We start from the raw sequence: 56,958 nt of genomic DNA, 5'->3' as shown, positions 1-56,958 counted from the left end.
GGGGCGTTGCCCCAGGCCCCAGCAGGGGCTGTCCGCCCCTGCACCCGGACCAGCCAGGGGCTGGACCCAGGACGATGAACTGCGCGATGCGCAGTTCATCGCACAGGCCCGGTCGAGACCGGCGACGGGCGGGGCGGTCCCACCGGCCTGTGGAAGAACTGCGCACCGCGCAGTTCTTCCCAAATGGTCCAGGGCTTGCCCTGGTTCGGGTCGAGGGGCGAACAGCCCCCGCGGGGTCCGGGGCAGCGCCCCGGCGAAGCGCCTACCAATGCTCGGGGCTATGGCAGGTTGCACGTCGTGTTGACGTAGGTCCGCCAGACCTGCTGGGCCGATCCGATGGGCCTGCCGGTCGCGCTCGTCAGCCGGACGTTGCGCCGGATGAGCCGGGCACAGCCGTGGTTGTGGAACCGCCGGAGATACTGGGCCGCCGCGTTCTTGCATTCGACGACGTCCTGCCACGTGCAGGTCTGCTCCGGCTCCGGCAGCGGGACGAAATCCCCGCTCGCGAGCCGCCTGTGGCCCCAGGGCATGGGCGTATACCCCTGCGCGATGTCCTGGCACGCCTGATTCGCGGCGTCCCAGCCCATCTGGAATGGATTCCTGGTGCAAGCCGCGTCGGCGGCCGCGCTCGTGAAGAGGCCCGCGATCAGCAATGCGGCGCCGGCCCAGTAGCTCTTCATGGTGACTCCCCCCGAGGGAATGCCGCGCCCGACCCCCCTGGCCGGACAGGCAGCCCCGTCTGCTGCGGGACATGGAGCCCGTCCGTCCGGCGTCAATCGACCGCCCGGCGCCCGAGCACCTCTGCGCCGAGCTCCGGAAAGTCCGTCATGATCCCGTCCACGCCCATCGCGAGGAGCGCGCGCATCTCGGCCTCCTCGTTGATCACCCACGCGTGCACCTCGAGCCCGCACGCGTGCGCGACCTCCACGAAATACGGCGTCACGATCGGGATCCCCGGAAGGCTCGTCGGCACCTGCAACGCGAACCCCCGCGCCACGTAGCCCGGGTTTCCCCCATTGCAGAGGAATTCCAGCGATTCGGGCAGGCACATCCCGGTTAGCACCCCTGGGATCCGCCGCCGGATCTTCTCCATCAAGGAGCCCGGCTCTGCCGTCAAGAGCACCCGCTCCCGCCCGTCGTGCCGATCGAGCACCCATTGCACCGCGGAGACCAGCGCCGCCTCGTCCGCCTTCAGCTCGATGTTGAGCGGCACGCCCGGCAGGGATGTCAGCACCTCGGCGAGCGTCGGGATCCGGATGCCGCGGCCTCGGAACGGGTGCGCGCCGTCCGGATCCTGGAACCCGTATCCCGCGTCGAGCTCGCGAATCTCGGAGAAACGTTTCTCCGAGGCCGGCCCCGCGCCGTCCGTCGTGCGCGCCACGTCCTCGTCGTGCAGCACGATCACCTCCTCGTCGGCTGTGAGGTGCACGTCGAGCTCGAGGCGGTCCGCCCCCGCCGCGAGCGCGGCGGCGAAGGCGGGCAGCGTGTTCTCGGGCGCCGTACCGGAGGCGCCGCGGTGCGCGAACAGGCGGGGGCGGGGGCCGTCCTTGTAATGCATGGCGATCAGGGAATCGTTACTGGCACCGTGGCCGTGTTGTTGTCGAGGCTCACCTCTTCGAACTCGCGGCTCGGGTTGAGCTTCACCTGGATGAAGTACTCACCCGCCGGCACGTCCGTGATGTCGAGCCACTGGCAATCGAGCGTGTTGCCGTAGAGATCCGACCAGCCGCGCTGGATGCCTTGATCCTCGCACGTGTAGATCTTGTTGCAGCCCACGTTCGGGCCGAAGGCGATCTGCTGCGTGTCCTCCATGCAATACGCCTGCTTGCGCCCGGTCACGACCTCGTTGCCCGCCTTGTCGAGCAGCGCGTACGTCGCGAACCCGTTGAAGTGGTAATGCCCGTGGCAGGGCGAGAACAGGAACAGATCCGGCCGCTCCGCCGGCGGCGGCACCGTCAGCGTCGCCATGCCCTGGTTCTTCGCCTCCACGCTGAAGCGCAGGAGCTTCCGCTCGCCCGTCCCGCCCACGCACTCCTCGATGAACGCGCACGAGTTCGGGCTCACGTCGAGCTTGTCGAAGAGGATCTCCTCGGCGAGCCGCTTCTCGTCGATCACGAGATCCGCCATCGGCTCGTTCGCCGCGTGGCAGCCGCAGTCCGTCCCGCAGAACTCGCCCGCGCCGCAGGGCGGGTCGCACACCGGCGCCTCGTTGTTGCAGTCCGCGAACACCTGGCATTTCGACGTCGCCGGCACGCAGAGCGAGCCCTCGGCGCACGACCCGCACGTCCCGCCGCAGCCGTCGTCGCCGCATTGCTTGTCCTTGCAATCCGGCACGCACGGGTCGGGCCGGCATTTGCCCTCGGCCGAGCAGGCGAAGCCCGTATCGCACGTCCCGCAGTCGCCGCCGCAGCCGTCGTCCGTGCCGCAATACAGGCCGTCGCAATGCGGCACGCAGCCGTTCGCCGTGAACTTCACCTGCAGATCGAACGCGCCGTACTGGGAGGCGTCGAACCCGTCGACGATGAGGTAATACGTCCCCACATCGAGGCCCGCGTCCACGCGCGAGCCGTAATTGCCGGGCGGCGACGCGTCGTCGCTGCAGCCCACGGTCGCCGCGGGCTTGTTGTCCAGGCATTCGTTCGCGGGCGTCGCCGGATCCTCTTTCCGGAGGTGAATCACCGTGTCGTAGCCGGACACGCGCGCCTCGATGCCCATCTTCTCCGTCAGCGTGAACTTGTAGACCGTCTCCACCGCCGTGCTCGTCGAGTTGCACGTCGGCACGACCTCGTGCAGGCCGTTCGTCGTGTCCCCCGTGATCTGGTGGACCCCGAGGAACGCCGTGCCCGCCGGGAGCAGCTCGAGCGGCGCCGCGCAGGAGCCCGGCTGGTTCGCGGGTTTGCACTCGTTCGTCGCGTTCGCGCACGCCTGACCCATGGGACAGCTCCCGCAGCTCCCGCCGCAGCCGTCGTCGCCGCAGACCTTGCCCGCGCAGTCGGGCGTGCAATCCGACGTGCACGACGCACACCCCGGCCCGAGCTCGTGCTTGCAGGTGTCCGTGGCCTCGTCGCACGTGTCCGTCGTGCATTCGGCGCCGTCTTCGCACGGGTCCGTCCCGTTCACGCACTGGCCCGCGACGAGCCGCTCCGCGCCGTTGCAGTAGATGCCGTCGCTGCACGTGAGCTCCGTCGGGGGCGACGTGATCGGCGAGCCGAATCTCGCGCCGTCGTATTGTGCGTCGAAGTTCAGCTTGAAGAGACCCGTGCGCACGGGCGCCGTCAGCGTGCCCGTGAACGTGCCGCGGCCCTCCGGTTCCACCTCGCCGGAGAGCGCGAGCGACGCGCTCGGAAAACCTTGCCCCTCCGGGAGCGTGAGCGTGACCTCGCCGGGCACCCACGTCGCTTGCCCGCTGTTTCGTGCGTCGACCTTGACGTTGATGGCGGCGCCGGGCTTGGCGCGCGCGTCGATCGTGACGACCCCGTCCGCGATCGCGAACTCGGAGACGTCGTCCGAACAGCCGGGGACGACCACGTGGAGGGCCGGGAGAAAGCAGAGCGGGATCAGCCGTCGATATCGCATGCGAAGCCTCGCCTTTGGAGTCCGGAACGGGCCGAGAGCGCGGCCCTCGGAGCTCGCATGATAAGCGGACCCGCGGCGTGATCCACGCGCGAACACGGGCGGATTTCACGGCGCCCGCCCCCTCGGCCACCCCGGCGCCGCTCTTCGACCTGCCCGACACGGCCTCGCCACCCGAGGCGGGTCCCGCATTTCTCGACGCGGTGGCCTCGCCGGCGAGGCCGCTCTTGCCGCCGCTCCCGTGCCTCTCCCTGATGCCGAGCTTACAAATTCCGCTTTGCCGAGGTCACCCTCGGCACCCGAGTCGACGCTGATCCGAGTTGCACGGCGCTCCCTCGGCGCCGAGGCGGCCTTCGCACGGCTTGCGAGCGCTGCCTCGGCCCCCGAGGACATCGCTTTCGGAACGATGTCCTCTCCCTGCACGCCCTGGGGGGCGCCGATCACGCGTGTGTGCCTAGCCTCGCGAGGGCTCCGGGTTCTGCGCCATGTAGTCGGCGAGCCCCTTGCGTGCCTTTTTGCGCACCGCGTTCTTGAGGATGGGCGTCCAGCCGAGGACGAGCCCCGCAGGCCCGAGCGCCATCCGTGTCCAGCGCCAGAGGTCGAAGCGATCCGTGTGACGGAAGATCTTCCCGTCTTTGAACTCGAACGACGCGTCGATCACGTTGTGCACGTGCCTGCCGGTCGCCGAGAACGAGTAGTGGGCCTCCCAGTGCGCGCTGCCCGTGGAATCGTCGGCGCGCACGTCGCTGAATTCGAGCGTGAGGTCTTTCCCTCGCTCGCAGAGCATGCGCCACATCCCGCGCGCCTCGGCCGCGTCGAGGCCCACGAAGACCACGTCCGAGAACGTGACGTCCCGGTGATAACAGGCGATCATTCCCTCGGCGTCGCGCTTCTGGAACGCCCGATAAAATTGCTCGATCAAGGCTTGATTCGGGTGCATGGCAGGCGGGCGAGCGGACCACGGGCCGGCCGGGCCGTCAAGCCGGAGGGCCGGGCGTGTCGTTCGGGCGTTGACGCCGGGCCGAGCTTCGTCCAGACCCACCGCTCGACCTAGGGGAGCCTCGGGCTGAGACGGCCTCCGCGTTTTTTGTGGCGGGTCGAACCCTTGGAACCTGAACCGGTTCGTACCGGCGGAGGGAAGTGTCATGAGCACCGTGAAACAGCAGCGGGTCGACGAGGCCCGCCTCCAGACCATCACGCGCGGGCCGCTGCCCGGATCGAAGAAGTCCTACCAGACCGGCGTCCTCCACCCGGACCTCCGCGTCCCGCTGCGCGAAATCTCGCAAACACCGACGCGGGAAGGCTACGGCGACGCGGTGCGTCTCGTGCCGAACCCGCCCGTCTGCGTCTACGACACGAGCGGCCCGTACACCGATCCCGAGGCCGAGATCGACGTCCGCAAGGGCCTCGCGCCGCTGCGGGCCGCGTGGATCCGCTCGCGCGAGGACGTCGTGGAGCTCCCGCGCGTGAGCTCCGAGTACGGGCAGAAGCGCCTCGACGATCGCTCGCTCGACGCATTGCGGTTTCACGCGCCCCGGCGGCCGCTTCGCGCCGCGGCCGGGAAGAACGTGACGCAGATGCATTACGCGCGGCGCGGGATCATCACGCCGGAGATGGAGTTCGTCGCGATCCGCGAGCAGCAGCGGGCCGCGGAGCGCATTCGCAAGCAGCACCCGGGGCGCTCGTTCGGCGCGTCGATCCCCGAAAAGATCACGCCCGAGTTCGTTCGCGACGAGGTCGCCCGCGGCAGGGCGATCATCCCGGCGAACGTCAATCACCCCGAGGTCGAGCCGATGATCATCGGCCGGAACTTCCTCGTGAAGATCAACGCGAACATCGGCAACAGCGCCGTGACCTCCTCGATCGAGGAGGAGGTCGAGAAGATGGTCTGGTCCATCCGCTGGGGCGCCGATACCGTGATGGATCTCTCGACGGGCCGGAACATCCACGAGACGCGCGAGTGGATCCTGCGCAATGCCCCGGTCCCGATCGGCACGGTGCCGATTTACCAGGCGCTCGAGAAGGTCGGCGGCAAGGCCGAGGACCTCACCTGGGAGATCTACCGCGACACGCTGATCGAGCAGGCCGAGCAGGGCGTCGATTACTTCACGATTCACGCGGGCGTCTTGCTCCGCTACGTCCCGCTGACGGCGAATCGACTGACGGGCATCGTCTCGCGCGGCGGCTCGATCCTCGCGAAATGGTGCCTCGCGCACCACGAGGAGAACTTCCTCTACACGCATTTCGAGGAGATCTGCGAGATCATGCGGGCCTACGACGTGAGCTTCTCGCTCGGCGACGGCCTGCGGCCCGGCAGCATCGCGGACGCGAACGACGAGGCGCAGATGGGCGAGCTCGCGACGCTCGGCGAGCTCACGCAGATCGCCTGGAAGCACGACGTACAGGTCATGATCGAGGGCCCCGGCCACGTGCCGATGCACATGATCGAGCACAACATGACCGAGCAGCTCCGCATCTGTCACGAGGCGCCGTTTTACACGCTCGGCCCGCTCACGACGGACATCGCGCCCGGCTACGACCATTTCACGAGCGGCATCGGCGCCGCGATGATCGGCTGGTTCGGGACGGCGATGCTCTGTTACGTCACGCCGAAGGAGCACCTCGGCCTGCCAAACCGGGACGACGTGAAGGAGGGCGTGATCACCTACAAGATCGCAGCGCACGCAGCCGATCTCGCGAAGGGTCACCCGGGCGCGCAGGCGCGCGACGACGCGATGAGCAAGGCGCGCTTCGAGTTCCGCTGGGAGGACCAGTTCAACCTGGGCCTCGATCCCGAGCGAGCCCGCGCGTTCCACGACGAGACGCTCCCAAGCGAAAATGCCAAGGTCGCCCATTTCTGCTCGATGTGCGGCCCCCATTTCTGCTCGATGAAGATCACCGAGGACGTGCGCAAATACGCCGCCGAGAAAGGCGAGGTCCTGCCAGAGAAGGCACTCGTGCGCGGCATGAAGGAGAAGAGCGCCGAGTTCGTCGAGGGCGGCAGCGAGATCTACCGGAAGGTCTGAGAAGGGGCCTCAGGGAGGTCCACAGCGTAGCGCCGGGGTTTCACCCCGGACCCCGACCAGGGGTTGTCCACCCCTGGACCCGGACCAGCGCAAGCGCTGGACCCGGGGCGACAGCGCGCGATGCGCGCTGTCGACAGGGAAGACGTCGCCAGCACGCAGGGCAGCGCTGCTGTCTCGATGGGCGAGGCCTCGCGGTCTTGCCAGGGCCTGTTCGATGAACTGCGCATCGCGCAGTTCATCGACCCCGAGTCCAGCGCTTGCGCTGGTCCGGGGTGCAGGGGGCGGACAGCCCCCTGCTGGGGTGCGGGGCGACGCCCCGCTCTGCGTCAGCGCCCGGGCGGGTGGTTGTCTGGGCGCTTGCGGCGGGGGCGGCCGAGTAGGCGCCGCCCTGCTTCGAGCAGGTGCTCACGCAGGGTGTCGTCGTCGATGCCTGCGTATTCGGGCGCGCCGCCGACCATCGCGAGGCCCGTGAACACGACGTGTACCGCGATTGCGTCGGCGAGGTTCGGGTTTTCGCCTGCGAGTACGGCCTTCATTCTGGTTTTGACGTCCTCGCCGTGCGGCGTCCGGAACGCCCGGTTGACGATCCGCTGAATGCAGGGGTCGCTGTTGTACAGGCCGAGCAGCGAGCGCTGGCGGACGATGAGCTCGACGAAACCCGAGAGTGCGTGATCGATCTGCGCGCTCCGGCTCCGTAGCGCGCGCGCCTCTTCGATGATCTGGTCGAGCTCCTGGACCCCGGGCGCGGCGACGGCCTCCGTGATCTCGTCCTTCGTCTTGAAGTGGTAGTAGACGGCGGCCTTCGTGACGCCGAGCTCGTCGGCGATCATTTGCAGGGACGTGCCCTCCACTCCGTGTTCGCTGAACAGCTTCAGCGCGGTGTCGAGCAGTCTTGATCGGGTGTCGGTGGCGGCGGTGCCGGCGGCGGTCATGCGCTCTCCTCGCGGAACGCCAGACAGTACCCCGGCTGCTGGACCCTGGTCACGTACTTGCCGCTCGGCTTGAGCTGTGCTTGCCGATCGGCTAGGCTCTTCGCCCGAATCGAGGTGGAACCATGTCAGCCGATGCCGTCCCGACGCTTCCTGTCAGCCGAACCTGCCCGTACGCGCCGCTCGCGGAGCATCGCAAGCTCCGTGAAGAGACGCCCATCGCCAAGGTAAAACTGCCCAATGGGCGGGTCGTATGGGTCGCCACGAGCCACAAGGACATCCGGACGATCCTATCCGATCCTCGGTTCAGCTCCAACCGGCGCCACCCCAATTTCCCCACGCTGGCGCACGAGCGCCCGCCGTCGAGCGACCTCAAGCCGATGCTGCTCGAGCTCGACCCGCCCGAGCACGGGCAGGCGCGCCGCGCCGTGCTCGGTGAGTTCACGCTCCAGCGGATCAACGCGCTCGCGCCGCGCATCCAGCAAATCGTGGACGAGCACATCGACGCCATGCTCGCCGGGCCGCGCCCGGTCGACCTCGTGCAGGCGCTCTCCTTGCCGGTGCCCTCGCTCGTCATTTGCGAGCTGCTCGGCGTGCCCTACAGCGATCACGACTTCTTCCAGAAGCACTCTTCGCTCATCGTGAATCAGAAGACGCCGGCCGACGTGATCATGGGCTCGGTCGTCGAGCTCATGACGTATCTCGGAAAGCTCGTGGGCGCGAAGGCGCAGAGCCCCACCGAGGATCTGCTGAGCCGCCAGATCCAGAAGCAGCTTGCCGAGACCGGCGCCGTCGATTTCGAGGGCATGGTCAGCATGGCGTTCCTGCTCCTCATCGCCGGACACGAGACCACCGCGAACATGATCTCGCTGAGCACGCTGGTGCTGCTGCAGCACCCGGAGAAGCTCGCCGCCATCAAGCAGGACCCGTCGAAGACCATCGGGGCCGTCGAGGAGCTCCTTCGGTACTTCACCATTGCGGAGTCCGCGCTCGGTCGGGTCGCCACGGACGACGTGGAAATCGGCGGCGTGGTCATCAAGGCCGGCGAAGGCGTGTTCGCCCTGGCCAACACGGCGAACCGCGATCCCGAGGTGTTCGAGAACGCCGACGAGCTCGACCTCGAGCGAGGCTCGCGCAACCACCTCGCGTTCGGCTTCGGCCCGCACCAGTGTCTCGGGCAGAACCTCGCCCGGCTGGAGCTCCAGATCGTCATCGACACGCTGTTCCGCCGCATCCCCGAGCTCAGGTCCGCCGTGCCTTTCGAGCAGCTCTCGTTCAAGGACAGCTCCACCGTCTACGGCATGCACGAGTTCCCCGTCACCTGGTGATCAGGGCTTTCGGGCGGCCTCTCTGGTCCTCGGCCCACCTTTGCCGTAGCATCCGGGTTCTTTCTTGAACCAGGGAGGGCGTATGGCATCGGTGGGCATCATCGGGGGCGGATTGAGTGGGCTCGTGGCCGCGAAGACGTTCCTGCGGGGCGGCTTCGAGGTCACGGTGTTCGAGAAGGAGGACGAGGTCGGCGGCGTCTGGGCGCGCTCGCGCCGCTACCCCGGCCTCCAGACGCAAAACGCCCGCGATACCTACGCATTCTCCGATTTCCCGATGCCCAGCCACTACCCCGAGTGGCCCGAGGGCGCCCAGGTTCAAGCCTATCTCTCGAGCTACGCCGACCATTTCGGCGTCACGCCGCGCGTCCGCCTTCGCACCCAGGTGGGCGAGATCCGCCGCCGTGACGGAGGCGGGTTTGCCGTGGACACGCGGCCCGTGGGCGCCCCCGAATCCGAGCGGAAGACGCACGCCTTCGACCAGGTGATCATCTCGAGCGGGCTCTTCAGCCGGCCGTACATCCCCGAGGCGCCCGGCCGCGAGGCGTTCGAGGCGAACGGCGGCCGCGTGCTGCACACGACGGCGTTCCACGACACGAGCGTCGTGCGGGGCAAACGTGTGGTCGTCGTGGGGTTCTCGAAGTCGGCGTGCGACGTGGCGTCCGTCGCGGTGGAGCCCGCGCGCGAGGTGACGCTCGTCCACCGGAGCGTCGCCTGGAAGGCGCCGCGGTTCCTGTTCGGGGTCGTGCCCACGAAGTTCCTGCTCCTGAACCGCTTCTCCGAGATGTTTTTCCTGTACCCGCACGCGGAGGGCTTCGAGCGCGCGCTGCACGAAAAGGCCGGCGGGTTCGTCGCCTGGTACTGGAACCAGGTCATGGGCGCGCTCGACAAGGACCTCGGGCTCACGAAGACCGGCCTCCGGCCCGAGATGTCCCTCCGCAACGTCGGTTGCTCGCTCAACATGGCGCCCGTGGGCTTCTACGAGGCCGCCGCGCGCGGGGCGCTGAAGCTCCACCGAGGCGAGATCGCGCGGTACCACGAAGGCGCCGTCGAGACCTCGGACGGCAAGCGCATCCCGGCCGACGTCGTGATCTTCGGGACGGGCTTTCGCCAGGAGTTCCCCTTCCTCGAACCCTCGCTCCAGCGCGTCGTGCAGGACGAGGAGGGCACGTTCCGGCTCTATCGTGGCATCTACCACCCCGACGTCCCGGGCCTCGGTTTCTGCGGCTTCATCAACAGCCTCTACAGCCAGCTCACCGCGGAGGTCGGGGCGCGGTGGCTCTGCGAGCTCTTCCGGGGCCGGATGAAGCTCCCGCCGCGCGACGAGGTGATCGCCCGCATCGACGAGCACATCGCCTTCCGCAAGCGCGAGCGGCCGGACGCGTTCACGGGCGGCGCCTGCGTCGTGCCGTGGAACTTCCACTACATCGACGACCTTTGCCGGGACATGGGGGCGCGGGTGCGGAGGCTGCCGCAAAATCCCTTCCGCGAGTTCCTCCTTCCGGTGGATCCTTCGCTCTACGCGGACCTCGAGGAGGAGCTCGATGCGCGCGCCCGAGAGGCGCGTGATCGCGACGAAGCATGCAGAACCCCCGAGACTTCAAGAAGCTCTTCAAGCGCCTTCTCCTGAGCCCCGTCGCGGGCATGTCCTGGGAGGACAAGCTCGCGTTCGTGCGCGCGTACATGCGCGAGCTCGAGTCGCGCAAGGACCCGATGGAGGAGTCCGCCGAGCTCGAGCCGGCGATCGAGATCGTCCCGTTCGAGGCGGGCCGAAGGCCGATGGACGAGGCGCTCGGCCCCGGGCTCGGCGCGAGCGAGCACGCGGGCCTCGTGTCGACCGCGGCAAACGGCGCGCACACCGACGACCTCTGCCTGCTCTACCAGGTGAAGGACCTCTACGCGTACGTCGCGCCGTTCCAGCGATCGTTCGAGGTCCGCATGTCGGTCGAGTTCCTGCCGCACGTCGAGGGCGACGGCGCGGCGTGCCCCGTCCCGGGGCTTTCGGGCATCGTGCTCAAGCCGCAGGTCGTCTCGGCCGCCGCGTACCCGTTCCCCGCGATCGAGGAGGCGTCGTGGAACGAGTTCTACAAGACCGTCTACGCGGCGACGTTGAACCCAGAGGCCCTCCTGCCGCGCCGCGAAGGCTGCCCCGAGGGGCGCGGCTACGACTGGTCCGAGGTCGCGCCCTCCCTGCGCGCGCGCACGCCCGACGGCGCCGATCCGTTCACGTTCGCGCACCTCTTCCACCAGAAGCTGCGCGTCACGCTCGCCCTGCACACGGAGGGCAACAAGTACGTCGCCGCAGACACGATCGAGGCCGAGATCTACGACACGGGCCGCTTCGGATCGCTCTACGCGCGGCTCTGCGAGCGGCTCATCCCGGCCGACACCAAGCTGCAGGCCGACGCGCTGGACATCCCGGATCTGCACGTCGGATACCACCCGTGGTTCCCGGTCCTCACGATCGGGACCGACAAGGCGATGCTCTACCTGCACGCCATCCGGCAGGACCTCGGCGAGCAGCGGCGAAACCTCCCCGATCCCGCGTGGCTCCTGCGCGTCGGGCTGTACCTGGAGCTGCTCACGTGCCTCGGCATCTTCGAGGCCGTGCGGGCCGAGCACCCGGATCTGCTCTCGCCGGCCGAGCGCCAGGTGTTCGAGAAGAGCCCGGTCTTCGCCAAGATCCGCGAGCGGCTCGACGTCACGGCGTGGAGGCGGGTCTGGGCCATGCGCGAGATCGTCCCGCGCTCGTCGGATCTGCTCGCGGCCGGGCCCGTGAGCTTCGCGAACCTCTTGCGCAAGCAGAAGGCGACGCTCGCGTTCCTGCACGCGCACCACGAGGACCTGAAGCACGCCATCGCGCTCGCCGGGCCGAACGTCGAGAACGCGCAGGAGACCTGGCACCGCGTCTTCCGCGACGCCGAGCGCGCGGTCCTCAAGAACGGCCTCGCCGCGTTCCCCGAGCTCGGTTGGCTCGACCAACGCACGCGCGACTTCGCCATGTGGCACCAGCGCGGCGTCTTCGGCAGCTACGCGCTCCCCGAGTCGCTGACGGGGGCCTTCGGGGATCAGGACGGCCTCTTCCCCTCGGCGTGCCGGCAGTACCGCCAGTCGATGAACGAGGTCGCGCGCTTCGCCCGCGAGCGCGGGCTCATGGATCACACGGGCGACGAGTGCATCCCGCGCACCGCGAGCCTCTTCGAGGCGTACATGCGCGGCGACAGCTCCCTCGTCGATGCCCTGCAGCGTCGCGACGGCTACGGCGGCGGGCTCGACGCGGCCGAGCCGCTCTCGCTCGGGCCCGAGCCCACGCATGCCGACATCGCGGCGCTCCTCCGCCGCGTGCCGGTCTTCAAGCCGCTCACGGATCGCGAAGTCGAGCGGCTCGCGCAGAAGACGCGCCCCGTCGTCTACGGCCCGCATGATCGCGTGGTGCGCGAGGGCGACCGGGGTTCGTCGCTCTTCATCCTCGCTTCGGGCACGGTCGAGGTCCTCGTGCGCCAGCAGGGCGGCCAGGACGTCGCCGTGGCCACGCTGGAGCGCGGCGCCGTCTTCGGGGAGGTCGCGCTGCTCACGGGGTGCGACCGCACCGCCACCGTGCGTACGACCTGCGAGTCGACGCTCTACGAGATCAGCAAGCAGGCGCTCGCGCCGATCATCGAGTCACGGCCGCAGCTCGTGGTCGAGCTCGGCCTGCTCATCGCTGCGCGGCAGCTCGATCGGGAAGGCCGCACGAGGCCGACGAGCACGGACGGGCTCGCGGGTCGGATCCGCAAGTTCTTGCTCGGTTGAATCGGGTGCATCGACCGCATCGCGGTCGATGCACCCTCGGTCCAGGCCGTGCCTGGTCCGGGTCCAGGGGTGGACAACCCCTGGTCGGGCCCGGGGTGAAACCCCGGCGCTACGCTTTGAAACCACACCCTACGTGCCGTCGAGCAGCCAGACCATGGCTTCGGCCTCGTCCTGGAAGAATGCGAACGAGGGCAGGCCTTGCTCGGCGGACATGCGCGCGAGCTGCATCTTCGTCAGCGTGCTCGACACGATGTTCGCGGCCCGGATGCAGCCGTTCTTCTGGGCGACCTCCATCGTCCGCTCCACGAACGCGCTCACGTCGGGCTTCTGGGCCGCGAAGTCCGAGGTGTCCGCGAGGACGCGCCAGCGCTTGCCCCAGAGCGGCTGCGTCACGCGCGCGAACTCCTCGTAGTAGGCCCGCGCCTGATCCACGGTCCAGAAGCCCCACACCGAAAGCCGCACGAGCCTGCGCTCCCGGTCCACGCGGATCGCGTGCCCGCTCCGGGGCCGCGACACGGACGACTTCACCCGGTCCAGCGAGCTCGGCGGCGTCGAATGCCGGCTCGTCCGTGACGGCGTCGGGTGCTTCGTCTCCTCGCTCGACGGCGGGGTCGAGGGGCGGGAGCTGCGCGCCGGGGGGGGCGGCGGCGTCGACTCGTACGACACCGAAATGTAGGGCTCCCGCGGCGGAGGCGGCGTCGAGTAGCTCGGGCCCAGGGCGTCCGCGGGGAAGAGGACCTCGGAGAGCGCGACGATCGCGGCGGAGGCGCTCGGGAATCGATCGCCCGGGTTCCGCGCGACGCACCGAAAAAACCAGGCGTCGACCCCCGCGGGCAGCTCCACGGCGTGACGCCGCCATGCCCGCGTCGCGGGGGGCTCGGGCAGCGGGTTGTCGAGGCAACGCGCGAGCGTGATGATCGACGGCGCCTTCTCGAACTCCTCGGCCCAGTACGGCGCGCCGACGAGCAGCATGAACGCCGTGTGCCCGAGCGCGTAGACGTCGACGGCGAGGCCGATGGGCTGGTCCATGAAGATCTGCTCGGGCGCCATGAAGTAGGGGCTGCCGAGGATCGTCTTCGTCTGCATCCCGATGCCGAGGTGGCCGTCCGCCTTGGCGATGCCGAAGTCGAGCAGCTTGAGGCACGGCGAGCCGTCGTCGCGGTACGTGAGAAAGAGGTTGTCGGGCTTGATGTCGCGGTGCACGACGCCCGCCGCGTGCGTCTTGTCGAGCGCGAACGCGGCTTGCGCGAGGTAGGTGCGCACCTCGCCGGGGGGCAGGGCGCCACGCTCGGCGACGATCATGCCGAGGTCCCGCCCGCGCAGGAGCTCCATCGCGAGGAAGGGCAAACCCGAGGGCGCGTCCACGCCGGCGTCGATCACGCGGACGATGTGATCACTCTCGAGCTCCCCGAGGATCCGCGCCTCGCGCTCGAAGCGCGCCTTGAAGTCCGCGTGCTCGGCGAGCAGGGTCGGGTGGATGATCTTCAGGGCGCGGCGGCCGGCCGTGCGTTCGTCCGTGGCCTCGTAGACCGCGCCCATTCCGCCCGTGCGGATGGTGCGCACGATGCGGTATCGCTCGTGGAAGAGCTGCGCGGGGGCGAGAAGAAAGATCGGCACCGTGTCCGCGCCGGGGTCCGACATGTGCCGAGGGTAAGGGCAGACAAACGCCGATTCAAGGCAAGCCGAGATCGTCGTCCTCGAGCTCCGTGGCGCGACCGAGCGCCTTGCAGAGCTCTGTCCACGCCTCCTGCATCGACGTGAAGCGGTGCGCCGGCTGGCTCGCGAGCACACGCGCGACCCACGGATCCACGGCCTCCGGCAGATCGGGCCGGAGCGCGAGCAGGCTCGGGCGCGGGTCCGTCGAGACAGCGCGCAAAAGTTCCACCATCTTGCGCGCGGGGAACGGGAGCCTGCCGCCGATCATGCGGAAGACGACGGCGCCGAACGAGTAGACGTCGGCGCGGTGATCGAGGTCCTTGGGTTTGCCCGCCCAGATCTCGGGCGCCATGTACGTCGGAGATCCGGCGATGGTGCCGTCGCGCGTCACCGTGAAACCACCGACCTCCTTGGCGAGACCGAAGTCGAGCAGCCGCACGCGGCCCCGCGCGCGCGTGCGCAGGACGAAGATGTTCGCGGGTTTGACGTCGCGGTGCACGATGCCGCGCGCGTGCGCGGCGGAGAGCGTCTCGGCGACGGGCCGCATGATCTCGAGCGCGCGATCGATGGGCATGGGCCCGCCTTTCGCCTCGACGCCGCGCACGTAGGCCTCGAGATCCTTGCCCTCGAGCAGCTCCATCACGATGTAGAGCGTGCCGTTGTCCGAGCGGTTGAAGGCGAGGATCTGCGTCGCGGCCGTGCCGCTGAGCAAGCCCATCGCGCGGGCCTCGCGGGCGATGCGCGTCGTGAAGACGGGCTCGCTCGTGATGTTCGGCAGGAGGCACTTCACGGCGACGGGCGCGCTGAGGTCCATGTCCTCGGCCCGGAACACGTAGCCGTGGCCGCCGCTGCCGATGAGGTCGAGGAGCTTGTACCGACCGTCGATGACATCACCCGCTCGATACGACATGGCGCTCCTCGTCTCCCGCGCCTTCCGGCCGCGGTAGGCTCGTACGATACCGAAGGCGCCCCGAGGGCCGCAACGGGCAGCCGGACCTCGCGCCGAAACGCGAGAGATACGCCCGCGCGCGCCGCGCGTTGCAGTCATGAAAAACGTTTCGGGGTTGCCTGTCCTCGTCGGCGACGGTAGGGGCACGGGCGCGGCGAACCTGGGCTATCCTTCGCCGCGATGATCCGACGCACCCCGTTCGTCCTCCCGCTCCTCGTCGTCCTCGGCTGTTCAGGCGAGGGCCTGCCTCCGGCCCCCGCGCCGACCACGAGCCTGCCGGCCACGTCGCCGTCCGCCGTGACGAGCGCCGCCGCGGAAAAACCGGCTCCGAAGGGCCCGGTCGCGCCGACGGCCAGGAAGGAGCCGCGCGTCACCGAGATCCACGGCGTGAAGCTCGTCGACGACTATGCGTGGCTGCGCAAGAAGGACGCGCCCGATGTGCTCGAGCACCTGCGCGCGGAGAACGCGTACAGCGAGGCCATGACCGCTGGGCTCACGCCGGTGAAGGAGCGCATCTACGGCGAGATCCTCGGCCGCCTGCAAGAGACCGACGTGGAGGTCCCCTTCCGGGAAGGCGCGTATCTTTATTACACGCGCACCGAAAAAGGGAAACAGTACCCCATTTACTGCCGCAAGGCCGTGAAGGGCGGGAACAAGGCGCCCGAGGAGGTCATGATCGATCCGAACGAGATCGCGAAGACCGAGAAATACGTGGGCCTCGGCCCGCTCGCCCTCTCCGAGGACGGCAATCTCCTCGCGTATGGCCTCGACACCACCGGCTTCCGGCAATTCGTGCTCCACGTGCGAGACCTCAAGACGGGCAAGGATCTCGCGGATCGCGCCGAGCGCGTCACGTCGGTCGTGTTCGCCAAGGATGGCAAGACGCTCTTTTATACAGTCGAGGATCCCGTCACGAAGCGCTCGCACAAGTTTTTCCGGCACGCCCTCGGCGACGACGCGGCCAAGGACACGCTGCTCTACGAGGAGAAGGACGAGCGGTTCCGCCTGTTTTCGGCCCGTTCGAGCAGCAAGAAACTCATTTTCGTCCAGTCGAACAGCCATACGACGAGCGAGGTCCGTTTTCTGCCCACGGACAAACCCGGCGCGCCGCTCACGCTCGTCGAGCCGCGGGAGCAGGACCACGAGTACGACGTGGATCATCGCGGCGACGAGCTCGTGATTCGCACGAACAGCCCCGCGAAGCCGGGCGATCCGAAATCGACGAACTACCGGCTCGTCGTGACCAAGGTCTCGTCCCCGGGGCGCGCGTCGTGGAAGGAGACGATCCCGCACCGCAAGGACGTGATGATCGAGTCCGTCGAGCTCTTCTCGACGTTCGCCGTGGCCTTCGAGCGCGAGGACGGGCTGCGCCAGATCCGGGTGCTCGACCCGAAGAAGCTCGCCCTCGACGGCTCGCACCGGGTCACGCTGCCCGAGCCGATCTTCACGCTGCGGCAGGGGGACAACCGCGAGTTCGACGCGCCGTTTTATCGATTCCGGTTCGAATCGCCGACGACGCCCTCCACGGTCTACGATTACGAGCCGAAGAAGCGCGCGCTCGTGCAGAAGAAGCGCGTGGAGGTCCCGAACTACGATGCGAGCCGGTACGAGTCGAAGCGGGTGCACGCGACGGCCAAGGACGGCACGAAGATCCCGGTCTCGCTGCTCTACAAGAAGGGGACGAACCCGGACGGGAAGAACGCGCTCTTCCTGTATGCGTACGGCTCGTACGGCTTCCCCATCTTCCCGATGTTCTCAGCGCCGACGTTCTCGCTCGTGGAGCGCGGCGTGGTCTGCGCGATCGCCCATATTCGCGGCGGCGGCGAGCTCGGCGAGACCTGGCACGAGGCCGGGCGCATGAAGACGAAGCTGAACACGTTCACCGATTTCGTGGACGCGACCGAAGGCCTCGTGCAAATGGGCTGGGCCGCGAAGGATCGCATCGCGATCCAGGGCGCGAGCGCGGGCGGCCTGCTCATGGGCGCGGTCCTGAACATGCGCCCGGATCTCTATCGCGCGGCGATCGCCGACGTGCCTTTCGTCGACGTGATCAACACGATGCTCGACGAATCCCTGCCGCTCACCGTCGAGGAGTTCGAGGAGTGGGGCAATCCCAAGAAGAAGGACGAATTCGAGTACATCGTCCGCTACAGCCCCTATGAAAACGTCGCGAAGAAGGCGTATCCGTCGATCCTCGTGAACACGTCGTACAACGACAGCCAGGTGATGTACTGGGAGCCCGCGAAATGGGTGGCGAAGCTGCGTGAAATGAAGACGGACGAGAACCAGCTCCTGCTCCGCATTCACCTCGATCCGGCCGGACACGGGGGCAAATCCGGGCGTTACGAGCGAATGCAGGAGATGGCGTTCAAGTACGCGTGGCTGCTCGATAGGCTCGAGGTGAAGGACGGGAAGTGACGACCGAGCCCCGCCTCGCCCTGATCGCCGCCGTCGCGGAGAACGGCGTCATCGGCAAAGGCAACCGCCTGCCCTGGCGGCTCCCGGGCGATCTCGCCCATTTCAAGGCCACGACCATGGGCAAACCCATCCTCATGGGCCGCAAGACCTGGGAGAGCATCGGGGGAAAACCCTTACCGGGCCGCAAGAACCTGGTCGTCACGCGGAAAGACGACTATCGCGCGCCGGGAGCGGTGGTCTGCCACGGCTTTGCCGAGGCCATCGGACGGGCGCGCGCCTTTGCGGCGGAGGCGGGCGCCGGCGAGATCGTGGTCATCGGCGGGGAGGCGTTGTTCGCGGAGGCGCTCGCGCAGGCGGACCGGCTGTATCTGACGGAGGTCCACGCCCGGCCCGCGGGCGACGCCTTTTTCCCCGCATTCAATCGGGCGGAGTGGCGGGAGATCTCGCGCCGCGACGAACCGGAAGAGGGGGCGGCGTCCCCCGCGTACAGCGTCCTGGTGCTGGACCGGAATCGCCCGGCGTCCTGACCTTCAGGCTTGGCGGGGCCGGGGCCGCGCCGCCTTGCGGCCCTTGCCGCGTTCCTGCATCGCCCACGCGATCCCGTCCTTCAGGCTGCGCACCGTGATCACGCCGTGCACCTCGACGCCCATGGTGATCAACGTCTGCGCCACGTGGGGCTGGATCCCGGTGAAGACGGCCTTGGCGCCGATGAGCTTCACGGCGTGCGCCGTGCGCACGAGCGCCTCGGCGACCTGCGTGTCGATCGTCGTGATGCCCGTCACGTCGAGCAGCACCGTCTCGGCCGCCAGGCGCACGACACCTTCGAGCAACGTCTCCAGCACGACCTGCGCGCGCTTCTCGTCGATCCGCCCGACGAGCGGCATCGCGAGCACGTCGTCGGCGATGGGAATGAGCGGCGCCGAGAGCTCCCGGAGCGCCTGCTCCTGCGCGAGGATGAGCTCCGCGCGCAGTTGCTCGTTCCACGTTGCGTGCTCCTCCGCGCGCCGCCGATCCGTGACGTCGATCCCGACGGCCTGAAACTCCGCGACGTTGCCCGCTTCGTCGAGGATCGCGCGATCGATCCAGTTGAGCCAGCGCACCTCGCCCCCAGGCGGCAGCACCCGGTGCTCGACTTCGAGGACCGGCTCGTTCGGCCCGAGCCGTGCGAGCACGTCGGCGATGAGGGCCTGATCCTCCTCCGGGACGAGGGGCGCGAAACGGTGGCCGATGAGCTCCTCGCGCGTCTTGCCGAAGTAGCGGCAATACGCGTCGTTCACGAAGGAGAGCGTGCCATCCATGCTGAATCTGCAGATGAGCTCGCGCTGGTCCTCCACCAGCGTGGCGTACATCTGCGTCTTCAACCACAGCTCCCGCTGGAGCTCCGCGTTGCGGCGCTGGAGTTCAGCCACCTGCGCTTCGAGCGAATCCGTGCCCTGGCTCATCCCCTCGACCCGTGGAATCGGTCGACGGTAGGGCAACACGCCGCGCCAAGGCAAGCGCGGCGTGAGGAGGATCCTGAAAGAGGTAGGGGAGACGTGTAGGGGGACGCCCGATTTACGCCGTCACGAGGCGCTCGACCTCGCCGTACGTCGCCGCGACGGCCTCGTCGATCTTGCTGGCCTCGGGGCCGCCGGCCTGGGCCATGTCGGGCCGGCCGCCGCCGCGCCCGCCCACGATCGCGGCCACGTTCTTGATCACGTCGCCGGCCTTCACGCGGCTCGTCGCGGCCTTCGAGACCATCACCGCGAGCTGCGCCTTGCCCGCGTCCACCGCGCCCACGAGCACGAGGCTCGACTCGCCGAGTTTGTCCCGGAGCTTTTCCGCGATCTCGCGCAGCGCCGCCGCCTGCGTGCCATCGGGCATGCGCCGCGCGAGGACCTTGATGCCCGAGATCTCGCGGGCCTCGGCGAGCATCGCGTCGATCCCGCCGCCTCCGCCGCCGCCGGGGCCGCCGCCCTCGATGAGCCTGCGCTCGAGCTCGGCGACCTTCTTCTCGAGCTCGCGCTCGTGCGCCACGATCTTGCCGATCTTGTCCGAGAGATCGCCGCCCTGCGCCTTCGCCACCTGGCGCGCCTTCTGGATGTCGTCTTCCAGGCCGCGCACGTAGCCGAGCGCGTTCTTGCCCGTCGCCGCGAAGACGCGCCGCACGCCGGCCGCCACGCCGCCCTCGCCCGTGATCTTGAACAGGCCGATGTCGCCGAGCGCCCGCGCGTGCGTGCCGCCACAGAGCTCGATCGAGTCCTGGGTCATCGTCAGCATGCGGACGACGTCGCCGTATTTCTCCTCGAAGATCGCGACGGCGCCGCGCTTGCGCGCCTCGTCGACGGGCAGGACCTCCGTGAGCACGGGCGCGTTCTCCAGGACCTTGCCGTTCACGAGGTCCTCGATGCGCTCGATCTCGTCGCGCGTGAGGGGCTTGTTGTGGGCGAAGTCGAACCGGAGCATGTCTGGCCCGACACGCGAGCCCTTCTGCTGCGCGTGCTCGCCGAGCACCGTGCGCAGGGCCCAGTGGAGCAGGTGCGTCGCGGAGTGGTTGCGCCGCGTGGCCGAGCGCGCCGCGTGATCGACGGTGAGCGTGACCTTCTGGCCCACGCTGACCTCACCCGCCTCGACCACGCCCTCGTGCACCACGAGCCCGGTGAGCGGGCGCTGCGTGTCGGTGACGCGGATGCGCAGGTCGCCGGCCGTGATCACGCCGGCATCGCCGACCTGGCCGCCGCTCTCGGCGTAGAAGGGCGTCTCCTTCACCACGACCTCGACGTGCGCGCCCGCGCTTGCCCGGTCCACGAGCGAGCGGGTGGGTTTGCCTTCGCCGTCCTTCTTTTCGACCGCCAGGATCACGACGACTTCGCTCTCGCCCGCCTCGCGCTCGTAGCCGGTGAAGGTCACGGGCGAGCCGAGTTTTTCGCGCGCCTGCCGGTAGGCCGGGTCGAGGGCGGCGGTCGGATCGATCGGCCCGTCGGCCTCGTCCGCGCCCTTGATGATCTTGTTGGCGCCCTCGACATCCACGCCGTAGCCCTGCTCGCCGCAGATGACCTGCGTGAGATCCAGGGGGAAGCCGTACGTGGTGAAAAGATCCGCGGCCGCGGGGGCCGCGAGGGTCTTGTCGCCCTTCTCGCGCATCGTGTCGAAGTGCTCGTCGAGGATCTTCATGCCGCGCTTCAACGTGGCGCGGAAGCGGACCTCCTCGTCCTCGGTGACGCGCGCGATGAGCTCGCGCCGATCGCGGAGCTCGGGGTAGACGTCGCCCATGCGATCCACGACGAGCAGCGCGACCTCGTGGAGGAACGGCTTTTCGATGCCGAGCCGGTAGCCGTGCCGGATCGCGCGGCGCATGACGCGGCGGAGCACGTACTCGCGCCGCTGCTTCTCGGGCATCACGCCCTCGGCCATGAGGAAGGCCGTGGTGCGGGCGTGGTCGGCGATGACGCGCAGCGAGATGTCGTCCGGCGCGAGGCTCGCCCCGTACTTCTTGCCCGCGATCTCGGCCGCGCGCTCGACGAGCGGGCGCAAAAGGTCGGTGTCGTAGTTCGACGTGACCCCTTGGAGCACGAACGAGATGCGCTCGAGGCCCATGCCCGTGTCGATGCTCGGCGCCGGCAGCGGCGTGATCGGCGCGTCCTTCTCGGCGCGGTCGTACTGCATGAAGACGAGGTTCCAGATCTCGGTCCAGCCCGAGCCGTCGAGCCGGGGCTCCTCGCCGAACCGCGAGAGGTCGACCTCGTCGCCCGTGAAGAAGTGGATCTCCGAGCAGGGGCCACACGGGCCGGTGTCGCCCATGCTCCAGAAGTTGTCCGCCATGCCCAGCCGGAGGATGCGATCGTCGCCGAAGCCCGTGACCTTGCGCCAGAGCTCGGCCGCCTCGTCGTCCGCGGGGAAGCCGTTTTCGCCCTTGAACACGGTGACGACGAGCCGCTCCTTCGGCACGCCGTAGACCTTCGTGAGCAGCTCCCAGGCGCTCGTGATGGCCTCTTCCTTGAAGTAGTCGCCGAAGCTGAAGTTGCCGAGCATCTCGAAGAACGTGTGGTGGCGCGCGGTGACGCCGACGTTCTCGAGGTCGTTGTGCTTGCCGCTGATGCGGATGCACTTCTGGCTGCTCGCGGCGCGCGTGTACGGGCGGCGATCCTTGCCCGTGAAGACGTCCTTGAACGGGACCATCCCGGCGTTGACGAACATCAACGTGGGATCGTTCTGCGGGACGATCGGCGCGCTCGGGACGACCTCGTGGCCGCGGGAGGCGAAGAAATCGAGGAAGGTGCGGCGGATCTGATGGCTCGAGGCGGACATGGCGCCCGCCCATCTACCATGTTTCGGGCCTCAGAACATGATCCCGAGGTACCAGCGGAGCGTCTGCGCCGTCTCCGTTTCGAGCGTCGGCGCGCTGCGGTTCTCCGGAGCGCTCTCGTAGCGGCCGATCTCGCCGGGCAGATAGTCGAAGCCGCCGAGCGGGAAGAGCACGCCGTACTGGAGCATGGTGTAGAAGCCGCCCATCTGATCGGGCTTGTCGTTCAGCGTGCCGTCCTTCGCCTGGAAATACAGCGAGAAATCGAGCTCGACGCCGAGGTCGCGCTTGTTGCCCGGCGTCTGAATGAACTCGCTCGCGCGGCTCCAGATGAGCGCCGCGCTGCCGCCGAGGCGCTGTCCGTTCGGGTCGCGCGCGAAGTCGTACTGCACGGACGGGCGGAGGTAATACGCGCCCTGCACGCGGCTCATGATGTTGCGCCAGAGGATGAGGTCGACGCGGTAGTCCGGGTGGAACCGGCCCGTCGAGAACGTCCGATCGGCCGTGAGCTGCCGCTCGACGCCGCCGCGAGGCGGCGCGAGGCCCTCGACGTCGGGATCCCCCGAGGCCCAGCCGAAGCCGAGGTCGAGGCGGAGTTTGTCGTCGAGCGCGCGGAACTCGCTCTGCGCCGCGACGATGAAGCTCCGCACGGTCCAGCCCGTGTCCTCGGCGTCGAGCGGGTTGCGCTCGACGGTGGTGCCGCCCGCGGTCTGGAGGTTGTCGATGGTGCCGTAGGTCATCGAGGCCTCGGCCTCGAAGCGGAACTTCTTGTAGAGGAACTGGAACCAGAGGTCGGGCGTGAAGAACTGCGCGCCGCGGCGGGCGTAGCCGGTGCGGATGTCGCTCGCCGACTGGCCGAACGTGGCGCTCGTCTGGGCGTCGGTGGTGTCGTTCGCGAGGACCTGGTTGCGGTACGCGAAGTAGATGCCGCCGTTGATGACGGGCAGCCCCTTGGCGAGGTCGAGCCGCGCGAGCTCGGGATCACGTTTGCGCGCGGCCATGAACACGTACTGGCTCACGTCGTCGAGCTGGCCGAGATCGTAGGGCTGGCCCTGCTGCTCGCGGAGCGCCGCGCTCGTCGGCCCCTCGCTGATGAAGTCCCACGCGCCGGCGAAGTAGAGGTCGTACTTCTTGATGCCGGTCACGAACATGATCCGGTCGACCGTGCTCTGGTAGTCCGAGTCGTAGCCGTTGCCCTCGTTGTTGAGGATGCCGAGGCCCCACTGGTTCGGCATGCGGCCGAAGCGGAGGAGGCCGACGGGCGTGACGTACTCGCCCCAGGCGCGCTTGACGATGATGCTGTCGACGGTGCTGGTTTGTCCCGCGACGGGCGCCCACGAGGTGGTCGCGAGCGCGCCGAGCGGCGCGTAGCCGCCGCGCGTGCCGACCCTGTAGCCGCCGGCATCCGCGGGCGTGTTCCAGTAGCCCTCGGGCGTGGAGCCGAGGACGAAGTTGTCGAGGATGTCGATCTGCGAGAGGACCCGGAGGTTGTCGCTGATGTGCAGCTCCGGCGTGAGGCGGAAGCGCATGTTCGCGCCGGCCTGCGTGTTGTTCTCGCAAGCCGTGGTCGCCGTGGGAACGTCGCCGCAGAGCGTGACGGTCTGGATCGCGCCCGACGTGGGGTAGTACGCGTTGTCGGGCGGCTGCGGCCAGAGCGCGCGATCGGGCAGCTCCCGACGGCCGAGCGAGAAGTGATGAAAGAGCTCGGCGCGCACGCGGAAGAGGCCGTGAATCTCCAGGCTCGGTCGCGCCTGCGACCACCAGTCCTCGGCGAAGACGTCGCTCGGGCGCACGCCGACGTCGCCCGTGGGCGGAGGACGATCGGCGCCCTGGCGCGTGAGCGCGCGCGCGTCGCGATCCGGATCCGGCGTGGCGGCGACGGGCGCGGCAGGCTTCGGCGCAGGCGGGGTGGCGGTCTGCGACGCGGCTTCCGGCGTGGCTTGCGTCGGCGTGGCTGCGCCCGTGCCGTTCGGGGGCACGAGCGGCTCGTCTGCAGGCGCGGACGCGGGCGCGGGCGCGGTTTCTGCGGGCTTTGGCGGAGGCGGCGCCGCGGGCTGGGCGAGGGCGGATCCTGCCGCCGTGAGGCCGAAGGCGAGCGCAGCGAGGGATGCTGCCGTTCTCGTTCCCGATCCGTACGAGGAGCCTAGGTACCGCGACGAAATTCGCATGGCGCGTTTGCTGCGTGTGTCGCGCCGGACGGGGCCCCGCCTTGGAATCCGCGTGCCGCGCGCTTTGGGTGTCGTAACGAGGTTCGTCTCGCCGTGCCCGCGCACGGCTCGTCCGGGCGCTCGGGCAGGGGCGATGTCTCACGCCGAGCGGGTGTGGTCAACGTGGATCGATGTTGGCCGCGTGGCCAAGGGACAGGTTCCGAGGTCCCTCGGGGAAAACCCGGCCCGGCCCCTCGGGTCGCGGACGGCCCCGCCGCGAACGTGCTCCGTGGCGCCGGAACCGCCGCCCGGGCGTCAGAAAGCCGGCGAATCGCGTCCAGTACGGCCAGAACGGCCCGAAATTTCACCCGAATCCAGGATCCCCGTTGCGGCGCTCGGGACGGTCTTCTATTCCTGCAATTCTCGTGTACCGCCGTTCCCAACGTGCCGGTTTGCCGTCCGCGCCAAGAGGGTTGATGAGAACGCGACTATCGCCAAGGCTGCTGACTCTTCTGGGACTTCTCTCCGTCTCGCTGGTCCCGACCGCTGCGCTGTCCCAGGAGAGCGCCGCGAGCGGCGCGAAGGAGGGAGAGTTCTCCGTCCAGCGGTTCGAACCCGTGCCGGGGTCGAAGAACTACCTCACGGTCGCGGGGGCTCGCATGGACGCCGCGATGGGCTTCACCGCGGGCCTGATGGTGAACTACGCGAACAAGCCGTTCGTCGTGAAGAGCTGTAGGGCGGAAACCGACTGCAGCGCGCCGAACGCCGCGACGCAGGACGTCGCCGTCATCAGCGACATGTTCACCGCCGACGTGCTCGCGTCGCTGACGCCGGTGCCGGTCGTGCAGATCGGCCTGCGCCTGCCCGTGATGTACGTGAGCGGCTCGGGCATCAACCTCGACACGGGCGGGCCCGATCCGAACGGCCTCAAAGCGTTCGGCGTGGGTGACGCGACGCTCGAAGGCAAGTTCCGTTTCTTCGGCGATCCGAAGACGAGCGCCGTGGTGCTCGGCGGCGCCGTGGACGTGTCGGCGCCGCTCGGGACGATCACGGCGAAGGACAAGTACATCGGCAACAGCACGCCGATCACCGGTGGTGGCCGGCTGATCTTCGACGGCTCGTTCGGCGCGCTCTCGTTCGGCCTGAACCTGCGCGGCGTCTATCGCCCCGAGGCGCGCCTCGGCTCGACGACGGTCGGTCCCTTCGAGTTCCGCTACGGCGCCGCGCTCGGCTACCGCGTGAGCCCGACGGTCCGCGTGTTCGCCGAGGGCTTCGGCGGCACGAAGTTCAGCTCGCAGAACGGGACGAACTCGCTCGAGGTCGACGGCGCCATCCAGATCACGCCCCTCAGCGTCCCGCTCGCCTTCACGCTCGGCGGCGGCGGCGGCGTGCTGCAAGGCGTGGGCGTGCCGCTCTTCCGCGCGCTCGGCGGCGTGGCGTTCGTCGCCGAGGTCGGCGACGAGGACAAGGACGGCATCAACGACAAGGACGACAAGTGTCCCTCGATCGCCGAGGACATCGACGGCTTCGAGGACGACGACGGCTGCCTGGAAGACGACAACGACCAGGACAAGGTGCCCGACGTCAAGGACAAGTGCCCGCTCAAGCCGGAGACGATCAACGGCCTGCAGGACGACGACGGCTGCCCCGACGAGCTGCCGGATCGCGACAAGGACGGCATCGGGGACGCGGACGACAAGTGCCCCGACGACTTCGGCAAGATGCGCGTGAAGGAGTTCTACGGCTGCCCGGACAAGGATCAGGACGGCGTCGCCGACAAGGCCGACGGCTGCCCGGATCAGCCGGAGGACACGGACGGCTTCGCCGACACCGACGGCTGCCCGGATCCGGACAACGACGGTGACAAGATCAACGACGACCTCGACGAGTGCATCGACACGCCCGAGGTCTACAACGGCTTCAAGGACGAGGACGGCTGCCCCGACGAGTCGCCGGACTCGGACAAGGACGGCATCCCGGACGACAAGGACAAGTGCCCGAAGCAGCCCGAGAACCTGAACGGCTTCGAGGACCTCGACGGTTGCCCGGACAAGGGCCCGTCGCTCGTCACGATCACGGAGGACGACATCAAGATCCTCCAGCGCGTCGAGTTCGCGACGAACAGCGACAAGATCCAGGGCGCGACGAGCTTCGCCGTGCTCAACGCGGTCGCGAGCGTGCTCGACATCCACAAGGAGATCTTCCTCGTGGAGGTCGCAGGCCACACGGACAACGTGGGCAAGACCGAGGAGAACCGGGCGCTGTCGCAGAAGCGCGCGGAGGCCGTGGTCAAGTACCTGATCGACAAGGGCATCGACAAGACGCGGATCCAGGCGAAGGGCTACGGGCCGGATAAGCCGATCGCCGACAACAAGCAGTCCGCGGGTCGCCAGAAGAACCGCCGCGTCGAGTTCAACATCCTGAAGTCGGCGAAGAAGGCCCAGGCAGCCCCCCCGCCGTGATCCACCGTGGGGGGCTCCGGTCGGACTGCGTTGCAGTCCTTCCTCTGCCCCCCACACCCCCCGCCGATCTCGGCTGGATCATCCCTTCATCCAAAAGGAACCAAATCCCGGGTCGGGTGTCCTGGTAGAGTCTTCTCGACAGGATCGGGGGCGCGCCTGTGTCTCCGCATTCCTTCGATGTGGAGGCACCCCAGGATGTCCTCGAACCGCGCTCGTCCGCGCCTCGCCCTCGTGGTGCTGGCGTTCCTCGCCCTGGTTTGTCCGGGGCTGCTCACCGCGTGTCGTGAACCGGAGCGCCCGCTCCTGCCACGATCCCAGACTTGGGCCGAGCTCCGGACGGTCCGGCGCGACGTGGTCGTCGCGCCGCCCGGTGAGCCGGAACGCCCACCGTATCCACGAGAACGGCTCGTGGACGGAGAGGTGGTGCGGGTGCAGCCAAACGGGCTCGCGTGGCTCCGGCGAGACGGCGGCGCGATGCTGCTCGTTCGCGGGCCCGCGGAGCTCGTCCTCCACGCCGACGTGATCGACATCAAGTACGGGCGCGTCTTCGTGGACACGCCCGCGTCGATCACGACCGAGCTCGAGACGCCGACCGGCCCGCTGCACCTCGCGCACGTGCGCGCGAGCATCGACGTGGCCCAGAAGGACGGCGCGTCGGACGTGTACGTGCTCGCGGGCGAGGTGCGCACGGACGGCTCGGCGCGCGCGACGGCCGGCGAGCGGCTCACGCTCGAGCCGCACAAGGGCGAGCCCACGGCGAAGACGTCGCCGGTCTTGACGTGGGAGGACTGGACGGGCGGCCTCGCGACGACGGATCGCTCCGCCGAACCTTCGCCGTACGGCGTGGGCACGGTGGGCGCGCGTCGCCCCGGCGAGCAAGGCGCGCCGCGCTTCCCGCTCGCGATTCAAAGGCTCGACGTGCGCGTGTCGATCCAGGACGACTTCGCGATCACCGAGGTCGACGAGCTCTTCTTCAACCCGAGCTCGGCGACGGTCGAGGGCGTGTATCGCTTCCGCACGCCCGCGGGCGCGACGCTGCACAAGTTCGGCGTGGATCGCGACGGCGTGGTGTTCTGGGGGTACGTCAAGGAGAAGCAGGCCGCCGCGGCGCAGTACCAGGCGAACGTCTACGAGGGCAGCAAGGAGGATCCGGCGCTGCTCGAGTGGGAGGCGCCGGGCGTGTACAAGGCGCGGCTCTACCCGATTTTGCCCGGACAATCGCGGCGCGTCGTGGTGCGGTATGCCGAGTGGCTCGGGCGCACGGGCGCGCGCGGCGAGCGACGGCTCTACGTGTATCCGATGGCCGCCGAGGGGGCCGAGGGGTCCTTGCCGCACATCGAGGAGCTGACGGCGACGATCGATCTCGCGCGGGCCGGCGCGCGCGAGGTGCGCACGGGCATGAGCGGCGTGCGCGAGGGCGGGACGATCAGGGTGCGCGCGCAGGACTTCGTGCCGAGGGCCGATCTCGCGATCGAGCTCTTCGACGACGGTCTCGTCGCGCCGCGCGGCTACACGGCGCCGCACACGATGGATCCCGAGACGGTGCCGCCTTCGGAGCGCGCGGACGCGATGCAACGCGCGAAGACGGAAGCCGACTACGTCATCGTGCCGGTGCGATCCGCCGACGTCCCGATCGCGAAGGGCGGGCTCGATCTGGCGATCGTGATCGACACGTCGGCCGCGACGGACGCGCCATCGCTCGCGATCGCGCGGGCGACGACGGCGGCGTTGCTCGCGCACCTCGGCAAGGACGATCGGGTGGGCGTGTTCGGCGGGGACACGTCGCTCGTGCCGGTCGTGCCGGGCAAGGACGGGCTCGCGCCGATCGACGAGGCGGGGCGGCGCGAGGTGCTCGCGCGGATGTCGCGGATCGAGCGAGGCGGCGCGACGGATCTCGGGGCGATGTTGAGCCAAGCCGCGGCGCTGCTGGATCCTTCGCGGCGCGGCGCGGTGGTGTACGTCGGCGACGGCGCGCCCACGGTCGGCGAGCTGCGGCTGCAGGAGCTGCGCGATCGGATGGCGAAGCTGCCGCGGCCGGTGCGGATGTTCGGCGTGGGCGTGGGCGACGAGGCGGACATGGCGCTGCTCGAAGGTCTCGCGCGTGGCGGCTTCGCCGAGCGCGTGGCCGACGCGAACGCCGCGGCGCGCGTGGCGCTTCGACTGCTCGAGCATGCCGAGCGGCCGGTTTGGCTCGGCGCGCAGGTGGATCTCGGGCCGACGGTGGAGCGGATTTTCCCGCGTGATCTTGGCGCGCTCGTGGCGGACGAGAGCATCGCGGTGATCGGCCGCGTGACTTCGGCGGGGCTCCCGACGTCGGTGGCGCTGACGGGGCCCGCGGGTACGGTCCGGACGAACCTTCAGGTGTCGCGGATCGAGGACGAAGGGGATCTGCGGCGTCGCTGGGCGGAAGGGCGCCTGCTGCAGATGATGGCCGAGGCGACGGGGCGCGCGGCGATGGTCGATCTCGGATCGCGACACGCGATCATCACGCCGGTCACGTCGCTCTACGTGCCGACGAAGAACGAGATGACGCCGGAGGAGCGCGCCGAGCTCGAGCGCAAGAAGGGCATGGCGCGGAGCCTCGTGGAGACGAAGCGCCGGATGATGTGGACGCCGATCATCAAGGCGGACGTCGACGACGAAGAAGAAGAGGAAAACGCAGTCGCGGCCGTGGAGGTCGCCGCCGCGCCGAATGGCGACAACAAGGAAGGCGGCACGGGCACGCGCGCGAAGGGCGAAGAGGGCTCCATGGGGAACCCGGTCTCGCGCTCGACGGGCAACCGCTACGGCGTGCAAGGGCCCGCGGACAACGCCGATCCGCACATCGCGCGGCAAGCCGCGCTGCGCGACGCGGCCGAGTTCGGGATGATCGGCATGCTCAACACGGGCGCGGGCGGCGATCCGAACGCGCCCACGGCGCCGTGGGGCCGCGACGATTCGCTCGGGAGTGATGGCATCGCCGCGAACGGCTACCAGTGGGGCGGCGCGATCGGCGACGCGGTCGGCGCGGGCGGCCTCGGGCTCTCGGGCCTTGCTGAAGGCGGGGGCGGACGAGGCGAAGGCATCGGGCTCGGTTCCATCGGGACAATCGGGCACGGCGCGGGCACGGGCACGGGGCAAGGGTTCGGCTCGGGGAACGGGCGGCTCAGCGGCGCTCACAAGAGCGCGCCGCCGAGGATCACGGAGGCACCCATCGCGATGCCGAGCGCCGCGGCGACCGCCGCGCCGGCGGCGTCACCGCCTCGACCGACCACAGTCGCGAAGTCGTCGAACGCGCCGGGGGATCCGCTGGCAGGCGGGGACCAGAGTGGCAAGCCGTTCGCAGGCGAGGACATCCCCAAGGCCGACGAGAGCCGGCCGGTCCTGGAGAAGACCCAGAAGAACGAGTCGGCAGAAAAAGCGAAGCAAGTTCGTGGCGGATCGTCGGGCACGACGATCGTGGTGCACGTGGGCGACGTGCCGCATCAGGCATCGCCGTGCAGCGGCGCCGCGCTCGTGCCGTTCGAGGAGCGCGTGGGCCTCTGGCGCGAGCGGTTCGGGCGCGTCGCGGGCAACGCGCAGGGCGTGCGTTCGGTCTACCGCGCCGCGCTCTCCGCGTGCGAAGCGCCGACGTGGCGCGAGAGGTCGAAGCTCGTGTCGCTCATGCTCGACGCGATGCCGTCGATCGCCGCGAAGGTGACGCTCTGGCGCGTGATGTTCACGGATCTCGGCGTGGCCGACGCGCTCTACCGCGGGATCCTCGCGCGTGTGCGCACCGCGCAGGAGATGCGCGAGCTGCACGCGGCGCTCGGCCTGAAGACGATGGATCCGGGCCTGCTCGAGAAGCTCATCAAGGACACGAAGTCGCCCGACGAGCGGGTGAAGAAGCTGCGGGAGCTCGTAGCCCAGTGGCCGGACGATTTCGCGCTCGCGCTGCGGCTGCTCGACATGCTGGAGGACGCGTCGGACGACGCGGGGGCGCGTGAGCTCGGCCGGACGCTGAGGTCGAGGCCCGACGCGGACGCGCGGGTGCGGACCGCGGTCGGCGAGCTGTACTTGCGCCTCGCGGCGAAGGAGGCCGACGCGGGCAAGAAGGCCGCGTACGAGGCCGAGGCGCGAAGGTCGTTCGGCGAGATCGTGGAGTTTGCCCCCGACGATCCGGTCGCGCGGCGCAGGCTCGGCGATCTTTTGAGGGCCCACGGTTGGTACGCGGACGCGGCGCGGCAGTACGAGACGCTGGCGCGGCTCGCGCCCGACGACACGAGCGTCTCGCTGCTGCTCGCGGCGGCCGCCGAGGGCATGGGCAAGCTCGAAGAGGCGATCAAGTGGACCGAGAAGGGCGGCGCGGCGGGCGCGCCCGACGCGGAGCAAAGCCCGGCCGTGACAGCGCGCGCGTTCGCCGCGACGTACCTCGCGTGGGGCCGGCTCCTCGCGCAGAAGAACGGCAAGAAGGACGAGGAGCAGACGCTGCGCGCGCGGCTCCTGCGGGTGATCTCGACCGAGCGCGCGGCCGGCAAGGCGCCGCGCGGGGCGCGCGTGTCGCTGACGTGGTCGCACCCCGAGTTCCATCCGTCGCTCTGGACGAACGGGCTCGGCACGCAGATGCCTGCGCCCGAGGGCGACGTAACGCTGGGCATCGCGCAGGCGCTCCTGCCGATGCGCCCCGACGCACGCGTGGAGGTGCGGCTCGAAGGCGAGGACGTGGAGCATGCCGCGCGCCTCGGCGCGGAGGCGATCCTGACGATCGTGTTCGACGAGGGGGAGGACGGCGAGACCATCGTGAAGCAAACGATCCGCTTCGCGCGCGGCGGCAAGCCGGTGCGGGCGTTCGCCATCTCGAAGGGTGAGGCCCGGGAGGTCGAGCCGTGAGCGACGAGCGACGAGAAGAGCAAGACGTGAAGGGCACGCCCTCCGAGGAAGCGACCCTGGCGGCCGGAGAGGCATCCGTTCGTCCCGAAGAACCCACGGCCAGCGCAGAGGAAAACGCGAGCGCGAGCGGAAGCGGAGACGAGAGCGCGAGCGCAGGTGGCAGCGGAAGCGGAGACGGAAGCGACGGCGGTGGCGGAGGCGGGAGCGACGGCGGAAGCGACGACGACGGTGATGACGACGATGGCGACGACGAGCCCGCGGCCGCTCTCCCCGAGCCTCCGCGCGCGAACGAGCGCCGGATCGTCGTGGTCACGCGCGGCGACAAACTCGACACGGCCGAATGGTTGCCCGTGAGTGATCCCCGCGCGCAGGAGCAGATCCGGCGAACGCCGTCGACGCCCCTGCCGCACGATGGCGGGACCATCCCGCCCGCGCTCTTCGCGATCGTGAGCTCGATCGTGGTCATCCTCGTGACCGTCATGCTCCTGCGCGGGCAAGGCGAGCGGAAGCCGAGCCAGCCGCTCGTGCCGACGGTGGCCGATCTGCAGGCGGTGCACGCGTCGGTGACCGCCGCGGGCGCACCCGTGCACAAGACACGGCGGCTCTCCGAGGGGGATGTCGTCAAGACCGACGCCGACGGTCGAGCGCGCCTGCGCCTCGACGACGGCACGGGCCTCGTGCTGGATCGCTCGACGAGCCTGCGCATCACGCAGAAGGGCGTGGCGCTCGATCACGGGCGTATCTTCGTGCAGGGCGCGCTCGGCGCGCGGACCGAGATCGAGATCGGCGAGGCCACGGGCCTCGTGAGCGGCGCGAACACCGGCATCGAGCGCTCGCGTGAGCGTCCCTCGAGCGCGAAGCTCTACGCGGCGACCGAGGAGATCACGGTGCGCGCGGGCGGCGCCGAGAAGACGGTGCGCGCGGGCGAGACGGCCACGGTGGACGGCAGCAAGGTCGAGGTCGCGCCCGAGCGCGGCTACGACGACTGGACGGGCGGCATGGCCGCGCCGTGGGGCGCGAAGGGCGCGCCGCGCAGGGCCGTCGGTGAGCTCTGGGGTCGGCCGGACAAACCCGGCGACGCGGGCTCACCGCTCACGATCCGCGCGCACGACGTGGAGGCGACGGTCGCGCGCGAGCTCGCCGAGACCGAGGTGCGGACGACGTTCTTCAACGCCGGCAGCACGCACGTGACCGGCGATTATCGCCTGGCGATCCCGCCGGGCGCGCTCGTGGCGCGCTTCGCCTCGGTGCGCGGTGGCAACACGAACGAGGGCTACATCGCGCTCGCCACGCGCGATCTGCGCGGCCCCGGGAGCTCGAGCTCGAGCGGCGAGGTGCTCGAGTGGGCCGGCGAAGGCTGGGTTCGCGCGACGATCCCGAGCATCGCCCCCGGCGCGACGGTGCAGGTGATCGTCCGGTACGTCGAGTGGCTCTCGCCGCGTCCGAAGGGCGATGGGACCTGGGTCGTGCAGTACCGCTATCCGATGGTCTCGGACGCCGCGCCCCCGCTCATCGGCGAGTTCTCCGCGAAGATCGACGCGACGCAGTCGAGCCCGAAGTCGATCGGCGCCGGGCTCGGGGCGCGCGTGACCGGCAGCACCGTCGAGCTGCGGCGGCCCGATTATCGGCCGACCGCGGACCTCGTGGTGGACGTGGCGATCGAGCCCTCGTCGTCGCCCGCGCGGCTCTTCGTGGCGCCGCCGTTCGAGGGCGACGAGGATGATCCGGCCTCGACGATCCTCGTGCGCACCGAGGTGCCCGAGGCGCGCGCCGAGGACGGGGTCACGCTCGCGCTCGTGCTCGACGTCTCGTCGAGCGTGGAGCCGGCGCTGCTCGACGCGGAGCGCGCGCTCGTCGACGCGGTGCTCTCGGGCCTGGGGGCGCGGGACAAGGTGGTCGTGCTGGCTGCCGATCAGACGGTGCGTCCGATTGGACCGGCCACGATCGGCCCGGTGGACGAGGCGCGCCGCAAGGCGATCCGCGAGGCGCTCGGGCAGATTTCGACGGGAGGCGCGACGGATCTCGGCCGCGCCCTCGAAGCCGGCGCGGACGCGCTGCCGGTCGACGCGCCTGCGGGCATGGTGATCTACGTGGGCGACGGCTGGCCGACCGTTGGAGATCCAACGGTCGATCGGATCCAGGCGCGACTCGCGCGTCGGCAGGGCGGGGCACCGCGCCTCGGCGCCGTGGGCGTCGGGCCGCTCGTGAACCGCTTCGCGCTGGCGAGCCTGGTGCGCGGCTCGGGGCCGCTGCTCGAGATCGCGGACACGACGGACGCCGCGCGTGTCGCGACCGAGCTCATCGCCGAGGCGCTGCAGCCCGCAGTGGCGGGCGTCGAGATCGTGTTCGGGACCGAGGTCGATCGTATCTACCCGCGTTCGGCCCGGGCGATCACGGCCGGCGAGACGGTCTTCGCCGTGGGCCGCGTGCGGGGCGATCCGCCTCGCTCGATCACGCTGCGCTACCGCGACGCGCGCGGCGTGCACGAGGAGAAGCGGCCCGTCGTCGTGGAGCGCGCGCTCCGCGAGCAGGACGTGGCGCGGCGCTGGGCCGCGGCGCGTGTCGAGGAGATCGCGCTGAAGGGCAAGGGGCGGGAGGCCGCGACCGACGTGGCCTTGCGCGCAGGCCTGCTCACGCCGTGGACCGGCTTCGTGATCGGCGGCCCGCGCGTCTACACGCCGACGCTCTTGCAGACGCGCATCCTCGATCTCTCGGCCGGGCCCGAATCCGGCTTCTCCGCCGCGTTCGCCACGCCGCGCGCGGCGGCTGGGACGCTGATGAACGTCCCGCAGGAGACCGAGTCGGCCGAGGACAAGGACGACGAGGCCGCCTACAAGGCCGCCGTGGCCGAGGCCGCAGCGAGGCTGCTCGACGAGGCCGGCCCCTCGGTCCGCGCATGCCGTGACTCGCGCGCGGCGCTCCGGCCCGAGCTCTCGGGCAAGCTCGAAGTGAACTTCTCGATCGACGGCGACGGCCGCGCCGAGAAGGTCCGCGTGAAGGGCGTGGCGGGCGCGGACGACGACGCGCTCGACCGCTGCGTCGAGGTCGTGGTGCGAGGGATGATCTTCCCCGCGAGCGGGCTCACCGTGTCGATCGACGTGACGCGCACGCTCGGCTTGCCGCCGCCGCGCGCGACGCTGCGGGGCCGCAAATGCTCGCCGACCTCGTTCCTGCCGCTGCCGCTCCGCCGCGGCGTGTGGCGTGAGCGGCTCGACCGCGGCCAGGCCGACGTCGTGTACGTCGAGGCGAAGCAGTCGTGTGAGCTGCCCACGTGGACCGATCGTCGCGCGCTCCTCGAGCTCATCCTCGTGAACGAGCCGAACGGCCTCGCGCGCGTGGGCGTCGCCGGGAAGCTCGAGCTGCTCGGCGAGAGCGACGCGGCCGCGCTCTTGCGGCGCGAGGCGATCCGCCGCGCGCAGAGCCCCGAGGAGCTCTTCGCGATCAAGCGCGAGCTCGTGGGCAGCGAGCGATACCCCGTGGGCACGTTCCGCAAGCAGTACCGCGCGGCAAATGATGACAAGGGGCGGCTCGCGGTCGTGCGCCGTTTCCTCGGGATCGCGCCGCATGACGCGCGGCTCCGGCGCCGGCTCTTCGCGCTGCTCGAAGCGCTCGACATGAAGGCCGAGCTCTCCGAGGAGATCCGACGCGCCCGCCGTGATCCCTTCGCGGACGCGGGCCTGCTCGCGGACGCGGCGTCCGCGCTGCTGCGCATCGGCGACGAGGCGGAGGCACGCCGGACGTTCGGCGAGCTCTCCGAGCGCGCCCCGCGGGATCCTTGGGCGCGCGCCTTCCTCGGCGATCGCCTGCGCAACGAGGGGTTCTTCGACGATGCCTCGCTCGCCTACGCGGTGCTCGAAGAGCTCGTCCCCGAGGAGCCTGCGGCCGTCATTCGCTTCGCGCTCGCGCATGCGGGCGCGGGCCGGCTCGACATCGCACATCGCATGCTCGCGCGCGTCGCGCAGACGGGCGGTCGCGCGGGCGACGAGGCGCTCGGCAGGCTCGCGGGCTACCTCGCGCACGTCCTGCTCGCCGAGGGCCGCGGCCGCCAAGGGCTCGCGGAGTCGGACACGGATCGCCTCGTGCGGGCCTCGCTCGAGCTCCCGTATCCGAACGCGGCCGTGGTCGCGCTCGTCCGCGCGCCTGCGGGCGCCCTTGCCCTCGACGTGAAGCTCCTGCGCGACAAGACCGAGGACCCCCTCGGCCCCGACGTCGCCGCGGCGGGCGTGGGCCTCTATGCGCTCCGCTTCGGCCTCGCGGAGAAGTCGCCGATCTCCTTGGTCCTCTCGCGACCCGAAGAGCTCGCGCCCGCGCGCGCCACGAAGGTCCGCGTCGATGCGCTCGTGCCCGACGGCGACGGCAAGCCGCCGAAGCTCGTCTCGATCGACGTCGAGCTCCCGCCGACTGGCAAGCCCGTCACGCTCCGCTGGACGGGCAGCGCGTTCACGTCCAACTGACCCGCGCGTCGCCGAGCGGCGGATCCAGGGTCCGCCGCTTGACGCCGCCGCCCCGGATCGGTTGTACTTTCCGGTCTACACGTTCCAGAGCGAACGTATTTCTTCAAAATTCCAGGTCATTTCGGTGAATTCACCCTGCCCGGCCGGGGCCTCCGTGGCGCCGGGGCGGCGGCGCGCGCCGGATGATTTGTGCACCAACAGTCTCGAAGGCGGGGTTCGTCCCCGGAGGCTTCTCGTATGTCGAATCGATCGATTGCGCGTGTCGCGCACCTCGTGGTGCTCGCACTCGCGCTCGCCCTCGTGGCCCTCGTGCCACGCGCCGCGCGTGCGGCGACGAATGTCGCGGGCGGCAACGTCATCAACCAGACGTGGACCCCTGCAGGCAGCCCGTACATCGTTTCGGGCGACGTCACCGTGCCCGAGGGCGCGTTCCTGATCATCCAGGCCGGCACCGTCGTGCAGTTCGCGAACGGCGACGTCCAGGCCGCGGGCCTCGACCCGGCGCGCACCGAGATCACCGCCAAGGGCCAGCTCAACGTGAACGGCACGGCGGCGAGCCCCGTGACCTTCGCAGCGCAGAGCGGCTCGGGCGCGGGCATCTGGTACGGCATCGTCGTCGAGTCGACGGGCGTCGCGACGATCGCCAACGCGACGATGACGAACGCGAGTTACGCGATTCGATCGAGCGCGACGGCCATGGGCCTCGCGGTCTCGAACACGGTCATCAACAGCTCGACGTATGGCGTCTACCTCCAAGCCGGCACGCCGACGCTCACGAACGTCGAGGCGAACAACGGCACGTACGGCTTCTACGTCACGGGCACGGCGTCTGCGACCGTCTCGGGTTGCACGGCGAAGAACAACTCGACCTTGGGCATGTACGTGGTGCCGTCGAGCGGGATCACGACGAACACCTTCACGGGCTGCCTGGTGCAAGGGAGCGGCACGTACGGTGTGCGCACGGGCGCAAGCTCCGGTGCGACGTCGACGGTGAACATCACGGACAGCACGATTCACGGCAACGGCACGTACGGCGTGTACGTGTTCGCGTCGACGGGCGGCTCGACGACGGTGAACGTGAAGAGCTCCAACGTGACGGGCCTGGGATCGAGCCCGCAGCAGTACGGCATCTACCGCGTGACGGCGAACGGCACGACGGCGGTGACGACGACGTACTCGAACGTGTGGGGCAACTCGAGCGCAAACTACGACACCGCGGTGGCGGGTACGGGGTGTTTGTCGGCGAACCCGCTGTACGTGTCGGTCCCGACGAACATGCGGCTGACGTCGAACTCGCCGTCGCGCTTCGCGGGTGACACGGGCGGTGATCTCGGGCCGCTCGACTACACGAACGATCCGACGCCCGGCTACCACGGGACGTTGTGGGTCAACACGACGCTGACGCTCGCGGGGTCGCCATACACGCTCGCGGGCGACATGACGGTCGGTCCGAGCGCGAAGCTCACGATCGAGCCCGGGGTGGTGGTGAACTTCTCGAACGGCGACCTCATGGCGTCGGGCGACGACACGGGGCGCGGCGAGATCCGCGTGAACGGCACGCTGGACGCGCTCGGCACGAGTGCCTCACCGATCACGCTGCGCGCGACGACGGTGGGCGCGGGCAACTGGTACGGCGTCGTGGTCCCGTCGACGTCGAAGGGCGCGACGCTGACGAACGTGAACCTGCAGTACGCATCGTACGCGGTGCGCTCGGCGGTCAACGGCTCGCTCCTCTCGCTCACGAACGTGGCGAGCGACACGTCGACGTACGGCGTCTACCTCGAAGCCGGCACGCCGACGCTCACCAACATCACCGCGAACAACGGCACGTACGGCTTCTACGTCACGGGCACGACGTCCGCGACCGTCTCGGGTTGCACGGCGAAGAATAACTCGACCTTGGGCATGTACGTGGTTCCGTCGGGCGGGATCACGACGAACAGCTTCACGGGCTGCCTGGTGCAGGGGAGCGGCACGTACGGTGTGCGCACGGGCGCAAGCTCCGGTGCGACGTCGACGGTGAACATCACGGACAGCACGATTCACGGCAACGGCACGTACGGCGTGTACGTGTTCGCGTCGACGGGCGGCTCGACGACGGTGAACGTGAAGAGCTCCAACGTGACGGGCCTGGGGTCGAGCCCGCAGCAGTACGGCATCTACCGCGTGACGGCGAACGGGACGACGGCGGTGACGACGACGTACTCGAACGTGTGGGGCAACTCGAGCGCAAACTACGACACCGCGGTGGCGGGTACGGGGTGTTTGTCGGCGAACCCGCTGTACGTGTCGGTCCCGACGAACATGCGGCTGACGTCGAACTCGCCGTCGCGCTTCGCGGGTGACACGGGCGGTGATCTCGGGCCGCTCGACTACACGAACGATCCGACGCCCGGCTACCACGGGACGTTGTGGGTCAACACGACGCTGACGCTCGCGGGGTCGCCGTACACGATCGCGGGCGACATGACGGTCGGTCCGAGCGCGAAGCTCACGATCGAGCCCGGGGTGGTGGTGAACTTCTCGAACGGCGACCTCATGGCGTCGGGCGACGACACGGGGCGCGGCGAGATCCGCGTGAACGGCACGCTGGACGCGCTCGGCACGAGTGCCTCACCGATAACGCTGCGCGCGACGACGGTGGGCGCGGGCAACTGGTACGGCGTCGTGGTCCCGTCGACGTCGAAGGGCGCGACGCTGACGAACGTGAACCTGCAGTACGCATCGTACGCGGTGCGCTCGGTGGCCAACGGCTTGCTCCTCTCGCTCACGAACGTGGCGAGCGAGGCGTCGACGTACGGCGTCTACCTCGAGGCGGGCACCCCGATGCTGAAGAACGTCACGGCGAACAACGGCTCGTACGGCATGTACGTGACGGGCACCGCCGCGCCCACGGTGCAGGGGTTGACGCTCAAAGGGAACGCGACCTTGGGCCTGTATTTCGTGCCGAATAGCGGCAATTCGATCACGACGATCGAGAACGCCCTCATCCGCACGAGCGGCACGTACGGCGTGCGCACGGGCGCGTCGAGCGGCGCGACCGGCACGCTCAACCTGACGAACGCGACGATCCACGGCAACGGCACCTACGGCGTGTACGTCTTCGCGTCGACCGGCGGATCCATGTCCGTCAACATCAAGAACGCCATCATCACGAGCCTGGCGTCGAGCCCGCAGCAGTACGGCGTCTATCGCGCGACCGCCAACGGCACGACGGCGGCGAACATCACGTACTCCAACGTCTGGGGCAACACGAGCGGCAACTATTCCAGCGTCACCGCGGGCGCGGGCTGCATCTCGCAGAACCCGAACTTCGTCAACGCGCCGACGGACCTCAAGCTCGCGGCCGGCAGCGTGTGTATCGACGCGGGCACGCCGATGGGCGCGCCGAACTCGGACATCGAAGGCAAGCTCCGCCCGATCGACGGCGACGGGATCAACGGCGCCGCGTACGACATGGGCGCCTACGAGTACGCGCCGTCCTTCTTCTGCGGCGACGGCGTGACGAACGGCGGCGAGATCTGCGACGACGGCGTGCTGAACGGCCAGTACGGCTCCTGCAAGGCCGATTGCTCCGGGCAAGGCCCGCGTTGCGGTGACGGCATGGTCAACGGCCCCGAGCAGTGCGACGACGCGAACGCGTCGAACACGGACGCCTGCTTGACCACGTGCGTCATGGCCTCGTGCGGCGACGGGTTCGTGCAGATGGGCGTCGAGCAGTGCGACGACGGGAACACGTCGAACGGCGACGCGTGCCTCGCGATGTGCATCCCGGCCTCGTGCGGCGACGGCTACGTGAACGTCGGCGTCGAGCAATGCGACGACGGGAACATGTCGAACAACGACGGGTGCGTCGCAGGCTGCAAGACCGCGTCGTGCGGCGACGGCCATGTGCAGGTGGGCGTCGAGACGTGCGACGACGGGAACACGTCGAACACCGACGGCTGCCTCGCCTCGTGTCAGTCCGCGTCGTGCGGCGACGGGTTCGTGCAGGCCGGCGTCGAGCAGTGCGACGACGGGAACATGTCGGACACCGACGGCTGCATCATGGGCTGCAAGACCGCGACGTGCGGCGACGGCTTCGTGCAAGCGGGCGTCGAGACGTGCGACGACGGGAACATGTCGAACACCGATGGCTGCCTCTCGACCTGCAAGCCGGCCTCGTGCGGCGACGGGTTCGTGCAGGCGGGCGTCGAGGAGTGCGACGACGGGAACGTGGTGAACAGCGACCAGTGCCCGTCGACGTGCAAGAACGCGACGTGCGGCGACGGGTTCGTGCAGGCGGGCGTCGAGGAGTGCGACGACGGCAACCTGACGAACGGCGACGCATGCCTCAACGCCTGCAAGAACGCGACGTGCGGCGACGGCGTCGTCCAGCAGGGCGTCGAGTCGTGCGACGACGGCAACGCGTCGAACACGGACGCCTGCGTCCTTGATTGCAAGAGCGCGTCGTGCGGTGACGGCTACGTGCAAGGCGGCGTCGAGGCCTGCGACGACGGCAACCAGAACGACACCGACGGCTGCAAGAACAACTGCAGCCTACCGGGGTGCGGGGACGGCATCGTGGGCCCGAACGAGGAGTGCGACGACGGCAACGCGTCGAACACGGACGCGTGCCTCGTGACGTGCAAGAACGCGACGTGCGGCGACGGGTTCGTCCGCGCGGACGTGGAGGCGTGCGACGACGGCAACTCCGACGACACCGACGAGTGCCCGACGACGTGCGAGGACGCAACGTGCGGCGACGGGTTCGTCCTCGATGGCGTCGAGGACTGCGACGACGCGAACAGCTCGAACTCCGACGCTTGCGTGCAGGACTGCAAGGCCGCGGCCTGCGGTGACGGCTACGTCGAGCTCGGCGTCGAGAGCTGCGACGACGGCAACCAGAACAACGACGACGCGTGCTCGAACCTGTGCACGAGCGCGACGTGCGGCGACGGCGTGGTGCAGCCCGGTGAGGCTTGCGACGACGGCAATGCGTCGAACTTCGACGCCTGCCTGAGCGGCTGCCTCAAGGCGAGCTGCGGCGACGGGTTCGTCTGGGGTGGCACGGAGGAGTGCGACGATGCGAACGGCGTCTCCGGCGACGGCTGCACCTTCGACTGCAAGCTCGAAGGCCAGGGCGGCGCAGGCGGCGGCGGCGACGGCGGCATGGGCGGCGCCGGCGGCATGGGCGGCGCCGGCGGCGAAGGCGGCGCGGGCACTGGCGGACGCGACCCGGGCAGTGACGAGAGCTGCGGCTGCCGGACCGTCGGCGAGACCCGCGACGCGGGCTGCGCGGTCGTCCTCGTGCTCGCGGGCGCGCTCGTGGCGGCGCGCCGGCGGCGCAAGGCAGCGTAGTTCGTCCGGGTAACGAAAAAGGAGCGGCGGCGTCCTCCGGGATGCCGCCGCTTCCGTTTTTTGAGGTCCCAGCCATGGCGCCCGCGCGGGGCGCGGCGTCAACCCTGGGCGCCGCGCGCGAACCGGAGCTGGATCTCGGAGAGCGCGGCGCGCGCCCCGAGCGGCAGACCCACATGGCCCGACGGGACCTCGGGCTCGCGCACGTTGATGCGAACGAGCAGGCCGCCGAGGCTCTTCGCGATGCGCTCGCTGAAGGATCGGACCGTGGGGATGGCCGTCCCGGCGCCGCATTCGATGACGACGACGCGCCCACGCGCCTCGCGTGGTAGCCCCGAGAACCACGCGTCGAGCCGCTCTTCCTGCGCGTACGTGCGGCTTCCATCCCAGTGCGCGTCGCCGAACATGAGCACGTTCGGCCGGGCCATCGCGCCGCAGCGCAGGCACTTCGGGAGCGGCTCCGCGGCACGAAACGACGTGGGATCGACCTTCAGGCGGTACGGAGCCGCGGGGAAGATGCCGGCGCCGCACGATGTCGTGCATTGCAGGAAGTCGATGGCGCCGTGGCACTCGACGATGCGCTCCGGGTCGAAGCCCGCGCGCTGGAACTGACCGTCGACGTTCGAGGTGAACACGAAATACCCGTCGGCCATGCGCCTCGCGAACCGCGCGAGGATCTCGAAGCCCGGGTGCGGCACGGTCGCCCGGTAAAGCTCCAGGCGATGACCATAAAAACCCCACGCGAGGGTGGGATCGCTCGCGAACCAGCGTGGATTCGCGAGCGACGAGAAGCCGAGGCCGAGCTCCTTGTACGGCGGGTAGGCGCGCCAGAACCCGTCGTTGCCGCGGAAATCGGGCAGCCCCGAGTCGACGCCCATGCCCGCGCCCGCCGTGATGACGAGCGCGCGCGCGTTTTCGAGGGCGCGGGCGGCTTGCTCGAACAGGGATTCATGCGGGGTCATGAGAGCTCCTCTTTCGCCCCCGGTCGCGGGGGGCGTTCGTCATCGAATCATCGGCCGGCGCGGAGGCGGCGAAAAAACGCCTGCCCCTTCTCTCCACGCCGCGGGGGCGAAGACGAAGGGGCAGGGGGAGCGCAAAAGGGGGAGGCCGGGTGCGTCAGGGCGTGACCGGCGTGCAGGTGCCCGTGGTCGGGTCGCTCTGGTCCGCCGTGCACTTGAACTGGGGCATCGCCGGGCAGGGAATCGCCGGGCAGGTCGCATCGCAGCTCTCGTTCTTGAACTTCTGGAGCGCCTCTTTGTAAGCGATGACCTCGGGCAGATCCTGCGCGACCACGCTGATCGGGCAGCAGGGGCCCTCGATGATCTCCTGGCACTGCGGGATCTCGGGCTGCAGCGGGTAACACTTCGTCGCCGGGACGAGCTTGAGATTGACGTCGGCCTCGAGCGGCTCGCACACCGCCGTGTTTCCACCGCTGCCGCCGCCACCGCCGCCCGCGCCCGCGCCGCCGGTGCCATTGCCGCCCGCGCCATTGTTGCCCGCGCCGCCCGAGCCATTGTTGCCTGCGCCGCCCGAGCCGCCATTGCCTGCGCCGCCTTGCCCGCTGCCGCCTTGGGCCGTGCCGTTGCCGGCGCCGCCCGAGCCGTCGCCGCCGCTCCCGCCGTTACCGCCGCCGCCCGTTCCGGGGGGACAGACCTGCCCGGTCGGGCAGTTGGTCCCACCTGTGGGCCCGACCTCCTGACCCTCCGGACATCCAGCCAAAAACAGTGCGGCGCCGGTCACCTGCGCCAGGAAGACGAAACGCATGACCCCTCCTCGCATAGAAGAAGCTTCTCCAAGAACCGACATTCGACGTAACATGGAAAATTTATAGCTTCGCCGCCAGCGCCCGTCCACCGAGCCCGCCGGGATTTTGGCGCTCGTCGACACGATTGGGTCGACCGTCCCTACGGCCGGTCCCTCAGAGCTCGTTTTGGCGCATGAGGAGCGTCGCGCAGGCCGCGGCGGCGTTCTGGGGGTCGACGTTCCAGTCGGGCGCGCCGAATTTGCCGTCGATGCGCACCATGCGGAAACGGCTGTCCAGAGGCGCGACCTGGAACGCGGGGAGCGACCTGATCGCGCTCGTGACCCCGATCGGCGTGCCCGCGAGGTAGATGTCCGCGCCGACGAGGTTGTAGAGCACCTCGGAGTCGACGGTCCCCGAGAGCTCGCACGAGCTCTTCGCCCGGCCCGTGAGCAGCGGATTGACCTGCATGTCGATGAAGGCGCGACCCTGGAGCGTCGTCCCCGGGACATTGGGCTCCGCCGCGTTGCAGGCGACGCCCGATTTCACGTCGTCCGGGGTTTTTCCGCAGACCTCGACCGTGACGCCCGGATAACCATCCCCGTCGTCGTCGCGCAGGCCCGCGCAGTCGGTCACGCACGTGGGCTCGCAGAGGTCCGTGCGGCCGAGGTTCGTCCCGCCACACCCCGCGGCGGCGTCGTTCCACGCGGGCATCGAGGGGCCCGCATCGTTCGAGCCGACGGTCACGAAGAAGCGCTCGAGCGCGAATCCGGCGCCGGGCGAGAGGCCGTCGAGCGAGCCCGCGACGGGCGCGGCGGGCACGCCGGGGAGCGCGTCGATCAAGGTTTGAGGTGCAATGATCTGCGTCGACACGAGCGTCTCCGCGTTCGGGTCGCACGTGCCGACGAGCGCCGTCACGATGGGCAGCTCGATCGAGCAGAGCGTGGGCCTCACGAAGAGCTGCGTCGGAAACATGATGTCCGCGCTCATCGTGACGAAGAGGAGCATCGTCGACTCGCCGATCTGATCGGCAGGGCAGATCGTGATCGCGCCGCCGGGCGTCCCTTCGAGCGTCACGGCGAGCCGGCCGTAGGCGGCCCAGGTGCCCGAGAGATCGAGCGTGGTCGGCGCTTCGTCACACGCGACCGCCTGCGATCCGCCGCTCCCGCCCGACCCTCCAGAGCCGCCGGAGCCGCCGGCACCACCGTCGCCGTCCCCGCAGCCGGTCGCGAAGGTGGCGAGCAAGGACGACGTGAAGAGCACGAAAAGAGGGCGAAGCGAGGGCATGCGAAGACTCCTGGCAAGAGGCCGCGCGCGCGGCTTCCTCGAGTATTGCTTGCCCTCGGGCGATTGGCGCCGTCAGTCGTACCGCTCGGTGTGCACGTGCTTGCGGTCGACGCCGAGCTCGTGGCGACAGAGCTCGCGCACGGACTTCACCATGCGTTCGAGGCCGCAAACGTAGACGTGCGGCAGAGCAGGCGCGCTCGCCGCTTCGAGCTCGCGGAGCAGGGTAGGGACGTGCGTCTGGACATAACCGCTCTTGCCCGTCCATGACTCCCCGGGGCGCGAGAGCGTGACCGTGTACCGCACGTGCGGGTGCGCGCGGGTAAAGGCTTCCATCTCGGCGCGGTAGAGGATGTCCTCCTCGAAGCGCGCGCCGAAGAGGAGCCAGAGCGGCGCCTTCGAACCGGCCGCGATCGCGGCCTGCATCATCGCGCGGAGCGGCGTCACGCCCGTTCCCGTGCCGATGAAGAGGGAAGGGCTCGGGTCCTCGGACGTGCGCGTGAACAGGCCGTGCGGGCCGATCGCCGAGAGGACCGAGCCCTCGGGGAGATCGTGCAGAAAGATCGAGCCCGTGCCGCAGGGGACACGCGTGACGGCGAGCTCGAAGCGGCTCGATCCGTCGGGCGCCGACGCGATCGAATACGCGCGTCGCCGCTCGCCCTCGGGCAGCGGCAAGGCGAGGTTGATCCACTGACCCGGGTCGTGATCGAGAGGCCGACCATCGACCCGCTCGAACACGAGCTGCCGCACCATCGGCGCGATCATCGTCGCCGACGCGAGCCGCACCTCGAACGTCTCGGGTTTTTTCATCCGGCGACGCGGAACATAGGGGGAGGTGACGTTACGTCAAGCGGGCCCGTCCGTAGGATCCCTGCGCACCACAAAGCCCGCCATCACCGCGCGCCCTTCGGCCTCGGCGTCCCACGTGATGCCCGCGCCGACCTCGAGCGTCCCCGGGGGCAAGGACAGCGCCGCGGCCACGATCGGACCGAGATCCAGCGCCTCGACGAGGGGCCCGACCTCGCCCGCGAGCGGCGCCGAGAGCACCCGCGCGTCCGCCACGCGCGAGAGCCTCGCCCGCGCATCGCCGCCGAGCGAGACCTTCAGCGCGGCGAGATCACGCGCCACCTCGTCGACCGGCGCGCTCGCGAGCCAGGCCCACACGACGAGGCCGGGCAAGTCCGCGAGCGCCGCGGCCGCGCTGCGTTCGGAGGGCAGGGACGTCCTTCCTGTGCCCGCGCTCGGGCTCGCCACGGCCGCCACGAGGAGGCCCGGGGGAGCGAGGCAAAAGGAGGAGAGGCGGGCGAGGTTGCGTTGCGCGGTGGTCTTCGCCTCGGCCAGGCGCGCGAGCTCGTCCGGCGCGCCGTGGAGGAGCTCCACCTCTTGCGCCACGGAGAGGTGCGGCAAACCCTGCGATGCGGCCGCGATGGCCTTCTCGGAGGCGCGCGCGTCGGACCGAGAGAACGTGCGATCGTCCCGGAGCACCTCGGCGACGCGGCCCGAGAGGCCGAGCGCGGCGAGCTGCGAGGCGGGGCCGAAGAAGCTCGCGTGCGCCCGCGGCTCGGGCGCGGAGGCGTTCGCGCGTGCCTCGATCCGCGCGCGATCCCAGCTCGTCAGCGCGGCGCCGAGGGGATTGCCGACCTCGCCGAACAGCGTCGCGGCCGCCTCGAGATCCTCACGCGCGAAGGCGACGCCGAGGTCCATCCGGGCGCGGCCGATCGCGCGCGTGGCGTAGGCGATCCACAAGCGAAGCGGCGGGCGCGCGGCGGCGGCGATCTCGCGGGCGCGGGTGGCGAGCGCGAGGGCGTCGTCGGGGCGGCCGCGCGCGCTCGCCACGTCGGCGAGGAAGTTCAGCGCGCGGGCCTGGCCGAAGACGTCGCCGACGCGCGAGCAGAGCCACTCTTGCCGCTGCAGGAAATGCCGCGCGCGTTCGAGGTTGCCGAGCGCGAGCGCGGCCGAGCCGAGCTGACCGAAGGAGATCGCCTCGCCGAGGACGTCGCCGTGCTGGTGGTGCAGCTCGGCCGCGTGCTCGAGCAGCTCCCGCGCCGCGCCGTGCGCGCCCATGACCACGTAGAGCGTGCCGAGCGAGTTCAGGATCTTCGCGCGTTCGTCGAGGAACGGCTGCGATCGTTCGAGCGCCCAGAGCAGGCTCCGTTGCGTCGCGGCCGCGTCGCCGAGCAGCCGCTCCGCCGTGCCGCGGTAGTGCGTCGCGACGACCTCGACGAGCGCGTCGCCGTCCGCCTCCCGCGTGATCGCCTCGAGCGTCGCGATCGACTCGCGATACACCGGGCGCGGGCCGCGCCGCACGGCCGCGAGGATCGCCTCGCACCGCGCGATCTTGCTGGCGCGGGTCTCGCCGAGATCCGCGAACGCCGCGGCCGCCGCGGACAGGCTCTCGCGGGCCACGTCGAGCGCGCCTTCGCGTTGCCCGAGGGCGCCCTTCGCGAAGAGGCGCGCGGCGCCGCGCAAGGGGTCGAGGTCGAGGGTTTCGAGGCGCGCCATCTCGGCGTGCGCCTCCTCCGCGGGCGCGCTCTTCAGGAGCCGCGCGATCGAAGAGACCTCGTTCAGGGGGTCCAAGGGACGGATCATGATGAGAGCACGCCTCCGTGATCGATCTGCGCGGGGGGCATCGAGACTCGCGGAAGGCCTGCTTCGCGTTCGAGCCGCCGGGCCGCGAGCGCGTGCAGCGCGGCCTTGATGTCCTGGATCGAGAGATCGGATCGGTCGCGCCGGAGCCGCGCGACGTGCGCCGCCACGTGGGGCGCGGCGAACGAGGTGCCCGTCCACCGCCGCTCGCCGCCGCCGAGCGCGGGCGCGAGCACGTCGTTGCCCGGCGCGAGGATCTCCCAGTCGACCGTGATCTCGGTCCGCAAGAACTCCGGATCGTCGGACGACGCGCGCCCCACGCCGATCAGGGATTTGAAGCGGCCCGGGTAGGTCCGGAACGCCGACGCGTTCGGCCCCGAGGCGACGAGCACGACGCCGGCCGTGTAGGCGATGTCCGCGATCTCGTAGAGCTCGACGATCGACTTGTAGTCGGTCGGCCGGAGCGGCGCGCCTTTGGGCACGTCGATGCCGAGGCTCAGGTTCACCACGTCGAAGCCCTCGCGCACGCAGAAGCGCACCGCCGCGAGCAGCCCCTCGCGCGAGCATCGGCCCTCGGGCGAGAGCACGCAGACGCTCGTGATCTCGGCGAACGGCGCGAGCCTGTGGATGATGCCCGCGCACGCCGTCCCGTGACCCGACCGATCGACCGGCTCGTCGGGACAAACCGCGTACCCTTCGCCTTTCCGCTCGACGCGCAGCGAGCGGAGCTCGGCGTTCACGAGCCACGGGTGCGACGTGTCCACGCCCGAGTCCACGAGGGCGACACGCACGCGCCGGGTCTCTTCCGCCGCTCGTGGGTTCGTCTCCGTCATGGCGCCCCGTCGTAGGAAGCCACGCCGCCCATCGAGGCCGCGTAGGCGTCGATGCGCGCGAGCACCTCGGCGCAGAGCATGGCCTCGGCCGGCCCGCGATCGCAGAGCTTGCCCACGGCGAGCGCGAGCTCGAGCCGCTCCTTGTACGTCGGCCCGAGCCGGAGCGCGTGGATGTACTGCGCGAGCGACTCGCGCAGCGACGTGGGCGCGTCCGCGCCGAGCAGGTCCGGCAGCGCCCGCGCGAAGAGCGAAAAGATCATCTGCTCGGTGCGAAATGACTCCACCGTGAGCGCGAGGACCTCGGCGAGGCGCTCGGCCATCTCGAGGTGGTGATCGCCGAGCGGCGCGCCCTCCGCGAGCAGCGCCGCGCCCCCGATCGTGGACTCGCCGATGCGGATCGGGACGAAGATGCCGGCCGTGGGCTTCGTCGCGAGGGCAGGGCGCAGCGCGGCGATCATCGGATCGCCCGGGCCGAGCTCCGCCGCGTGCGCGCCGCCGCCGCCGAGCAGGTAGGCGAAGGGCGTCCCGCTCGGCAGAAACTCGAGCGTGGTGCGACGATAGCCTTGCGTATCGGCCACGACGGGGACGCTGAGCCGGCCGAGCGTCTCCACTTCGAGCGCGACGAGCGCCTCGGCGCAGGGGAGGGCGAGGCACGCGAAACGCAGGTGCTCGCCGAGCCCGCGCATGCGCACCTCCGATTGACCCACGAGGGCGGCGGACTCCAGCGTGGCGAGCAGATCTCGCAGCCGGCTCGAGAAGCCGAGCAACGAGGCTCGGGCGACGTCGGCGGCGGGCGCGGGAAGCGTCATGGCCCGCATCCTACAAAAACTTGGCCTCGATCGGAGGCTTTGGGTAACCGACGCCCATGATCCTGCCCAGCCGGCTCTCGGCGACGACGCTCGGGGATCTGCTCGGGAGGCTGTATCGCCAGCGGACGACGGGCACGCTCGAGCTCACCGATCTCTGGGCGCCTCCGGGCGCGGTGACGTCGAGGCACAAGATTCACCTGGCCTCGGGCCTCGTCGCCGGCGTGGAGACGAGCTTGCCCGCGCCGCCGCTCGGCGAGCTTCTTCGACGGGAAGGTTTCCTCGCCGATCCCGCGTTTCGTTCGCTCCTGCGTCGACTCGGGGAGGGTGATCCGCGGCCGAGCGGGGAGATCCTCGTCGCCGAGCGCCTCGCGGATCCGGCGACGGTCGAGGCCGCGCTGCGCGTGCAGCTCCGCATGAAGCTCGATGCGCTCTTCGAACTGCAGGACGCAGCCGTCGCGTTCCATACGGCCAGGCCCACGAAGGCCGCCGCGCGCCGTGTTCACCCGCTCGAACCGTGTGATTTCCTCGTGGGCCGCCCGCGCCTTCGTGATCTCGTCCCCGCGTCCGAGATCCGCTACCGCCGCGCGCCGGCGCGCGCGCAAAGGTTTTACCCCGGCGCGCCGAAGGCCCACGAAGAGCGGCGTACGGAGCCGCCGCGCGCGTCGTCGTCGCGGTTCGGACATCCGATCCCCGAGGCGAAGCGGCGCGCGCTGCAGAAGCTCGGCCTCTCCGAGACGGCCGGCGAGGCCGACGTGAGGCGCGCCTTCCGCAAGCTCGCGATCGAGCTCCATCCCGATCGCCATGCCACGGCGCCCGCGGCGACGCGGGATCGCAACGCCGCGCGGTTTGCCGAGGTCAGCGCGGCGTATCACGTGCTCGTGGCTTGATGCTCAAAGCGGCGCTTCGGCGCCCGTGTTCGTCCGCGTCGACGGATCCGTTCGTCCGCCCCACACGATCACCGAGCTCTTCGTGTACACGAGCGTCGTCCCGTACCGCGGCGAGAGGCTCGCCTGCGCCGTGATCGGGTACCACGTGCCGCCGCTCTTGCTCGGCACGTATTGCCCCCCATCGCCCTCGATGTTGCCCGGCATGCACGGTGTTTCCCGACAACCTCCCCACACGACGAGGTGATTGCCGGCCCACACGCTCACGTGGTCGGCGCGCGCGCCCGGGGCGCCGTTGATCGTCATCGGCGTCCATTCGATCGACGCCGCGTCGAGCTGGCCACCCGTGTTCAAATTGACGCCGCCGTTCCATCCGCCCCACACGAGGAACGATGGCCCCGTGGCGATCACGGTCATGCGCTCGCGACCCTCCGGCGCGCCGCTCGTGCTCGTCGATTGGATCCACACGCCCTGCGGCGTGCCCATGGGATCGAACATCATGCCGTCGTTCCGCCAATCGAACGCGTCGGTCCCGCCCCAGACCAGCATCTGCTTCCCGTTCCACGCGGCCCCGTGGTAGCGGCGCGCCGGCGGGCTCCCCGCGCCGTTCGTGCTCGTCCACGTGTCGGTCGCCGGATCGTAGATCCCGCCGGAATTGAGCACGTTCGCCCCGCTCGCGCCGCCCCACACGATCATCTTGGAGCCCGTCCACACCGCGGTGTGCGCGAAGCGCGGCGGCGGTTGTCCCATCGTGCTCATCGGCGCCCACGTGTCGGCCTCCGGATCGTAGATCCCGCCCGCCGCTTCGAGATCCGTCGCGCCGAAGCCGCCCCACACGATCATCTTGGAGCCCGTCCACAATGCGGTGTGCGAGAACCGCGCCGCCGGCGCGCCCGCCGTGCTCGTGCTTTTCCACGTGCGTGTGGCCGGATCGTAAATGCCGCCCGTGTTCGTCGCGGCGGGGTTTCCGCCGAGATCGCCGCCCCACACGATCATCTTGGAGCCCGTCCACACGGCCGAATGCGCGTACCGCGGCGCAGGCGCGCCGTCCGTGGGCAGCGCGCTCCAGACGATCTCCTTCGGCGGCCCGCCCTGGTACGGCGGTGGCTCGTTCGAGTCCGGATCGCTGCAGGCGAAGCAGGCGAGAGGCAGGAGCGCGAGGAAAAAGGTACGCGAGAGCATGGCTTCGAGCGTATCCCAACGCGGCGTGGGAAAGGCGCTTTCTTGGCCGCGTCGGGGGGGCTCGGTAGGCTCCGCGCGAGGAGGCCACTGATGGAGATGTTGCTAGCCAACGAGCGGCGCGCCCCGCGCCATGCCGTGACCGTCGAGTGTCAGGTCGTGCGCGAGGACGACTTCACCCTGCTCGGCGCTCGGGGCAAAGACCTGTCCACCTGCGGGATGCTCCTCGTCTCGGACGTGCCCGCCGCCGTGGGCGACGATGTCCTGATCACGCTCCGTATCCCCGGGCGCGAGCAATGGATCGATGCGCGCGGCAAGATCGCGCGGATCGCAGGCGAGCTCGAGGGCAGCCGCGGCGTCGGCATTTCGTTCGAGCTCCCACGGGATGGATCACGCCACGCCCTCGAAGAGGCGCTCTGCGCGTATCCCACGGTCGAGTCGTCGCGCGAGCCGCGCGTCGATTACGCCGCGACGGTCGACATGATCAGCTTGCTTTAGGCCCGCCGCCGCGCCGCGACATCCCGAGCGCGATCGAGACCGCACGTTCGAGCGTGCTGCATGGCCTGAGCACCGCGACCTCCTCGGCATGCGCGACGAGCTGCCGCGCCACGAGGGGGCCGACGCCTGTGAGCATCGTCTCGGCGCCGAGCAGCCGCACCGCGCGCGCGGCCCGCACGAGGCCCTCGGCCACGTCCGCGTCCACCACGGGCACGCCCGTGATGTCGAGGATCACCATGCGCGCCCCGTGCGCCGTGGTCCCCGCGAGCAGCGATCCGAGCAGCCGCTCGGCGCGCGCCGAATCCACCCGCCCCACGAGCGGCATCACGAGGACGCCGGGCGCCACGGGCAGGATCGGCGTCTCCAGCTCCTCGATGAGCTTCCGCTGCGCCTCGATGAGCTTCTCGCGCAGGAGCAGCCGCTCCTCCTCGGCGCGCCGCTCCTCGGTCCGATCCCGCATGATGGTGCCGAACGACGCGGGCGTCCCGTCTTCGTTCGTCATGACGAACAGCACGCCATGCGTGGCGAGCTGCGATCGATCGCCGCGCAGGAGCACGAGCTCCCCGCGGTACTGACCCTCGGCCCGGAGCGTCGCGTCGATGGTTTGCGCCTCCTCGGATGTCGCGAGCAGGCGCGCCACGTTCGTCCCGACGAGCGGACCTCGACCGATCATGTCCTCGAACGCCGCGTTCGCGTACGTGAGCTTGCCGTCGAGGCCGACGATCGAGATCCCGTCGGGCGCGCGATCGGCGAGCGCCTTCCACAGCCGCAGCTCGTTCACCTGCGCGCTCACCTCGCGCGCCAGACGATCCCGCTCGACCTCCGCCTGCACGCGCTTCGTGATGTCCCGGATCGCGACGACCACCTCGCCCGTGCTCGATCGCGAGTACAGGGCCTCGAAATGCATGGGGCCATCGGGCGTGTCGACGGAATAACCATCCATCCTCGGCTCGCCGTCCTCGGCCACGTCGCGGATGACGTCGGCTTGCCTTTGCGACCAGTCGGTGTTGAACACGTCAACGAGCCGCCGGCCGAGGAATTGCGCCGGCGCGACGAGCAGCGGCACGTCGCGCGCGGGCTTGCAATCGAGGAACCGCGCGTCGCGGCTCATCACGAAGAGCAGATCGGGCACCGCGTCGAGCAGGGCGCGGTTGCGCGCCTCGACCGCGCGCACCGACGTCACCGTGGTGCTGAGCTCCTCCTCCGCGTCCTTCAGCGCCCCGTAGGACGCGACGATCTCGCCCTGCTCGTTCCGCACGACGCCGGTGTACTGGCGCGCCCACATCCAGGTCCCGTCCTTGCGGCGGTAGCGCTTCTCGAACTCCACGATCGACCGCGTACCGCGCGCGAGCGCGGCGACGAGCGGCCTCTCGACTGGCAGATCGTCCGGATGTGAGATCTCGTCGGTGGAGCGGCCGCGCAGGTCATCGAGCGTGTAGCCGAGCAGCGTGACGAAGGCCTCGTTCATGTCCACGAAGCGCCCGAGGCCGTCGGTCAGGACCATGGCGGTGGGGACGCCGTGGAAGATCTCGCGGTAGCCCGCGGCGAGATACCTCTCCCGATCCCGCGCTGTGCGGGCCTCTGCGAGCTCTGCTCGGAGCGCGCTCACCTCGGCGCGCAGCGCCTCCACCTCGTCCCGATGCTCCATCGCCCGCTTCGTGTCCTTGATGATCCAGCGCGCGGATTGCGCCTGTTTGGGGTCGCATCCTCGCACGATGCACGCGCGTCCGTCGACGGCGTTGAGGGCGCCGTGACGGCGTCGAGAGCGCGCGTGGTTCTGCTACATCCGAGGGTTGGAACGGAGGATGAGCGATGCATCGCTGCGGAGCGCGTGTCTTCCTCCTGGGTCGTCACCTCGACGAACGATCGAGCGCGTCGGGCGGGAAGCCGAGCAGGCGTTCGAAGAGCCGCGGATAACTCGGCGCGCGCTCCTTCAACGAGCGCGCGAGGAGCGGCCCGTCCTCGGCCTCCACCGCGCGCTCCACCGCCGGGATCCGATAGCCGCTGCCCGTCGCGATCGCGCGCAGCGCCTCGAGCGCCTCGGCGCGCTCCTCCGTGCGTTTGTCCGTCGCGAGGATCCGCAGCGCGAGCTCCGCCGCGAGCGGCACGTCTCCGAGTGACGTCGCGGCCGGCAGCGCCGCCCGGCAGAGCTCGCCGGCAAGCGGATCTCCGAGCGTCGCGAGCAGCCGCGACACGCGCGCCGCGATCGTCAGATCGAACAGCGTCGCGGGCCCGGCCGCGAGGCGCGACTCCACGCGCCGCACGCACTCCTCGGCGATCGCGTGCGCCCGCACCGGGTCGCCGAACGCGGCGAGCGACTCGGCGTGACGAATCTCGAAGATCGGCCGCCGGATCGGGTGCGCCTCCGCGGCCCAGAGCGCGCCCACGAGCAGCGCCTCCTCCCCGCGACCGAGCCTGCAGAGCGAGACCAGGTAGGCCTCGCGCCGCATCGCCTCGAGCACCGGATCGTGCGGCGACGGCGCCTGACCCCGCGCGATCTCCAGCGCTGCCTCGTGACGCCCCGATCCGAGCAGCGTCCGTTGCGTCTCGATCGCCACCATCGACGCGAGCGCGCCCTCGGCGCCGCCTTCGCCCGGCCCGATGCGCGACCAGGTCGCGGCCGAGATCGAGAGCGCCCCGAACGCGAGCCCCTGGCCGCGCAGGAGCCCCGCGAGACGCTCCAGCACGCAGAGCGCCTCGTCGGTCCGCCCGAGCCCCGCGTCGAGCCGCGACAGCTCCACGAGCGGGCCGAAGCCGAGGAGCAGGATGGCCTCGTCGCCCGACGTCTCCGCGTGCTCGGCCACGCAATCGAGCCCCGCGTGGCAGACGAGCCGCGCCTCGTTCGGGCGGCCCAGGTGACTCGCGATGAGGGCCGCGTCCTGGTGCGCGCGGGCGAGCGCCGCGGCGCGCTCCATCGGGTCCTCGGGCGCCTCGTCGAGCCTTCGCAGCGCCTCGGCCGACCAGCTCGCGAGCTCGCGCCGCACGTGGCGGTCGTAGGGCGCGAGCGGCTCGTCCGTGATGAACCGCCCGTCCAAGCGCCGCCGTGACGCGGGGCCGCTCGAAGCCTGCAATGCATTTCGTCGCACGGGCACCTCTTCAGGCAAGAACACGGAATCCCTCCTCGCCCCAGGCCGTCGCGAGCTCGAGAAGCTCGCTGTCCTCGAGCTCGGCGAGCGCGGCGAGCTCCTCGTCGCTCAGCGCGTCGATATCCTCTTCGAGGGCCATCGCGGCGACCTCCTCGATATCGCGATCATCGAGATCGCCCATTTCGGTGTCGCACTGCGCGAGCAGATCGTCGATGTCGCTCGACGTGAGCCCGAGGCTCTCGTTTTCGGCATCGTCCTCGGCCGGCGCGAATCCCGTCTCGAAGATCCCCGTCCCGCGCCCGGAGATGCGGAAGATCGGCGTCCGCTCGGGCTTGTCGCCCTGCGCCGCCGAGAGCGCGTTTTGCAGAGACGGCCCGCCCGGCTCGCATACGATCACGGCCACGCGCCGCACGCCCGGACGCGCGCGGAGCGCCTGGATCGCCGCGGTCACCGCCTCGTCGCCGGCCTCGTCGTCTTCCTCGAAGCAATACATCTCGGGGCCCGTGCCGCGCGTGAAGAGCGCCGCGTAGATCCAGGCCGCCGTTCGCACCGAGGAGCGGTGCGAGCAGAGGAGCACGGCCGTTCCCTCGTCGATCCGCACGTAAGTATCCAAGAAGACGTCGATTCCTTGCATGGCCAGGTCCGAGGAATGGTTCGAGTCGTTCGTTGTTCGCTCGAAATGGAAGGCGCGCCCACGTATCGGACGCACCTCCGTACAAAGGACGGCCCTCGCCGCGCTTCTCGCGCGATCGGCCTCCCCGAGCGCCGGCTCATGTCCCGCGAGCCGTGAACCCATGCATACGCAATCTCCGGGTTCGCCGCAATGGAATCGATCCCGCGATCGGACATTCTCCGTCCGCGAACCGAATTCCTGGAAAAAAGCCGGAAGCCCTTGTTTCAAAGGCGATCCGGCGCGTACGTGATTGTCGAGAGGAATGTCCGGCGATGGGACTGACAATGTCCATGTCCCCTCGCCGCGGCCCACGGCGCAGTGCGTCGTCGTATTCACGGCACCTCGGACATTGCTGGTCCGATCCGCGGCAACGACGCTCGCCCGGTCGCTCCGGATGCGCCGGCGGATGGACGCCGCGCCTCGATCGTGGGAATTCCCCGGCCCCCCTCGTTCGTCCATCGGTCCCCCCCATGCGCTGGGCACTCCTCCCGACCGTTTTTCTTTCGCTCCTCGGCCTCGCCTGCGACCGAGGCCCGCTCCCCGCGCCCGCGCTCGCCAGCACGGCAGCGCCCACCACCTCCGCCCCCGCGCCGGCCGCCCCGGACGTCGAGGACGAGGCCCATGCCTGCCGGCGCCGCGTCGCGGAGGTGCTCGCCTCGCCCGCATCCCCCGGCGCGCCCGCCTTCGACGCGGCCCGGATCGAGATCCTTGGCCGCGCCCGCGGCGAGCCGGTCGTCTTCGTCCGCGAGCCCGCGCCGATGCCTGAGGAGGGCCTCGACGCGCGTCTCGTCCCCTCGGCCCGCCTGTTCGACAAGGAGCGCCCAGGCGGCCGCGTCGGCGGGCTACGGAAGCGGCACCGCGGCGATCCCCGCGCCCTCCGCGCCCTCGTGCTCCGCGAGGGCTACGCCTATACGTCCGACCCCGAGGACGCCCTCGCCCTCGTCACGCAAATCACGCTGCCGGATCTCTTCGACGAGCCCCGCATCCACCTCTTGCGCGGCCACGAGATGCGCGTCCTCGATCGCGTCGAGGTCCGCCGCGAAGTCCGCTATCAGGACGCCTCGGGCAAACCCGCCGATCTGCTCTACGGCGATCGCGTCGCAGTGACGGAGGCCGAGCTCGAGCGTCCGCTCCACCGGGATCTCGCCGCGCTCGCCGACGAGATCGGCTTCGAGCGCGCGCGTCTCCGCCACACGACGGAATCCGCGATGGTCGTCGATCTTCGCTTCGGCGAGACCTGGGCCGCGGCGCTGCTCCACGCGGATGGCGCGCGCCTTTCGCTCGAATGCCTCGCCGAGGATCGCCCCATCCGCGACGCCGTGCGCGTCTTCCAAGACAAGACGGCGCAAAAACGCCGCGCGATGCAGGCGATCCGCGAGGCCGTGGGCCGCGCCGTCGACGAGGCGCTCCCGTTCGATCGTCCCGAGGCCGAGCCAGACCATTTCCGCGACGGCATCCTCAGGCCGCAATGGATGACGGCCTATCTCCAGGGGCGCGACAGTTTTTCATTCGAGGACAAACGATACGCGGTCTTCGATCCCTCCGGCCGCCCGCGTCCGCCCGAGGTCTGCGTCGATTTCGTCCTCGATACCTACGAGCGCGCCGCGGGCACGTGGTACCGCGCCCGCGGCGACAAACCCGGCCGCGCCGTGGGTCGTCTCGATTTCGACGAATCCGGCATCAAGAACCGTCGCGGCGTCATCTCGTTCGGCGAGTTCGCCGAGGCGAAGCCCGAGCTCTTCGAAGTCCGCCGCTTCCGCGGCGAGGAACGTATCCCCTTCGGTGAGCGCTCGCGGTTCTTCGCGGAGCTACGCGATTTCGCAGACGAGGTCCGCCCAGGCGACATCGTCTCCATCCAGGGCGAGAAGCGCGACAAGCACATCCACCAGCACGCGATCTTCGTCGAGCGCGCCGACCCCGTGACAGGGTTTCCATTCGGCCTCGCCGATCAGATGAAGCGCCCACGCCGCCGCACCTGGGAGGGCATCATGGCCGAAGCGCCAAAGCGCAGCCTGTTCTACCGCGCCCGGCCGCGCGACGAGGTCTTCGCGAAGATAGATCCCGGCGCGCCGTGAGATGCGCGGGGCGTCGCCCCGCACCCCAGCAGGGGGCTGTCCGCCCCCTGCACCCCGGACCAGGCACGGCCTGGACCGAAGGCGGAAAAACCGCGCGATGCGCGGTTTTTCC

At 70.0% G+C, this 56,958-nt stretch carries 34 protein-coding genes and 1 riboswitch; of the genes, 13 read left to right on the top strand and 21 right to left on the bottom strand.

Annotated elements, in window-relative coordinates:
- Positions 1–278: 278 nt before the first annotated feature.
- The 4 genes from QHF83_RS38410 to QHF83_RS38395 form a co-directional block, all read right to left on the bottom strand.
- The gene (locus QHF83_RS38410) at positions 279–680 is read right to left on the bottom strand and encodes a hypothetical protein (RefSeq protein WP_282423035.1); all 402 of its coding nucleotides are present in this window, start codon (positions 678–680) and stop codon (positions 279–281) included.
- 92 nt (positions 681–772) lie between these two features.
- Positions 773–1,558 (bottom strand): glycerophosphodiester phosphodiesterase, encoded by a 786-nt coding sequence (locus QHF83_RS38405; RefSeq protein WP_282423034.1) that lies wholly within the window; start codon positions 1,556–1,558, stop codon positions 773–775.
- Between the two features lie 5 nt (positions 1,559–1,563).
- On the bottom strand, positions 1,564–3,576 hold the full coding sequence (locus QHF83_RS38400) for a lysyl oxidase family protein (protein ID WP_282423033.1): 2,013 nt from the start codon (positions 3,574–3,576) through the stop codon (positions 1,564–1,566).
- Between the two features lie 451 nt (positions 3,577–4,027).
- Complete coding sequence (locus QHF83_RS38395) at positions 4,028–4,513, bottom strand: nuclear transport factor 2 family protein (protein WP_282423032.1); 486 nt, start codon at positions 4,511–4,513, stop codon at positions 4,028–4,030.
- Positions 4,514–4,615: 102 nt separating this feature from the next.
- A riboswitch (TPP riboswitch) is annotated at positions 4,616–4,730 on the top strand.
- On the opposite strand from QHF83_RS38395, the gene thiC reads away from it, so the two are divergent.
- Positions 4,719–6,599 (top strand): phosphomethylpyrimidine synthase ThiC, encoded by a 1,881-nt coding sequence (gene thiC / locus QHF83_RS38390; protein WP_282423031.1) that lies wholly within the window; start codon positions 4,719–4,721, stop codon positions 6,597–6,599. (Overlaps the previous riboswitch by 12 nt.)
- A 326-nt stretch (positions 6,600–6,925) precedes the next feature.
- Here the strand turns inward: thiC and QHF83_RS38385 are convergent, their stop codons facing one another.
- Positions 6,926–7,531: a TetR/AcrR family transcriptional regulator gene (locus QHF83_RS38385; RefSeq protein WP_282423030.1), complete on the bottom strand. Its 606-nt coding sequence runs from the start codon at positions 7,529–7,531 to the stop codon at positions 6,926–6,928.
- Positions 7,532–7,653: 122 nt separating this feature from the next.
- On the opposite strand from QHF83_RS38385, the gene QHF83_RS38380 reads away from it, so the two are divergent.
- From QHF83_RS38380 to QHF83_RS38370, 3 genes are all read left to right on the top strand, one after another.
- Positions 7,654–8,856, top strand: coding sequence for a cytochrome P450 (locus QHF83_RS38380; RefSeq protein WP_282423029.1), 1,203 nt, complete (start codon positions 7,654–7,656; stop codon positions 8,854–8,856).
- An 82-nt stretch (positions 8,857–8,938) separates the two neighbouring features.
- On the top strand, positions 8,939–10,483 hold the full coding sequence (locus QHF83_RS38375; RefSeq protein WP_282423028.1) for an NAD(P)-binding domain-containing protein: 1,545 nt from the start codon (positions 8,939–8,941) through the stop codon (positions 10,481–10,483).
- Complete coding sequence (locus QHF83_RS38370; RefSeq protein ID WP_282423027.1) at positions 10,435–12,645, top strand: cyclic nucleotide-binding domain-containing protein; 2,211 nt, start codon at positions 10,435–10,437, stop codon at positions 12,643–12,645. Before QHF83_RS38375 ends, QHF83_RS38370 begins: the two co-directional genes overlap by 49 nt.
- A 129-nt stretch (positions 12,646–12,774) precedes the next feature.
- Here the strand turns inward: QHF83_RS38370 and QHF83_RS38365 are convergent, their stop codons facing one another.
- Positions 12,775–14,286 (bottom strand): serine/threonine-protein kinase, encoded by a 1,512-nt coding sequence (locus tag QHF83_RS38365; RefSeq protein WP_282423026.1) that lies wholly within the window; start codon positions 14,284–14,286, stop codon positions 12,775–12,777.
- A gap of 31 nt (positions 14,287–14,317) precedes the next feature.
- On the bottom strand, positions 14,318–15,211 hold the full coding sequence (locus tag QHF83_RS38360; protein WP_282423025.1) for a serine/threonine-protein kinase: 894 nt from the start codon (positions 15,209–15,211) through the stop codon (positions 14,318–14,320).
- Positions 15,212–15,430: 219 nt separating this feature from the next.
- On the opposite strand from QHF83_RS38360, the gene QHF83_RS38355 reads away from it, so the two are divergent.
- Both QHF83_RS38355 and QHF83_RS38350 read left to right on the top strand, forming a co-directional pair.
- Positions 15,431–17,668, top strand: a complete 2,238-nt coding sequence (locus QHF83_RS38355) for a S9 family peptidase (protein WP_282423024.1) — start codon at positions 15,431–15,433, stop codon at positions 17,666–17,668.
- On the top strand, positions 17,665–18,195 hold the full coding sequence (locus tag QHF83_RS38350; protein ID WP_282423023.1) for a dihydrofolate reductase: 531 nt from the start codon (positions 17,665–17,667) through the stop codon (positions 18,193–18,195). The genes QHF83_RS38355 and QHF83_RS38350 overlap by 4 nt, the downstream gene beginning before the upstream one ends.
- Positions 18,196–18,198: 3 nt before the next feature.
- Here the strand turns inward: QHF83_RS38350 and QHF83_RS38345 are convergent, their stop codons facing one another.
- The 3 genes from QHF83_RS38345 to QHF83_RS38335 all read right to left on the bottom strand — a co-directional run bounded on the left by QHF83_RS38345 (position 18,199) and on the right by QHF83_RS38335 (position 23,929).
- Positions 18,199–19,110 carry a PAS domain S-box protein gene (locus QHF83_RS38345; protein WP_282423022.1) on the bottom strand — a complete coding sequence of 304 codons (912 nt, stop codon included), beginning with the start codon at positions 19,108–19,110 and terminating at the stop codon, positions 18,199–18,201.
- Positions 19,111–19,222: 112 nt separating this feature from the next.
- Positions 19,223–21,955: an alanine--tRNA ligase gene (gene alaS / locus QHF83_RS38340; RefSeq protein WP_282423021.1), complete on the bottom strand. Its 2,733-nt coding sequence runs from the start codon at positions 21,953–21,955 to the stop codon at positions 19,223–19,225.
- Between the two features lie 30 nt (positions 21,956–21,985).
- Positions 21,986–23,929, bottom strand: coding sequence for a TIGR04551 family protein (locus tag QHF83_RS38335; RefSeq protein WP_282423020.1), 1,944 nt, complete (start codon positions 23,927–23,929; stop codon positions 21,986–21,988).
- A gap of 644 nt (positions 23,930–24,573) precedes the next feature.
- Between QHF83_RS38335 and QHF83_RS38330 the strand changes: the two genes are divergently transcribed.
- From QHF83_RS38330 to QHF83_RS38315, 4 genes are all read left to right on the top strand, one after another.
- Positions 24,574–26,559 carry an OmpA family protein gene (locus QHF83_RS38330; protein WP_282423019.1) on the top strand — a complete coding sequence of 662 codons (1,986 nt, stop codon included), beginning with the start codon at positions 24,574–24,576 and terminating at the stop codon, positions 26,557–26,559.
- Positions 26,560–26,754: 195 nt separating this feature from the next.
- Positions 26,755–31,407, top strand: a complete 4,653-nt coding sequence (locus QHF83_RS38325; RefSeq protein ID WP_282423018.1) for a VIT domain-containing protein — start codon at positions 26,755–26,757, stop codon at positions 31,405–31,407.
- Positions 31,404–35,861, top strand: a complete 4,458-nt coding sequence (locus QHF83_RS38320; RefSeq protein WP_282423017.1) for a VIT domain-containing protein — start codon at positions 31,404–31,406, stop codon at positions 35,859–35,861. Before QHF83_RS38325 ends, QHF83_RS38320 begins: the two co-directional genes overlap by 4 nt.
- Positions 35,862–36,098: 237 nt before the next feature.
- Positions 36,099–41,201: a DUF4215 domain-containing protein gene (locus tag QHF83_RS38315; RefSeq protein WP_282423016.1), complete on the top strand. Its 5,103-nt coding sequence runs from the start codon at positions 36,099–36,101 to the stop codon at positions 41,199–41,201.
- A 98-nt stretch (positions 41,202–41,299) separates the two neighbouring features.
- Here QHF83_RS38315 and QHF83_RS38310 read toward each other — a convergent pair whose 3' ends face one another.
- The 7 genes from QHF83_RS38310 to QHF83_RS38280 form a co-directional block, all read right to left on the bottom strand.
- Positions 41,300–42,160 carry a Sir2 family NAD-dependent protein deacetylase gene (locus QHF83_RS38310; protein ID WP_282423015.1) on the bottom strand — a complete coding sequence of 287 codons (861 nt, stop codon included), beginning with the start codon at positions 42,158–42,160 and terminating at the stop codon, positions 41,300–41,302.
- Positions 42,161–42,314: 154 nt separating this feature from the next.
- The gene (locus QHF83_RS38305) at positions 42,315–42,962 is read right to left on the bottom strand and encodes a hypothetical protein (protein ID WP_282423014.1); all 648 of its coding nucleotides are present in this window, start codon (positions 42,960–42,962) and stop codon (positions 42,315–42,317) included.
- A gap of 154 nt (positions 42,963–43,116) precedes the next feature.
- Complete coding sequence (locus QHF83_RS38300; RefSeq protein ID WP_282423013.1) at positions 43,117–44,226, bottom strand: hypothetical protein; 1,110 nt, start codon at positions 44,224–44,226, stop codon at positions 43,117–43,119.
- Between the two features lie 72 nt (positions 44,227–44,298).
- On the bottom strand, positions 44,299–45,033 hold the full coding sequence (locus QHF83_RS38295; protein WP_282423012.1) for an FAD-dependent oxidoreductase: 735 nt from the start codon (positions 45,031–45,033) through the stop codon (positions 44,299–44,301).
- Positions 45,034–45,069: 36 nt separating this feature from the next.
- Positions 45,070–46,812: a tetratricopeptide repeat protein gene (locus QHF83_RS38290; RefSeq protein ID WP_282423011.1), complete on the bottom strand. Its 1,743-nt coding sequence runs from the start codon at positions 46,810–46,812 to the stop codon at positions 45,070–45,072.
- Positions 46,809–47,642, bottom strand: a complete 834-nt coding sequence (locus QHF83_RS38285) for a S8 family serine peptidase (protein ID WP_282423010.1) — start codon at positions 47,640–47,642, stop codon at positions 46,809–46,811. The genes QHF83_RS38290 and QHF83_RS38285 overlap by 4 nt, the downstream gene beginning before the upstream one ends.
- Positions 47,639–48,451, bottom strand: coding sequence for a hypothetical protein (locus QHF83_RS38280; protein ID WP_282423009.1), 813 nt, complete (start codon positions 48,449–48,451; stop codon positions 47,639–47,641). The genes QHF83_RS38285 and QHF83_RS38280 overlap by 4 nt, the downstream gene beginning before the upstream one ends.
- Before the next feature lie 56 nt (positions 48,452–48,507).
- Here QHF83_RS38280 and QHF83_RS38275 point away from each other — a divergent pair, with 56 nt between their 5' ends.
- A complete protein-coding gene (locus QHF83_RS38275; protein WP_282423008.1) occupies positions 48,508–49,338 on the top strand; it encodes a J domain-containing protein in 831 nt (276 codons plus the stop codon).
- A 3-nt stretch (positions 49,339–49,341) separates the two neighbouring features.
- Here QHF83_RS38275 and QHF83_RS38270 read toward each other — a convergent pair whose 3' ends face one another.
- Complete coding sequence (locus QHF83_RS38270; protein WP_282423007.1) at positions 49,342–50,517, bottom strand: hypothetical protein; 1,176 nt, start codon at positions 50,515–50,517, stop codon at positions 49,342–49,344.
- 90 nt (positions 50,518–50,607) lie between these two features.
- Between QHF83_RS38270 and QHF83_RS38265 the strand changes: the two genes are divergently transcribed.
- Positions 50,608–51,012, top strand: a complete 405-nt coding sequence (locus QHF83_RS38265; protein WP_282423006.1) for a PilZ domain-containing protein — start codon at positions 50,608–50,610, stop codon at positions 51,010–51,012.
- Here the strand turns inward: QHF83_RS38265 and QHF83_RS38260 are convergent.
- The 3 genes from QHF83_RS38260 to QHF83_RS38250 form a co-directional block, all read right to left on the bottom strand.
- Positions 50,999–52,726, bottom strand: a complete 1,728-nt coding sequence (locus QHF83_RS38260; protein WP_282423005.1) for a PAS domain S-box protein — start codon at positions 52,724–52,726, stop codon at positions 50,999–51,001. The genes QHF83_RS38265 and QHF83_RS38260 overlap by 14 nt on opposite strands.
- A gap of 136 nt (positions 52,727–52,862) precedes the next feature.
- Positions 52,863–54,122, bottom strand: coding sequence for a hypothetical protein (locus tag QHF83_RS38255; protein ID WP_282423004.1), 1,260 nt, complete (start codon positions 54,120–54,122; stop codon positions 52,863–52,865).
- Positions 54,109–54,732, bottom strand: a complete 624-nt coding sequence (locus tag QHF83_RS38250) for a hypothetical protein (protein ID WP_282423003.1) — start codon at positions 54,730–54,732, stop codon at positions 54,109–54,111. The genes QHF83_RS38255 and QHF83_RS38250 overlap by 14 nt, the downstream gene beginning before the upstream one ends.
- Before the next feature lie 509 nt (positions 54,733–55,241).
- Between QHF83_RS38250 and QHF83_RS38245 the strand changes: the two genes are divergently transcribed.
- On the top strand, positions 55,242–56,846 hold the full coding sequence (locus QHF83_RS38245) for a hypothetical protein (protein WP_282423002.1): 1,605 nt from the start codon (positions 55,242–55,244) through the stop codon (positions 56,844–56,846).
- Positions 56,847–56,958: the final 112 nt, after the last annotated feature.

Origin of the sequence: Polyangium sp. 15x6, assembly GCF_029960785.1 — a bacterium.
Lineage (GTDB): Bacteria > Myxococcota_A > Polyangia > Polyangiales > Polyangiaceae > Polyangium.
Note: the sequence above shows the minus strand (reverse complement) of the source record. Positions and strands in the feature narration are given on the sequence as shown.

Coding starts and splice junctions, on each gene's coding strand:
- QHF83_RS38345 (WP_282423022.1), bottom strand. CDS start 19,110: ATGAGCCAGGGCACGGATTCGCTCGAAGCGCAGGTGGCTGAACTCCAG.
- QHF83_RS38330 (WP_282423019.1), top strand. CDS start 24,574: ATGAGAACGCGACTATCGCCAAGGCTGCTGACTCTTCTGGGACTTCTC.
- QHF83_RS38400 (WP_282423033.1), bottom strand. CDS start 3,576: ATGCGATATCGACGGCTGATCCCGCTCTGCTTTCTCCCGGCCCTCCAC.
- QHF83_RS38310 (WP_282423015.1), bottom strand. CDS start 42,160: ATGACCCCGCATGAATCCCTGTTCGAGCAAGCCGCCCGCGCCCTCGAA.
- QHF83_RS38265 (WP_282423006.1), top strand. CDS start 50,608: ATGGAGATGTTGCTAGCCAACGAGCGGCGCGCCCCGCGCCATGCCGTG.
- QHF83_RS38380 (WP_282423029.1), top strand. CDS start 7,654: ATGTCAGCCGATGCCGTCCCGACGCTTCCTGTCAGCCGAACCTGCCCG.
- QHF83_RS38410 (WP_282423035.1), bottom strand. CDS start 680: ATGAAGAGCTACTGGGCCGGCGCCGCATTGCTGATCGCGGGCCTCTTC.
- QHF83_RS38375 (WP_282423028.1), top strand. CDS start 8,939: ATGGCATCGGTGGGCATCATCGGGGGCGGATTGAGTGGGCTCGTGGCC.
- QHF83_RS38285 (WP_282423010.1), bottom strand. CDS start 47,642: ATGACGGAGACGAACCCACGAGCGGCGGAAGAGACCCGGCGCGTGCGT.
- QHF83_RS38370 (WP_282423027.1), top strand. CDS start 10,435: ATGCAGAACCCCCGAGACTTCAAGAAGCTCTTCAAGCGCCTTCTCCTG.
- QHF83_RS38280 (WP_282423009.1), bottom strand. CDS start 48,451: ATGACGCTTCCCGCGCCCGCCGCCGACGTCGCCCGAGCCTCGTTGCTC.
- QHF83_RS38325 (WP_282423018.1), top strand. CDS start 26,755: ATGTCCTCGAACCGCGCTCGTCCGCGCCTCGCCCTCGTGGTGCTGGCG.
- QHF83_RS38270 (WP_282423007.1), bottom strand. CDS start 50,517: ATGCTCTCGCGTACCTTTTTCCTCGCGCTCCTGCCTCTCGCCTGCTTC.
- QHF83_RS38355 (WP_282423024.1), top strand. CDS start 15,431: ATGATCCGACGCACCCCGTTCGTCCTCCCGCTCCTCGTCGTCCTCGGC.
- QHF83_RS38295 (WP_282423012.1), bottom strand. CDS start 45,033: ATGAAAAAACCCGAGACGTTCGAGGTGCGGCTCGCGTCGGCGACGATG.
- QHF83_RS38245 (WP_282423002.1), top strand. CDS start 55,242: ATGCGCTGGGCACTCCTCCCGACCGTTTTTCTTTCGCTCCTCGGCCTC.
- QHF83_RS38300 (WP_282423013.1), bottom strand. CDS start 44,226: ATGCCCTCGCTTCGCCCTCTTTTCGTGCTCTTCACGTCGTCCTTGCTC.
- QHF83_RS38250 (WP_282423003.1), bottom strand. CDS start 54,732: ATGCAAGGAATCGACGTCTTCTTGGATACTTACGTGCGGATCGACGAG.
- QHF83_RS38290 (WP_282423011.1), bottom strand. CDS start 46,812: ATGATCCGTCCCTTGGACCCCCTGAACGAGGTCTCTTCGATCGCGCGG.
- QHF83_RS38405 (WP_282423034.1), bottom strand. CDS start 1,558: ATGCATTACAAGGACGGCCCCCGCCCCCGCCTGTTCGCGCACCGCGGC.
- alaS (WP_282423021.1), bottom strand. CDS start 21,955: ATGTCCGCCTCGAGCCATCAGATCCGCCGCACCTTCCTCGATTTCTTC.
- QHF83_RS38360 (WP_282423025.1), bottom strand. CDS start 15,211: ATGTCGTATCGAGCGGGTGATGTCATCGACGGTCGGTACAAGCTCCTC.
- QHF83_RS38275 (WP_282423008.1), top strand. CDS start 48,508: ATGATCCTGCCCAGCCGGCTCTCGGCGACGACGCTCGGGGATCTGCTC.
- QHF83_RS38385 (WP_282423030.1), bottom strand. CDS start 7,531: ATGACCGCCGCCGGCACCGCCGCCACCGACACCCGATCAAGACTGCTC.
- thiC (WP_282423031.1), top strand. CDS start 4,719: ATGAGCACCGTGAAACAGCAGCGGGTCGACGAGGCCCGCCTCCAGACC.
- QHF83_RS38315 (WP_282423016.1), top strand. CDS start 36,099: ATGTCGAATCGATCGATTGCGCGTGTCGCGCACCTCGTGGTGCTCGCA.
- QHF83_RS38365 (WP_282423026.1), bottom strand. CDS start 14,286: ATGTCGGACCCCGGCGCGGACACGGTGCCGATCTTTCTTCTCGCCCCC.
- QHF83_RS38305 (WP_282423014.1), bottom strand. CDS start 42,962: ATGCGTTTCGTCTTCCTGGCGCAGGTGACCGGCGCCGCACTGTTTTTG.
- QHF83_RS38395 (WP_282423032.1), bottom strand. CDS start 4,513: ATGCACCCGAATCAAGCCTTGATCGAGCAATTTTATCGGGCGTTCCAG.